The organism is Halorussus halobius (assembly GCF_004765805.1).
Classification (GTDB): Archaea; Halobacteriota; Halobacteria; order Halobacteriales; family Haladaptataceae; genus Halorussus; species Halorussus halobius.
The window spans coordinates 830,189-884,936 of the sequence record NZ_ML219773.1; the positions used below are offsets into that span (position 1 = coordinate 830,189).

The 54,748-nt window shown below is 68.3% G+C and carries 54 protein-coding genes and 3 tRNA genes (2 of these 57 cut by a window edge); 33 read left to right on the forward strand and 24 right to left on the reverse strand.

What is annotated here, in order from left to right; all coding sequences use genetic code 11:
• Window positions 1–1,253 carry the 3' portion of an amino acid permease gene (locus EPL03_RS04235; protein WP_135828077.1) on the forward strand. 1,021 nt of this gene lie to the left of the window's left edge, so the window shows 1,253 of its 2,274 coding nt (coding positions 1,022–2,274); its start codon lies beyond the left edge, outside the window; it ends in the stop codon at window positions 1,251–1,253.
• A gap of 29 nt (window positions 1,254–1,282) precedes the next feature.
• Here the strand turns inward: EPL03_RS04235 and phoU are convergent, their stop codons facing one another.
• The 5 genes from phoU to EPL03_RS04260 all read right to left on the reverse strand — a co-directional run bounded on the left by phoU (window position 1,283) and on the right by EPL03_RS04260 (window position 6,692).
• Complete coding sequence (phoU, locus tag EPL03_RS04240; RefSeq protein WP_135828078.1) at window positions 1,283–1,960, reverse strand: phosphate signaling complex protein PhoU; 678 nt, start codon at window positions 1,958–1,960, stop codon at window positions 1,283–1,285.
• A gap of 229 nt (window positions 1,961–2,189) precedes the next feature.
• A complete protein-coding gene (gene pstB, locus EPL03_RS04245; protein WP_135828079.1) occupies window positions 2,190–3,080 on the reverse strand; it encodes a phosphate ABC transporter ATP-binding protein PstB in 891 nt (296 codons plus the stop codon).
• A 5-nt stretch (window positions 3,081–3,085) separates the two neighbouring features.
• On the reverse strand, window positions 3,086–4,726 hold the full coding sequence (pstA, locus tag EPL03_RS04250) for a phosphate ABC transporter permease PstA (protein ID WP_135828080.1): 1,641 nt from the start codon (window positions 4,724–4,726) through the stop codon (window positions 3,086–3,088).
• Window positions 4,726–5,661, reverse strand: coding sequence for a phosphate ABC transporter permease subunit PstC (pstC, locus tag EPL03_RS04255; protein WP_135828081.1), 936 nt, complete (start codon window positions 5,659–5,661; stop codon window positions 4,726–4,728). Before pstC ends, pstA begins: the two co-directional genes overlap by 1 nt.
• On the reverse strand, window positions 5,658–6,692 hold the full coding sequence (locus EPL03_RS04260) for a PstS family phosphate ABC transporter substrate-binding protein (RefSeq protein ID WP_135828082.1): 1,035 nt from the start codon (window positions 6,690–6,692) through the stop codon (window positions 5,658–5,660). Before EPL03_RS04260 ends, pstC begins: the two co-directional genes overlap by 4 nt.
• Before the next feature lie 266 nt (window positions 6,693–6,958).
• Here EPL03_RS04260 and EPL03_RS04265 point away from each other — a divergent pair, with 266 nt between their 5' ends.
• Window positions 6,959–7,960: a phosphate signaling complex PhoU family protein gene (locus EPL03_RS04265; RefSeq protein ID WP_135828083.1), complete on the forward strand. Its 1,002-nt coding sequence runs from the start codon at window positions 6,959–6,961 to the stop codon at window positions 7,958–7,960.
• Between the two features lie 127 nt (window positions 7,961–8,087).
• On the opposite strand, the gene EPL03_RS04270 is transcribed toward EPL03_RS04265, so the two are convergent.
• Window positions 8,088–9,230 carry a CBS domain-containing protein gene (locus EPL03_RS04270; protein WP_135828584.1) on the reverse strand — a complete coding sequence of 381 codons (1,143 nt, stop codon included), beginning with the start codon at window positions 9,228–9,230 and terminating at the stop codon, window positions 8,088–8,090.
• A gap of 117 nt (window positions 9,231–9,347) precedes the next feature.
• Here EPL03_RS04270 and EPL03_RS04275 point away from each other — a divergent pair, with 117 nt between their 5' ends.
• From EPL03_RS04275 to EPL03_RS04285, 3 genes are all read left to right on the forward strand, one after another.
• Window positions 9,348–9,689, forward strand: a complete 342-nt coding sequence (locus EPL03_RS04275; protein ID WP_135828084.1) for a lycopene cyclase domain-containing protein — start codon at window positions 9,348–9,350, stop codon at window positions 9,687–9,689.
• A 171-nt stretch (window positions 9,690–9,860) separates the two neighbouring features.
• The gene (locus tag EPL03_RS04280; protein ID WP_135828085.1) at window positions 9,861–10,529 is read left to right on the forward strand and encodes a DUF7344 domain-containing protein; all 669 of its coding nucleotides are present in this window, start codon (window positions 9,861–9,863) and stop codon (window positions 10,527–10,529) included.
• A 2-nt stretch (window positions 10,530–10,531) separates the two neighbouring features.
• On the forward strand, window positions 10,532–11,116 hold the full coding sequence (locus EPL03_RS04285) for a DUF7504 family protein (RefSeq protein WP_135828086.1): 585 nt from the start codon (window positions 10,532–10,534) through the stop codon (window positions 11,114–11,116).
• A gap of 191 nt (window positions 11,117–11,307) precedes the next feature.
• Here EPL03_RS04285 and EPL03_RS04290 read toward each other — a convergent pair whose 3' ends face one another.
• The 4 genes from EPL03_RS04290 to EPL03_RS04300 all read right to left on the reverse strand — a co-directional run bounded on the left by EPL03_RS04290 (window position 11,308) and on the right by EPL03_RS04300 (window position 14,483).
• Window positions 11,308–12,537 carry an ABC transporter substrate-binding protein gene (locus EPL03_RS04290; protein ID WP_135828087.1) on the reverse strand — a complete coding sequence of 410 codons (1,230 nt, stop codon included), beginning with the start codon at window positions 12,535–12,537 and terminating at the stop codon, window positions 11,308–11,310.
• A gap of 131 nt (window positions 12,538–12,668) precedes the next feature.
• Window positions 12,669–13,853 carry a FecCD family ABC transporter permease gene (locus tag EPL03_RS04295; protein ID WP_135828088.1) on the reverse strand — a complete coding sequence of 395 codons (1,185 nt, stop codon included), beginning with the start codon at window positions 13,851–13,853 and terminating at the stop codon, window positions 12,669–12,671.
• Window positions 13,850–13,978 (reverse strand): hypothetical protein, encoded by a 129-nt coding sequence (locus EPL03_RS20605; RefSeq protein WP_280178824.1) that lies wholly within the window; start codon window positions 13,976–13,978, stop codon window positions 13,850–13,852. The genes EPL03_RS04295 and EPL03_RS20605 overlap by 4 nt, the downstream gene beginning before the upstream one ends.
• A 431-nt stretch (window positions 13,979–14,409) precedes the next feature.
• Window positions 14,410–14,483 (reverse strand) — tRNA-Val (locus EPL03_RS04300).
• Between the two features lie 505 nt (window positions 14,484–14,988).
• On the opposite strand from EPL03_RS04300, the gene trpD reads away from it, so the two are divergent.
• The 6 genes from trpD to EPL03_RS04330 all read left to right on the forward strand — a co-directional run bounded on the left by trpD (window position 14,989) and on the right by EPL03_RS04330 (window position 24,058).
• Window positions 14,989–15,993 (forward strand): anthranilate phosphoribosyltransferase, encoded by a 1,005-nt coding sequence (trpD, locus tag EPL03_RS04305; protein WP_135828089.1) that lies wholly within the window; start codon window positions 14,989–14,991, stop codon window positions 15,991–15,993.
• Window positions 15,990–16,664 carry a phosphoribosylanthranilate isomerase gene (locus EPL03_RS04310; protein WP_135828090.1) on the forward strand — a complete coding sequence of 225 codons (675 nt, stop codon included), beginning with the start codon at window positions 15,990–15,992 and terminating at the stop codon, window positions 16,662–16,664. The genes trpD and EPL03_RS04310 overlap by 4 nt, the downstream gene beginning before the upstream one ends.
• A gap of 2 nt (window positions 16,665–16,666) precedes the next feature.
• Complete coding sequence (trpE, locus tag EPL03_RS04315; RefSeq protein ID WP_210424917.1) at window positions 16,667–18,358, forward strand: anthranilate synthase component I; 1,692 nt, start codon at window positions 16,667–16,669, stop codon at window positions 18,356–18,358.
• On the forward strand, window positions 18,355–18,996 hold the full coding sequence (gene trpG, locus EPL03_RS04320) for an anthranilate synthase component II (protein ID WP_135828092.1): 642 nt from the start codon (window positions 18,355–18,357) through the stop codon (window positions 18,994–18,996). The genes trpE and trpG overlap by 4 nt, the downstream gene beginning before the upstream one ends.
• 679 nt (window positions 18,997–19,675) lie before the next feature.
• Window positions 19,676–22,816, forward strand: coding sequence for an adenosylcobalamin-dependent ribonucleoside-diphosphate reductase (locus EPL03_RS04325; protein ID WP_135828093.1), 3,141 nt, complete (start codon window positions 19,676–19,678; stop codon window positions 22,814–22,816).
• A gap of 642 nt (window positions 22,817–23,458) precedes the next feature.
• Entirely contained in the window at window positions 23,459–24,058 is a 600-nt protein-coding gene (locus tag EPL03_RS04330; RefSeq protein ID WP_135828094.1) for a DUF7529 family protein, read from the forward strand.
• A 48-nt stretch (window positions 24,059–24,106) separates the two neighbouring features.
• Here EPL03_RS04330 and EPL03_RS04335 read toward each other — a convergent pair whose 3' ends face one another.
• On the reverse strand, window positions 24,107–24,889 hold the full coding sequence (locus EPL03_RS04335; protein ID WP_135828095.1) for a DUF5806 family protein: 783 nt from the start codon (window positions 24,887–24,889) through the stop codon (window positions 24,107–24,109).
• Window positions 24,890–24,997: 108 nt separating this feature from the next.
• Here EPL03_RS04335 and EPL03_RS04340 point away from each other — a divergent pair, with 108 nt between their 5' ends.
• Together EPL03_RS04340 and EPL03_RS04345 are read left to right on the forward strand one after the other, a co-directional pair.
• Window positions 24,998–25,366: a universal stress protein gene (locus tag EPL03_RS04340; RefSeq protein ID WP_135828096.1), complete on the forward strand. Its 369-nt coding sequence runs from the start codon at window positions 24,998–25,000 to the stop codon at window positions 25,364–25,366.
• Complete coding sequence (locus tag EPL03_RS04345; protein WP_135828097.1) at window positions 25,363–25,884, forward strand: GNAT family N-acetyltransferase; 522 nt, start codon at window positions 25,363–25,365, stop codon at window positions 25,882–25,884. Before EPL03_RS04340 ends, EPL03_RS04345 begins: the two co-directional genes overlap by 4 nt.
• Before the next feature lie 34 nt (window positions 25,885–25,918).
• Here the strand turns inward: EPL03_RS04345 and EPL03_RS04350 are convergent, their stop codons facing one another.
• Complete coding sequence (locus EPL03_RS04350; RefSeq protein WP_135828098.1) at window positions 25,919–26,371, reverse strand: universal stress protein; 453 nt, start codon at window positions 26,369–26,371, stop codon at window positions 25,919–25,921.
• A gap of 51 nt (window positions 26,372–26,422) precedes the next feature.
• On the reverse strand, window positions 26,423–27,112 hold the full coding sequence (locus tag EPL03_RS04355; RefSeq protein WP_135828099.1) for a YqjF family protein: 690 nt from the start codon (window positions 27,110–27,112) through the stop codon (window positions 26,423–26,425).
• Between the two features lie 105 nt (window positions 27,113–27,217).
• Here EPL03_RS04355 and EPL03_RS04360 point away from each other — a divergent pair, with 105 nt between their 5' ends.
• The 3 genes from EPL03_RS04360 to EPL03_RS04370 all read left to right on the forward strand — a co-directional run bounded on the left by EPL03_RS04360 (window position 27,218) and on the right by EPL03_RS04370 (window position 30,444).
• Complete coding sequence (locus tag EPL03_RS04360; protein WP_244605195.1) at window positions 27,218–29,641, forward strand: ATP-dependent DNA helicase; 2,424 nt, start codon at window positions 27,218–27,220, stop codon at window positions 29,639–29,641.
• A gap of 113 nt (window positions 29,642–29,754) precedes the next feature.
• Window positions 29,755–30,003, forward strand: coding sequence for an AbrB/MazE/SpoVT family DNA-binding domain-containing protein (locus tag EPL03_RS04365; protein WP_135828101.1), 249 nt, complete (start codon window positions 29,755–29,757; stop codon window positions 30,001–30,003).
• Window positions 30,004–30,444, forward strand: a complete 441-nt coding sequence (locus EPL03_RS04370) for a PIN domain-containing protein (RefSeq protein WP_135828102.1) — start codon at window positions 30,004–30,006, stop codon at window positions 30,442–30,444.
• Between the two features lie 6 nt (window positions 30,445–30,450).
• Here EPL03_RS04370 and EPL03_RS04375 read toward each other — a convergent pair whose 3' ends face one another.
• From EPL03_RS04375 to EPL03_RS04395, 5 genes are all read right to left on the reverse strand, one after another.
• On the reverse strand, window positions 30,451–31,443 hold the full coding sequence (locus EPL03_RS04375) for a methyl-accepting chemotaxis protein (RefSeq protein ID WP_135828103.1): 993 nt from the start codon (window positions 31,441–31,443) through the stop codon (window positions 30,451–30,453).
• Window positions 31,444–31,577: 134 nt separating this feature from the next.
• Window positions 31,578–32,663 carry an ABC transporter ATP-binding protein gene (locus EPL03_RS04380; protein WP_135828104.1) on the reverse strand — a complete coding sequence of 362 codons (1,086 nt, stop codon included), beginning with the start codon at window positions 32,661–32,663 and terminating at the stop codon, window positions 31,578–31,580.
• Between the two features lie 382 nt (window positions 32,664–33,045).
• Window positions 33,046–34,833, reverse strand: a complete 1,788-nt coding sequence (locus EPL03_RS04385) for an ABC transporter permease (protein ID WP_135828105.1) — start codon at window positions 34,831–34,833, stop codon at window positions 33,046–33,048.
• A 37-nt stretch (window positions 34,834–34,870) separates the two neighbouring features.
• Window positions 34,871–36,058, reverse strand: a complete 1,188-nt coding sequence (locus EPL03_RS04390; protein ID WP_135828106.1) for a thiamine ABC transporter substrate-binding protein — start codon at window positions 36,056–36,058, stop codon at window positions 34,871–34,873.
• A gap of 86 nt (window positions 36,059–36,144) precedes the next feature.
• Window positions 36,145–36,528: a hypothetical protein gene (locus EPL03_RS04395; protein ID WP_135828107.1), complete on the reverse strand. Its 384-nt coding sequence runs from the start codon at window positions 36,526–36,528 to the stop codon at window positions 36,145–36,147.
• Between the two features lie 106 nt (window positions 36,529–36,634).
• Here EPL03_RS04395 and EPL03_RS04400 point away from each other — a divergent pair, with 106 nt between their 5' ends.
• The 3 genes from EPL03_RS04400 to EPL03_RS19770 all read left to right on the forward strand — a co-directional run bounded on the left by EPL03_RS04400 (window position 36,635) and on the right by EPL03_RS19770 (window position 38,111).
• Window positions 36,635–37,207 (forward strand): DUF1684 domain-containing protein, encoded by a 573-nt coding sequence (locus EPL03_RS04400; protein ID WP_135828108.1) that lies wholly within the window; start codon window positions 36,635–36,637, stop codon window positions 37,205–37,207.
• 40 nt (window positions 37,208–37,247) lie between these two features.
• Complete coding sequence (locus EPL03_RS04405; RefSeq protein ID WP_244605196.1) at window positions 37,248–37,850, forward strand: peroxidase-related enzyme; 603 nt, start codon at window positions 37,248–37,250, stop codon at window positions 37,848–37,850.
• Between the two features lie 84 nt (window positions 37,851–37,934).
• Window positions 37,935–38,111, forward strand: coding sequence for a DUF7501 family protein (locus EPL03_RS19770; RefSeq protein ID WP_168216176.1), 177 nt, complete (start codon window positions 37,935–37,937; stop codon window positions 38,109–38,111).
• Between the two features lie 33 nt (window positions 38,112–38,144).
• Here EPL03_RS19770 and EPL03_RS04410 read toward each other — a convergent pair whose 3' ends face one another.
• Window positions 38,145–38,825, reverse strand: coding sequence for a class I SAM-dependent methyltransferase (locus tag EPL03_RS04410; RefSeq protein WP_135828109.1), 681 nt, complete (start codon window positions 38,823–38,825; stop codon window positions 38,145–38,147).
• A gap of 148 nt (window positions 38,826–38,973) precedes the next feature.
• Between EPL03_RS04410 and EPL03_RS04415 the strand changes: the two genes are divergently transcribed.
• Together EPL03_RS04415 and EPL03_RS04420 are read left to right on the forward strand one after the other, a co-directional pair.
• On the forward strand, window positions 38,974–39,414 hold the full coding sequence (locus EPL03_RS04415; protein WP_135828110.1) for a DUF2391 family protein: 441 nt from the start codon (window positions 38,974–38,976) through the stop codon (window positions 39,412–39,414).
• Between the two features lie 66 nt (window positions 39,415–39,480).
• On the forward strand, window positions 39,481–40,059 hold the full coding sequence (locus tag EPL03_RS04420) for a DUF7090 family protein (RefSeq protein ID WP_135828111.1): 579 nt from the start codon (window positions 39,481–39,483) through the stop codon (window positions 40,057–40,059).
• Between the two features lie 17 nt (window positions 40,060–40,076).
• On the opposite strand, the gene EPL03_RS04425 is transcribed toward EPL03_RS04420, so the two are convergent.
• Complete coding sequence (locus tag EPL03_RS04425; RefSeq protein WP_135828112.1) at window positions 40,077–40,553, reverse strand: hypothetical protein; 477 nt, start codon at window positions 40,551–40,553, stop codon at window positions 40,077–40,079.
• Between the two features lie 129 nt (window positions 40,554–40,682).
• Window positions 40,683–40,756 (reverse strand) — tRNA-Lys (locus EPL03_RS04430).
• 93 nt (window positions 40,757–40,849) lie between these two features.
• On the opposite strand from EPL03_RS04430, the gene EPL03_RS04435 reads away from it, so the two are divergent.
• Window positions 40,850–42,139, forward strand: coding sequence for a M20/M25/M40 family metallo-hydrolase (locus EPL03_RS04435; RefSeq protein ID WP_135828113.1), 1,290 nt, complete (start codon window positions 40,850–40,852; stop codon window positions 42,137–42,139).
• Between the two features lie 16 nt (window positions 42,140–42,155).
• On the opposite strand, the gene EPL03_RS04440 is transcribed toward EPL03_RS04435, so the two are convergent.
• Window positions 42,156–42,878 carry a DUF7119 family protein gene (locus tag EPL03_RS04440; RefSeq protein ID WP_135828114.1) on the reverse strand — a complete coding sequence of 241 codons (723 nt, stop codon included), beginning with the start codon at window positions 42,876–42,878 and terminating at the stop codon, window positions 42,156–42,158.
• Between the two features lie 134 nt (window positions 42,879–43,012).
• Here EPL03_RS04440 and EPL03_RS04445 point away from each other — a divergent pair, with 134 nt between their 5' ends.
• From EPL03_RS04445 to EPL03_RS04475, 7 genes are all read left to right on the forward strand, one after another.
• Window positions 43,013–43,990, forward strand: a complete 978-nt coding sequence (locus EPL03_RS04445) for an oxidoreductase (RefSeq protein ID WP_135828115.1) — start codon at window positions 43,013–43,015, stop codon at window positions 43,988–43,990.
• Window positions 43,991–44,062: 72 nt separating this feature from the next.
• Window positions 44,063–44,953, forward strand: coding sequence for a thiamine-phosphate kinase (thiL, locus tag EPL03_RS04450; RefSeq protein WP_135828116.1), 891 nt, complete (start codon window positions 44,063–44,065; stop codon window positions 44,951–44,953).
• Between the two features lie 220 nt (window positions 44,954–45,173).
• A complete protein-coding gene (locus tag EPL03_RS04455) occupies window positions 45,174–46,532 on the forward strand; it encodes an ABC transporter substrate-binding protein (RefSeq protein WP_135828117.1) in 1,359 nt (452 codons plus the stop codon).
• 18 nt (window positions 46,533–46,550) lie between these two features.
• A complete protein-coding gene (locus EPL03_RS04460; protein WP_135828118.1) occupies window positions 46,551–47,432 on the forward strand; it encodes a branched-chain amino acid ABC transporter permease in 882 nt (293 codons plus the stop codon).
• Complete coding sequence (locus EPL03_RS04465) at window positions 47,432–48,475, forward strand: branched-chain amino acid ABC transporter permease (RefSeq protein WP_135828119.1); 1,044 nt, start codon at window positions 47,432–47,434, stop codon at window positions 48,473–48,475. The genes EPL03_RS04460 and EPL03_RS04465 overlap by 1 nt, the downstream gene beginning before the upstream one ends.
• 3 nt (window positions 48,476–48,478) lie before the next feature.
• Window positions 48,479–49,336: an ABC transporter ATP-binding protein gene (locus EPL03_RS04470; RefSeq protein WP_135828120.1), complete on the forward strand. Its 858-nt coding sequence runs from the start codon at window positions 48,479–48,481 to the stop codon at window positions 49,334–49,336.
• Complete coding sequence (locus tag EPL03_RS04475) at window positions 49,336–50,070, forward strand: ABC transporter ATP-binding protein (protein WP_135828121.1); 735 nt, start codon at window positions 49,336–49,338, stop codon at window positions 50,068–50,070. The genes EPL03_RS04470 and EPL03_RS04475 overlap by 1 nt, the downstream gene beginning before the upstream one ends.
• 63 nt (window positions 50,071–50,133) lie before the next feature.
• On the opposite strand, the gene EPL03_RS04480 is transcribed toward EPL03_RS04475, so the two are convergent.
• Window positions 50,134–51,258, reverse strand: coding sequence for a site-2 protease family protein (locus EPL03_RS04480; protein ID WP_135828122.1), 1,125 nt, complete (start codon window positions 51,256–51,258; stop codon window positions 50,134–50,136).
• Between the two features lie 250 nt (window positions 51,259–51,508).
• Between EPL03_RS04480 and EPL03_RS04485 the strand changes: the two genes are divergently transcribed.
• Complete coding sequence (locus EPL03_RS04485) at window positions 51,509–52,135, forward strand: hypothetical protein (protein WP_135828123.1); 627 nt, start codon at window positions 51,509–51,511, stop codon at window positions 52,133–52,135.
• A 15-nt stretch (window positions 52,136–52,150) separates the two neighbouring features.
• On the opposite strand, the gene EPL03_RS04490 is transcribed toward EPL03_RS04485, so the two are convergent.
• The gene (locus EPL03_RS04490; protein ID WP_135828124.1) at window positions 52,151–52,948 is read right to left on the reverse strand and encodes an NAD+ synthase; all 798 of its coding nucleotides are present in this window, start codon (window positions 52,946–52,948) and stop codon (window positions 52,151–52,153) included.
• Window positions 52,949–53,218: 270 nt separating this feature from the next.
• Between EPL03_RS04490 and EPL03_RS04495 the strand changes: the two genes are divergently transcribed.
• From EPL03_RS04495 to EPL03_RS04505, 3 genes are all read left to right on the forward strand, one after another.
• A tRNA-Gly gene (locus EPL03_RS04495) sits at window positions 53,219–53,289 on the forward strand.
• A 185-nt stretch (window positions 53,290–53,474) separates the two neighbouring features.
• A complete protein-coding gene (locus EPL03_RS04500) occupies window positions 53,475–54,599 on the forward strand; it encodes a tyrosine-type recombinase/integrase (RefSeq protein ID WP_135828125.1) in 1,125 nt (374 codons plus the stop codon).
• 142 nt (window positions 54,600–54,741) lie between these two features.
• Window positions 54,742–54,748 carry the beginning of a hypothetical protein gene (locus EPL03_RS04505; protein WP_135828126.1) on the forward strand. The gene runs 314 nt beyond the window's last position, so only the first 7 of its 321 coding nucleotides appear in the window; the start codon lies at window positions 54,742–54,744; the stop codon falls past the right edge of the window.

Here is a 54,748-nt window from a genome sequence, read left to right on the forward strand (position 1 = left end):
ACCGGTCGATACTGCTGACCGGGAGCGTCATCGTCGTGTTCATCCTGACGCTGGGCCAGGACCTCGAAGTCCTCTCGAAGGCCGCGAGCGTCCTCCACCTCGTCGTCTACGGCCTGATGAACGTCGCGCTCATCGCGTTCCGGGAGGCCGACGTCCCCGAGTACGACCCCGACTTCGAGGTGCCGCTGTACCCGGTGACGCCGATTGTGGGACTCGTGTCCTCGTTCGGCCTCGTCGGGTTCATGGCTCCGGTGGAAATCGGGCTGGCGCTGGGATTCGTCGCGGTGGCGGTGCTGTGGTACGCGCTGTACGCCCGCACCCAGGCCACCCAGCAGGGCGTGCTCGGTCAGTACGTCCTCGAACGCTCCGAGGAGATGCCCGACGCGGCGGTCACCGCCGCGTCGGCGGCCCAACCCGACGGCTCCGGCCGGTATCGGGTGATGGTGCCGCTGGCGAATCCGGAGACCGAACGCCACCTCGTGGAACTCGCGAGCGCGCTGGCCGCCGAGCGTAACGGCGTCGTCCACGCGGTCCACGTCGTCCAGGTGCCCGACCAGACCTCCCTCGACCAGGGTGCCGACCGGATAGGCGACGAGTCCCGGGAACTGCTGGAGCGCGCCCGCGAACACGCCGCCGCGAACGGGGCCGACGTCGAGACCACGACGATAGTCTCCCACCAGTCGGTCGAGGAGGTGTTCGACGCCGCGCGCGAGCACCGGGCCGACCAGGTCGTGATGGGCTGGGGCGGCGACCGGCCGTGGTCGGCGGGCCGGGCGGAGTCGGCGGTCGAGGAACTCGCTCACGACCTGCCCTGCGACTTCCTCGTGTTGAAAGACCGGGGCTTCGATCCCGCCCGGATTCTGGTGCCGACCGCGGGCGGCCCGGACTCGGACCTCAGCGTGGAGGTCGCCCGGACGCTCCGGTCGGCGACCGGGTCGGAGATTCACCTCCTCCACGTGGTCGACGACGAATCGGAGCGCGAGGCCGGCGAGCGGTTCCTCGCCGAGTGGGCGGCCGAACACGGCTTCGGCGACGCGGTGCTGACGGTCGACGACTCGGGCGACGTCGAGGACGCCATCGCGCGCGAGGCGGCGGACAAGACGCTGGTGGTCATCGGCGCGACCGAGCGCGGGCTGCTCTCGCGGCTGGTCTCGCGGTCGCTCGTGTTCGACGTGGTCGACGACATCGACTCGTCGGTCCTGCTGGCCGAGCGCCCGAGCGACCGGTCGCTCCGCGAGCGCCTGTTCGGCTGAGCGACCGACGCCGGGAGACGCGGTCGAGCTCAGTAGATGAGTTCGTCGTCGTTCTCGACCATGTAGAGGGTCCGGGCGGCGATGTTGACCGCGTGGTCGCCGACGCGTTCGAGGTCCCGGATGGTGAGCAGGAGCCGGGAGACGTCCTCCAGGAGCTGCTCGATCTCCGCCTCGGTGTTGTCCTCCAGTTCGGTCTCGATGAGGTCCCTGACCACGAGTTCGCTGGCGCGTTCACAGCGCTCGTCGAGCCCGTCGTCGCGGGTCGCGACCTCGTAACAGCCCTCGGGGTCGGCCTCGGCGTAGGCGGTCATCGCGTCCTCTAGCATGTCGAGGGTGAGGGTGCCGAGTTCCTGGATGTCGACCTCGGGGAACACGTCGTGGTTGGCCTCGTGGGTGTACTCGCCCAGATTCGTGGCGAGGTCGCCGATGCGTTCGAGGTCGGTGATTATCTTGAACGAGGCCGCGATGGTCCGCAGGTCGGAGGCCACGGGCTGTTGGAGCGCCAGCAGGTCGATGCAGTCGCTCTCGAGGTCGAGGTAGAGCTGGTTGACCTCCTCGTCGCCGTCGATGACCTCCCACGCCAGCTCGTCGTCCTTGCGTTCGAGCGCGTCGAGTCCCATCCGCAACCGCTCCATCACGACCTCGCTCATGTAGAGGACGTTCTCCTGCAACTCGTCGAGCTGTTCCTGATAGTCCTTTCGTGCCATGTGTCGACTGTCGCGCGTCCGGGTGTTGTACTTTGTCCCCCTTCCGAGCCACAGCGTTCAGATACGCAGGTAGAACGAGACGACGCCGGTACGCGGCCCACACCGCTAGGACGGAGGGGCGTCGCCGGGAGCGCAGCCACCGACTGCTCGGAAGGTGCGGTTTGTCCTCCGGTGGGTTTCACGACCGTTCCGCGGGGCGCGGCGTTCGGGCCGCGTCGGCTGGAAGCGGTCACCCGAACTTCCCGGTGATATAGTCCTCGACGCGGTCGTGGTCGGGGTTCTCGAAAATCTTCCCGGTGTCGTCGAACTCCACGAGTTCGCCGCCGGTGAGGAAGACGGCGGTCTTGTCCGAGATGCGGGCGGCCTGTTGCATGTTGTGGGTCACGATGACGACCGTGTACTCCTCGGCGAGTTCGTCGATGAGGTCCTCTATCTGGGAGGTCGCGACCGGGTCGAGCGCGGAGGCGGGTTCGTCCATGAGGATGACCTCCGGGTCGACCGCGATGGCCCGCGCGATGCAGAGCCGCTGTTGCTGGCCGCCCGAGAGGTCGAGCCCGGACTCGTCGAGCTGGTCTTTCACCTCGTCCCAGAGTGCGGCCCCGCGGAGTGCCTGCTCGACCTGCTCGTCGAGGTTCTCGGTCCGGCCCTGCAGTTTCAGCCCGTAGGCGACGTTGTCGTAGATGCTCTTGGGGAACGGGTTGGGCTGCTGGAACACCATCCCGATGCGCCGCCGGAGCGCCACCGGGTCGACGTCGTCGTCGTAGACGTTCTTGTTCTGAAAGAGGAGGTCGCCCTCGATTCGGGCGGCGTCGATGAGGTCGTTCATCCGGTTGATACACCGCAGGAACGTCGACTTCCCACAGCCCGACGGGCCTATCATCGCCGTCACCTGCCGTTCGGGAATCTGGATGCTCACGTCGTCGAGCGCCTGGGTGTCGCCGTAGTACACGTCGAGGTGCCGGGACTCGATGACGGTGCGGCCCGCACCGGTCGCCCGCGCCGCGTCGCCGGACTCGACCGCCTCCGTCCCCGGCGTCGGCGAGGTGAGCGATTCGTCGGCGTCCGCCTCGAAGTCGGTGTCTGTCCCGGTGTCGGAAGTCGTCACGTTGTCGTTGCTCATTGTTGTCATCTCCGCTGGTATCTGTTCCGGAGGAGTATCGCGGCGGCGTTCATCGACAGCAACACCACCAGCAGCGTCATCACGCCGGCCGCGAGCACGCCGTGGCGGAACTCGGCGGCGGGTTCGCTCGACCACGCGAATATCTGGCGGGGCATCGCGCTGAACTGCTCGGTGAACGCGCCCGGCGCGTTGAACACCACGGCGGCCGCGCCGATCATCAGCAGGGGCGCGGTCTCGCCGATGGCCCGCCCGAACGCGAGGATGGTGCCGGTCAGGATGCCGGGCAACGCCTCGGGCAACACCACGTTCCGGACGGTCTGCCACCGGGTCGCGCCCATGCCGTAGGAGGCTCGCCGCATCGAGTCGGGCACCGCCCGGATGGCCTCCTGGGCCGAGATGATGACGATGGGCAGGATGAGCAGCCCGACCGTCAGCCCGCCGACCAGCACCGACCCGGTGGTCATGTTCGCGTACCGGACGAACAGCGCCAGCCCGAGCAGGCCGTAGACGACCGAGGGCACGCCCGCGAGGTTCCCGATGTTCACCTCGATGAGGTCCACGACCCGACCCAGCCGACCGCCGTCGGGGGCGTACTCTTCGAGGTACAGCGCCGCTCCGACGCCGACCGGAAACGCCGAGACCACGATGACCAGCATCATCATGACCGACCCGACCAGCGCGGGATAGATGCCCGCCCGCTCGGCGAACCGCGAGTGGGGGTCGGTCAGGAACTGCCAGTCGAGCCACGCGGCCGGGCCCGCGAACCCGTACGTCTCGACGACCAGCGCGCCGACCGCGAGGCCGCCGTACACCGCGACCGGGAGCGCGAGGCCGGCGACGGTCTCGCCGCGGCGGACGACGCCCTCGACGTAGAGGCCGGTCGGCACCGCGACCGACAGCGCGACCACGACGAGCAGGTAGTCGTCGACGCCGACCGCCGGGGCGACCACCACCGCGAGGACGCCCGCCGCGAACGCGAGGCCGGCCGCGAGCGCGCCGGCGAGTCGGCTCTCGCGCCGACGCGCGACCAGCACACCGGCCGCCAGCGCGACCGGGCCGCCGAACGAGTACAGCACCATCGTCGGCCAGTTGAGCCAGAGCAGCGCCGACCGGAGCGCGCCTTCGAGGCTGGGGACCGCGCCCGGAACGCCGACGAACGCGACTAGGACGGCGGCGATTCCCACGGCGGCCCGCTCGAACGCGACCGGGCGGGGGCGGACCCGCCGGTGGACGCCGAGCGCGAGTCCGACCGCGCCCAGCGCCGGCGCGACCGCGAACCACTCGTGGGGTTGGGACACTTCGAGGACGAGGAGCGCGAGCCCGGCCCCGACGAGCAGGCAGAACGCCGGCAGCGCGGCGGCCATCGCCCCCGTCCATCCGGCCTCGCGGTCCCGGAAGCCGTAGTAGGCGACCAGTCCGCCGGTCGGGACGACCGCCGCGAGTCCGTACGCGAGGTACCAGCCCGCGTCGGCCGAGAACGGCCGGACCGCGTCGACCGCGACGTACAGCAACAGTACGAACACCATCGAGATGCCGAACAGGGTCGCGCCGAGGCAGGCCCACTCGAACGCCGCGCCCCGGAGTCGGTTCGTCTCGCCGCCGGTTCCGTACCACGAGTCGCTCCGGTTCTGGTTCTCTGTCGCCATTATCGGTACTCCTCCCGGTAGCGCGCGGCCACCAGATTGCTCGCGACGTTCATCGAGAACGTGACCGCGAACAGCGTCAGCCCGATGGCGAACAGCGCCTGATACGCGGCGGTCCCGCCCGCGATGTCGCTGGACGCGAGTTGGACCATCGCGGCGGTCATCGGCTGGGACGACTCGAACAGCCCCGGAATCAGCTTCGGGCTCATCCCGCCCGCGACCACGACGATCATCGTCTCGCCGATGGCCCGCGAGAGCGCGAGGATGAACGACGAGAAGATGCCCGAGACGGCGGCGGGGACGACAACCCCGGTCGTCACCTCGAACTTGGTCGCGCCCAGGCCGTACGCGGCCTGGCGGAGCGAGTCGGGCACCGCGCTCATGGCGTCCTCGCTCAGGCTCGACACCATCGGGATTATCATCACGCCCACCATGACGGAGGCCGACAGCAAATTGAAGGTACTCACGGGCAGTCCGACCGCCCGGAGCGCGGGCGTCAGGTACACCAGCGCGAAGAAGCCGTACACCACGGTCGGGATGCCCGCCAGCACTTCGAGCGCGGGCTTGAGTATGGACCGAACGCGTTCGCTGGCGTACTCGCTGAGGTACGCCGCCGAGGCGACCCCGACGGGGACCGCGACCAGCGCCGACAGCGCGGTGACCGCCAGCGTGTTGGTCAACAGCGGCAACAGCCCGTACGTCTCGTCTATCTTCGGGCTCCAGTTCGCACCGGTGAAAAACGCGACCGGCGACACGCGGGTAAAGAAGTCGACGGCGTCGAATACCAGCGTGGCGACGATGGCCAGCGTGACCAGCACCGACAGCGCCGCGCAGCCGAACAGCAGCCACTCGATGCCCCGCTCCTTGAGCGACCGGGCGCGGCGTCCGCCGGCGAACGCGGGCTGGTCGGGCCGCTCGCTCCGTGATGCGTCACTCATGGTGTCGTCGTGGAAGTGTCGGTCGTGGCGGAGGTCGTTCGCCCGTCGAGCACGCGCTCTAGCTTCTCGAGGTTCTCCGCGCGCAGGTCCTCGCTCGCGGGGACGTACCCGACCTGCGAGACGAGGTCGGTCGCCGACTTCTCCAGGTAGAACCGGACGAACGCGGCCACCTGCTCGTTCTCGCGGAGCGACGCGGCGTCCGGGTAGACGAACAGCGGTCTCGCCATCGGGTACGCGCCGGTCCTGGCGGCGTCGAGGCTCGGCGGGGTGCAGTCGCCCGACTCGTCCTCGGCGACCGGGACGCCCTTCAGCCGGTCGCTGTTCTCCTCGTAGTGGGCGAACCCGAGGTACCCCATCGCGTACTGCGAGCCCTCGACGCCCTGTACGATGATGTTGTCGTCCTCGGTGGCCTCGTAGTCGCTCCGGTGGGCACCGGCCTCCCCGACCACGTTCTCGGTGAACCAGTCGAACGTCCCCGACGTCGAGGCCGGCGCGTACAGCTCGAAGGGCTCGTCGGGCCACTCCTCGCGCACGTCGCTCCACGTCTGGGCCCCGTCGGGGCCCCATATCCGGGCCAACTCGTCGAACGTCATGCAGTCGACCCAGTCGGCGTCCTCGTTGACCGCGACCGTGAGCGCGTCGCTGGCGACCTGGAACTCGACCGGTTCGACGCCGTTGCCCGCACACTGGTCGGTTTCGGTGTCCTGTATCGGCCGCGACGCCCCGTTGACGTCGGAGTCGCCGTGGCAGAAGTGGTTCCTGAAGCCGCCGCCGCTCCCGGTCGAGTCGACCGTGACGTCGACGCCGGCGTGTCGCTGCTGGAACTCCTCGGAGGCCGCGACCGAAATCGGGTACACCGTGCTGCTTCCGGTGACGGTGACGGTCCCCGAGAGGTCGCCCTCGCCCGACCCGGCTCGCGCGCGGTCGTAACTGCGTCCGATGCAACCGCCCAGCGCGGTCGCACCGGTGCCAGCGGCGGCGAACAGGAACCGGCGGCGCGCGGCCGAGTTCGGGCGCTCCGTGCCTCCCATCACCTCGTGTGAGGCTCCGTTCGGTGTAAATACCCTTCTATTATTTCTATATAGTGTTACGGTGTTCCACTCTCTCATGGGGTTCGAGCCGGCTACTGTTCCGGGAGATGGGCGAAATCAGGAGATGCCCTGGCCCCAAACGCCGAGATGGAGCCCTCAGTCGGCGTCTCGTTCGCTCCGGGTCGTGTCGAATCTCGGCGATACCGAAACGAGCTATCGTATATAGAGATAGGTGGATTTATGCCTACCCGGTAGAATTTTCGGATATGGAGACCCGAAAGGTGCAGGTGACCGGCGGTTCGACGTTCACCGTCTCGATTCCCAAAGACTGGGCCACCGAAAACGGAATCGCCGCCGGCGACGAACTCGCCTTCTATCCCCAGGAGGGGTCGCTGGTCGTCTCGCCCCGCGAGTCCGACGAGAAGTCGGAGGGGACCATCGACATTACCGACCTCCACGGCGAGAGCCTCACCCGCACGGTGATGACCATGTACGTCAGCGGCTTCGACGTGATGGTGCTCGAATCGAACCGCATCGACGCCGAGCAGCGACAGGCCATCCGGTCGGCGACCCAGAGCCTCGTCGGCCTGGAGGTCATCGAGGAGACCGGCGACCGGGTCGTCATCCAGGACCTGCTCGACTCCTCGGAGCTGTCGGTCCACAACGCGGTCACCCGGATGCGGCTCATCGCGCTCAGCATGCTCGAAGACGCCGTGACGGCCGTCTGCGAGAACGACGACACGCTCGCGGAGGACGTCATCGAGCGCGACGACGACGTCGACCGGCTCTGGTTCATGGTGTCGCGCATCTTCCGGGCGACCCTGCGGACGCCCAAGGCCGCCGAGGAGCTGGGCATCCCCCGGGAGATATGCTTCGACTACCACTCCAGCGCCCGACAGCTCGAACGCGTCGCCGACCACGCCGCCAAGACGGCCCAGCACGCGCTCGAACTCGGCGAGATTCCCGCCGAGGTGGCCGAGGCGCTCGTCGCCCTCCACGAGGACGCCGACGACGTCGTCAACACGGCCATGGACGCCCTGTTGATGGACGAGACCGACCGCGCGGTCGAACTCGGCAACGACGCCCGCGAGCGCGTCCGGGACATCGACCAGCACACCCGGACGGTCGACGACCTCGTGCGCGACCTCGACGCCCAGCAGGCCCAACTGCTCGGGCTGGTCGTCGACTCGCTGTCACGGAGCGCCGACTACGGCGGTAACGTGGCCGAGACCGCGCTCCAGAAGGCCGCTCCGCGCCCCGAGAACTGAGCGGCGACCGGACGCGGGGCCGAACGCAGTACGGGAACGCGACCGAGCCGCGAACCGCAGCTAATTGGGTCGGATTTCGGGGCGCGCCGCCGGTCCGAGTTTGCAAAAACGTGGCGCTCGACGTGACTCAGAGTTCGCCGAGCTTCCGCAGGAGCTGGCCCTCGTACTCCCGGTCGCTCTCGACGCCCTTGCGTTCGAGGACGTTGCGCTCCAGCTTGTCGAGCGCGACGTTGAACGCCTGCTCGGCCCCGTAGCCCTCGCCCGACCCGGCGACCTGCCCGCGGTTGGTCCGGAGCCGAATCTTGCACTGTATCAGCGGCGTTCCACGGAGCTTCTCCTTGTGCTCGTGGAGTCGGACGTGGGCGTGTCGGACCTGCATCTTGCCGTACTTGTCGGCGATCTCCTCGATGGACGTCCTGACGCTCTCCCTGCTGAGGGTGTCGAGCAGGTCCACGTTGGTTATCTGGACGTCCATCACGTCCTCCTCGGTGTACGACAGCGCTCGGAGGACGTCCGTCTTGGTGACGACGCCCTCGACCGCCCGGTCGTCGTCGACCGGCGTGACCACGAGCCCGGAGTAGTCCTCCTCGAGCATGCGCTCGACCGCCTCGCGGACGCTGCCGCCCATCGTCGCGGTCGCGACCGGACTCGACATCACGTCCGAGGCCGGCAGGTCGAGCAGCCGGTCGCCCTCGCCCGACCGGTCGCCCCGGGTGGTCTTCTCGACGTTCCGTGTCGCGAACTCCACCACGTCGTGGGTCGTCACGACGCCGGCCAGCAGGCCGTCGTCGTCGACGACCGGAAGTCGGGAGACGCCGTGTTCGCGCAGGCGGTTGATGACCTGCCCGAGCGTGGCGTCCTCGGGGACCGACACCACGTTCTCGGTGTAGATGTCGCCGACGGTCAGGGTGTCGAGATGTTCGAGGACGGCGTCGAGGATGCGGTCCTGGTCGACGACGCCCCACAGCGTCCCGGACTCGAACACCGGCGCGACCTTGGTACCGCCCTCGACGAGCGCGCGCGCGACGTCACGGACGTCGGCGGTGCGCTCGACCTTCGGGGCGGACTTGGTCAGCGTCTCGACCTTGGTGTGGTCCTCGACGTGCGAGCGGAGCAGTTGCTTCTGGGTGAGCACGCCCTCGTACTCGCCCGCTCGCGTCACGATGATGCCCTTTGGGTTGTCCGACTCGAAGATCGACCGGGCCTTTCCGATCTCCGATTCGGCCTCCAACTCGACGTAATCCGGCGTTGCGATGTCAGCGATGTTCATCTCCATCCTGACGGTACGCATGGCCCGATTATGAAACTTGGCCGCGTTCCCGTCGGTCGGGAATCGGACCGGCAGTCCGCCCGAGGACTTTTGCCGGAGTCGACCGAATCCGGTGGGGTGATACCCGACATCGGCGCGGTCTTCGGCGAGTACACGTACCTGGCGACCGAACTCGCGTGGGGGTCGGTCGCGATATGGCTCCTCTACCGCGCGAACGCGGTGAGTCAGGCCGCGCGGACCATCGCCGCGCTCTACCCTATCGCCTACGTGTGGGACTGGTACACGCTCCGTATCGGCGTGTTCGCCATCCCGCTTCGAACCGGCGTCGAGTTCCTCGGTATCCCGGTCGAGGAACACGTGTTCATGGTGGTCGTTCCGGCGCTGGTGGTCGGGATACACGAGACCCTCGGTCGGCGGCGCGATTCCGCGACGTCAGAACGACAGCGACACGCCGAGTAAGGAGTGGTTACCGCGAGACGGCGGCGGTTCGTTCCGGAGCGCGACCGGCGTGAAATCGTCGCGCAACCGTTCGTAAGCTGTGATTTCGGAGGGGTAAATGGTGAATAACAAAGGCTAATCCGGGCGATGCGTTCTATCCATGCTGGGTTACGAGCACGGGGTGGCATAGTAATGAGCATCATTGGTGACTCTTCTGGAACCGGAAGCACCGAACCGGAGGGCCCTTCGGACCCGCAGGACGCGGCGGACTCGGACTCGCAGGTGTCCGACCTCGTCGACGAGGACGACGCCGAGAGCGAGCGAGCGGAACTCTCCCGCGATCTCGTCTTCGACGTTCTCAAGAACCGGCGACGTCGCTACGCCCTCCACTACCTCAGGCGCGCCGACGGGACGGTCCAGCTGTCGGAACTGGCCGAGCAGGTCGCGGCGTGGGAGAACGACATCACGGTCGACGCCATCTCGGCGGCCGAGCGCAAGCGGGTGTACACCGCGCTGTACCAGTCTCACCTCCCGAAGCTCGACGACGCGGGCATCGTCGACTACAACCAGAATCGCGGCATCGTCGAGCTCTCGGAGGCGTCCGAGCAGCTCGACCCGTATCTGGACCTCGACGCGGTCCCCGACGTCTCGTGGCACAACTGCTATCTCGGCGTCGCGGTCGCCGGCCTCGGGCTCGTCACGGGCGCGTGGCTCGGCCTGCCCCCGCTGTCCGCGGTCGCGGACGTGGTCCTCGCCACGCTGCTCGTGACCGCGTTCGGTGCGGTCGCGACAGCCCACACCTACTACGCTCGGCACGCGACGACGGCGGGCGAGACGCCGCCCGAGGTCGCGGAGCCGTAGCGATGACGAAGCCAGGCGCGACCGACGACGCGGCCCGGTCGGACGCGGGCGCGGCCGGACGGGGGCCCGCCGCGACCGACCCCTTCGGCTCCGTCGGCACCCAGACGCTCGTCCGGACGTCCGCCAGCGTCGACCCGCTGTCGGTGCTGCCCGAGCGCGCGTTCGACAATCTGCTCGTGGTCGCAGCCCGCGACCACCCCGCCAAGCTCCAGCGCCGCCTCGAACGCGCCGGCCGGGACCTCTCGAACGTGGGCGTGGTCCCCGTGGTGCCCGCGGCCCGCGAGTACGACGGCGACCTCTGGACGACCGACGCGGTCAGTCCGGACGACCTGACGGGACTGGGGATGCGGTTCTCGGACGCGCTCGGGCACGTCGAGCCGGGGACGGGCTGGGTGTTCGTGGACGCGCTGGGCGTCCTGTTGATGTACGCCGCCGACGCGCGGGTGTGTCGGTGGTTCCAGACCGTCGCGAATCGGGTGCGAGCCAGGGACGTTCGCGGCGTCTACTGCGCCAACGCTGGGGCCGTCGCGAGCGGGACCTACGAGCAGTTACGGTCGATGTGCGACGCCGAGTACGGAGCCGAGTGACTCGGTGAGGCGACGATTCGTGGCTCGAGGTCCGTACGCTACGGTCGCAACGTCCGGGGGTCAGTCCCCGTCCGCTACCCGTCGGGGGTCGCGGGCTGGTGTCGCCGGCACGTCCGGCGATCCGTCTACCGAGAGCGGGCCGCCGCCTTCCCGCCCGGCGCGTGGCTGTCTCGGGTCGAACTGTGGCGTCGTCAAAGCTCCCCGTTGATGACGTCGGCCACTCGGTCGCGGTCGAAGAGTTGCTCTTCGTCGGGAATCTCGGGATAGGGCCCCTCGGTGTACGTCGGCCACTCGCCGAAGGCGTCGGGGTAGAGCTGTTTGGCCGTCATCTCCAGCTGGAACAGGTTCAGTATCGGACCCTGATAGCGCGCGCCCTGGGCGTAGACGCGGTCGTTCTCTACGGCTCGAATCTGCCGGCCGACCGCGTCGTCCTCGAAGCCGCTCCGGATGGCCTCGATGTCCGTCTCGGGATGCATCCCGCCGAGGGCGAAGATGACCTCCGGGTTCGCTTCCCGAAGCGCTTCCATGCCGACCGTGGCGGTCGATTCGACGTCGCCGCCGAAGGCGCTCACCGGCTCCAGCGGCCGGATGTGGGCGGTCAAGAACCCCGGGTCGTCGAGTCGATAGGCGTAGATGCTGCTCAGATCGCTCGCCCCGACCATCACGGCCTCGGGCCGCTCGTCCACGGGCGGCAGGTCGGACTCGATGGTGCTCAGGAGTTCGCTTCGGACGTCCGCGAGCGCCTCGTAGCGGTCGGTCCCGTCGAACACCTGCGCGACTCGCTCGAACATCTCCCACAGGCCGTAATACTCGTACTCGCCCTCCCAGTCGCTGGGCGGTTCGGAGTGGGTGTCGCTCAGGTGGTTCCCGAACCACGGTCCGACCTTGGTCCGAATCTCTTCGACGTCCGCCATGTCCCAGCTATCGAGGGCGAGCACGCTGGCCGGGTCCGCCAGATGGACGTCGCTGTCCAGTTCGTACAGCCTCTCCTTGTCGGGTTCCCACGACGAGTAGAGGCCGGTCCAATCGAGCGTGACGCCGTCGAGCCGCGGGGTGAACTGGTTCCAGAGCGCGTCGTAGTACGCCGGCGCGTGCATCGCGTTCACGTCGTCGCCCCGCCCGAGGGCGAACGCCATCCCCGCGAGGTGGGTGAGCCGGGTGAAGATGCTCTCGGGGACGTCGTCGAACTCGACGTCGCCCATCGGTGACATCGTGACGGTGTACGAGGAGTCGGTCGTGGTGGTGGTGGTGGTGGCTGGCGTACCGGTCGTCGCGTCGGTCGACGCGGCGCTTTCGGTCGCCGTCGACTCCGAGTCCCCGCCGGTACATCCCGCGAGGAGGCCACCGCCGACGAGCGTGCCGCCGGCTTTCACGAGGTCCCTGCGCGTCGGTGTTTCGTGGGTGCTGGCATCTCGAGCCATGATTTTAGGCTAGCCTAAAAGCTTATAACTGTTACTGAATTCGAATCCAGTTCGAGTAAATGACCATAAATCGGCGTCTCATCGGCTATTCATCAATTCCAGTTCGGGGGCGCGGGTGGCCGACGCGCCCGTCAGATTTCACCCAGGTCCTGCTTTCTGCGCATGAGATAGAGGAAATAGGGCCCACCGACGAGTCCGGTTACGATGCCGACCGGCATCTGACCGCTGACGCTGCCGGTAAGCAACAGCAGGCCGAGTCGGGCACCGACGTCGGCACCAACCATCAGTGCGGGACCGGCGAACAGACAGCCCACGATGAGCCTCTTGTAGTCGCTGCCGACGACGCTCCGCACCAGATGGGGGACGATAAGGCCGACGAAACTGACGATGCCCGCGACGGCGATGCTGGCCGACGCTGCCAGGACCGCGACCCCCGACAGCGCGAATCGCACCTTCTCCACCGAGACCCCCAGCGACTTCGCGGTCTGCTCGCCGAGCAAGAGCACGTTCAACTGGCGGGCACTGAGCACGGCGAGCAACATCGAGACGATCGACCACGGGAGGATGATTCGGACCTGTTCCCAGCCGACGCCGGTGAGCGAACCGGTCGTCCACTGGATGGCGGTCTGGACGACGCCGAGGTCCTCCGCGAAGAAGAACATCGCGGTCTGGAGCGACTGGAACACCGTCGAGACGATGACGCCGGCGAGGACGAGCCGGACCGGACTGGTCCCGCGTTTCCACGCGATCGCGTACACGATGAGGAACGCGACCGCCCCGCCGAGCGCGGCGACGAACGGGAGCATCGCCGAGAGGCTGCTGAAGACGACCAACGACAGCAGGATCATCAGGCCGGCACCGGACGAGACCCCGAGGATGAACGGGCTCGCGAGTTCGTTGCGGGTGATCGCCTGGAAGATGGCCCCCGACACCGCGAGATTCGTTCCGACGAAGACCGCGACGAACACGCGAGGCAGCCGGATGTTCCACACGATGAGCGTTTCCGTGGCGAGCTCCGGGAGCGCTTCACCGTGAAAGCCCGTGAGCGTTCGCATCAGATTCTCCCCGACGAAGAAGTTGAGCAGCCAGCGGACGTCGAAGATTACGTCGGTGTCGACGACTGCCTGCCACGCGCTGGTCAGCGGCATCGTGTACGACCCGAACGTGATCTGGACGAGGCCCGCGGCCACGACTACTGCGAGGCTGGCGAGGCACAGCCAGAACAGAGAGGGGTCCTTGAGCCACGCGAATCGACCTCCCCCGGCCCCTCGTGACCGAGGCTCGGACGCCGTGGGCGAGGTGTCCGGGCCGCTCATGGCGTCTCCCGGTTCGCGTCGGCGCGGTCGAGCGACCCGCGGATGCGGTCGACGTCGTCAAGGATGCGGCCGTGGGCGGGACGGTAGACCGTCCCGTCGGTCGACCCGGGCGCGGCCCTCCTCATGGGGACACACCGTGGGTCTGACCGCTGACACCTGTATTTCGCGACCGATGGGTCGGTACCGGTCGAGGACTCCGATTGCCGAATCTCATACCGTTTAGGCTGACCTAATCCGACATAAACGCTACGGGTTTTAGGCGGGCCTAAATAACGCCCCGGTCGCTACTTTCCCGGGGTCCCTCGCCCCGGACACGCCGGCGGGACGGCAGCTCCGCAGTTCGACGGGCGCTCTCGGGCGGTCCGAGTGGTCGATGTCGACGTCCAGCGACCGTGCGGAGTCCCGGACGTCCTCGAGGGGCCGGAGCCGCCCCCGGTCGGGACCCCGCTCGTCACCGCCGGGGTCTTGCCGACCGGCAATGTCAGGAGTCGACGGCGTCGATACTGTTCCCGAGTAGCTGGAACCGCCAAAACCAGCGGGCGTGTTTTATATGGAGTGGGTTTGGGCAGATTTGAACTGCCGGCCTCCTCCATGTCAAGGAGGTGTCATAACCAACTAGACCACAAACCCATTTCGGTGCGGCCTATCTCGGACGCACTTGCGGGTTGGCTCGGGGGATAATTGAACCTTTCGGATTCGGATGCAGTCGGGCGGTTCTAGTGGGGGGGTTCGTTCGCGGAGTCGCTTCCCGAGGGCTCTCTCTTCTACTTCGTGGTGGTACGTAGCCCGTCCCCGTCGGTCCGGCCCGGTCGTCAGGTGCGGTACGGACCGGTCGAAGCTAGCGACTGCCTCGACCAATGAGTCCCGCGACCGCACAGCACGGCCCGACACCGCGACAGCGGGCCGCGCCCTCCCCACCCGATTGCGGTCCTCGGCCGGAGGCCTGCGGTCCTCATCCCTCGCGCGCATGGGCACGGCCACAAGCGGCCGCGCCAGCGCGCGCCGGCCGGGAGTGGCGGACAGTCCGTGCGAGCCAATCTCGAACGCCGAGCTTCGACGTCCTCCACCCCGACAGGTTTAAGAAGATGTACTATCTTGTTCATTGTAAGCCGAACAAGTACATTGGTGATACACAATGCAGGACTACATCGAGCGCGTCACCGAGGGCGAGGACCTCTCGCTCGCCGAGGCACGCGAAGCGGCCACGGCCGTCTTCGAGGGCGCGACCGAGGCCCAGATCGGCGCACTGCTGACCGCCCTCCGCGCGAAGGGCGAGACCGAGACCGAGATCGCCGGCTTCGCGCAGGGGATGCGCGACGCCGCGCGCACTATCGATCCCGACCGCGCCCCGCTGGTCGACACCTGCGGGACCGGGGGCGACGACTACGACACCATCAACGTCTCGACCACGAGCGCCATCGTCGCCAGCGGCGCGGGCGTCCCGGTCGCCAAGCACGGCAACTACTCGGTCTCGTCGTCGTCGGGCAGCGCCGACGTGCTGGAGGAGGTCGGCGTCGAGGTCGCGGCCGAACCGCCGGCCGTCGAGACGGCCATCGAGGACGACGGCATCGGGTTCATGCTCGCGACCGTCTTCCACCCCGCGATGAAGGCGGTCATCGGCCCGCGCAAGGAACTCGGGATGCGGACCGTGTTCAACGTACTCGGACCGCTCACGAACCCCGCCGGCGCGGACGCTCAGATAGTCGGGGTCTACGACCCCGACCTCGTTCCGATACTCGGGCGCTCGCTCGCACGGATGGACGTCGAGCGCGCGCTGGTCGTCCACGGTTCCGGGATGGACGAGATCGGCGTCCACGACGAGACGACCGTCGCGGAGGTCCGGGGCGACGAGGTCGAGGAGTACGCCATCGCGCCCGCCGACCTCGGACTCGACCGCCACGACGTGTCGGCGGTCGCGGGCGGCACGCCCGAGGCGAACGCCGAAGACATGCGAGGCATCGTCGAAGGGGAGGTGACCGGTGCGAAGCGAGACATCGTCCTCGCCAACGCCGGGGCAGCCCTCTACGTCGCCGGCGAAGCCGACTCCCTCGAAGACGGCGCGCAACTGGCGGCGAAGGCCATCGACGACGGCGCGGCGGCCGACAAACTCGACCGACTCCGCCGGACCGTGACGCCATGACGCGGGTGAAAGTCTGTGGCGTCACCTGCCCGGCGGACCTCCGGGTGGCGGTCGAGGCGGGCGCGGACGCGGTCGGTCTACTGGTCGACGTGCCGGTCGATTCCCCGCGCGAAATCGACCCTGCGACTGCCGCCGACCTCGCCGGGGCGACCCCGCCGTTCGTGACGACAGTGCTGGTGACGATTCCCGGGACGCCCGACGAGGCGGTCGAACTCGCCGAGGTCGTCGCTCCCGACGCGGTCCAGGTTCACGGCGACCTCGGCGCGGGCGACCTCGCGTACCTCGCGGCGAGCGTCGACGCCGACCTCCTCAAGACGGTTCCGGCCGCCGACGCCGACCGCGCGAGCCAGTACGACGAGGTGGCCGACGCGCTGCTGGTCGATTCGGCCGACGGCGACGGCGCTGGCGGTACCGGTCGGACCCACGACTGGACGCGAACCGCCGAGGCGGTCGCCGACCTCGACTCGCCGGTCGTCCTCGCCGGCGGGCTGACGCCGGACAACGTGAGCGAAGCGGTGAAGACGGTCGCTCCGTTCGCGGTCGACGTCGCCAGCGGCGTCGAGCGCGAGCGCGCCGACGACGCCCCGTCCTCGGAGGGTCGGAAGGACCCCGACGCGGTGGCGGCGTTCGTCGAGAACGCCACGCGAGCGAAACCGACTCCGAGACCATGACGATGGACTCAGAGGGGACGACGCTGGCGTCCGACGCCACCACGCCCGAGCGCGAGCAGTTCGTCGACCTCGCCGGGCGCGAAGACCCGGCGGTCATCCGGGTCGAGACCGACCTCGACGTGGAGACGACGCCCCTGTCGGCCTACGCCGCGCTGACCGGTCGGTCCACGGAGGCGACCCCCTCCGAGTACGCCTTCCTGCTGGAGAGCGCCGAGAAGACCGCGTCGAGCGACCCGGACGGCGCGTTCTCGCCGGACTCGTCGAGCGACCGGCACGCCCGCTACTCGTACGTCGGCTACGACCCGGACGCCGCCGTCACCGTCGACCCCGAGGGGACGTCGGTCGAGTCGCTCGGCGGTCGGGCGGCCCGGTACGTCGGCGACGCCGAGGACCGAACCGGTGACGGCGACGGCGACGCCCTCGACGCGCTTCGGGCCGCGATGCCCGACGCCGAGCAGCGCGGGTTCCCCGAGGGCGAGCGCCAGCGGTTCGACGGCGGACTGGTCGGCTTTCTCGCGTACGACGCGGTGTACGACATGTGGCTCGACGAGGTCGGCGTCGAGCGCCCCGACTCGCGGTTCCCCGACGCCCAGTTCGTGCTCAACACCCGGACGGTCGCGTTCGACCACAGTTCGGGGACCGTCTCGCTGGTGTTCACGCCGCTGGTCGGCCCGGACGACGACCCCGATGCGGTGTACGACGACCTCCGCGCGGAGGCCGACCGGGTGGCCACACTGCTCGAAGAGGCGACTCCGCCGTCCACGGGCGGGTTCGACCGGGAGCGCGCTCGCAGTGGCCCGCGCGGGGAGTACGAGGACGCGGTCCGAGCCGCCAAGGAGCACGTCCTCGACGGCGACATCTATCAGGGGGTCATCTCCCGGAAGCGGGAACTCCGGGGCGAGGTCGACCCGCTCGGGTTCTACGCCGCGCTCCGGGAGGTGAATCCCTCGCCGTACATGTATCTGCTCGGCTACGACGACCTGACCGTTGTCGGCGCGAGCCCCGAGACGCTGGTGTCGGTCCGTGGCAGCGAGGTGATGGCCAACCCCATCGCGGGCACCTGCCGCCGCGGGTCGAGCCCGGTCGAGGACCGCCGGCTCGCGGGCGAGATGCTGGCCGACGGCAAGGAGCGGGCCGAACACACCATGCTCGTGGACCTCGCGCGCAACGACGTCCGCCGGGTGGCGGTCCCCGGCAGCGTCTCGGTCGAGGAGTTCATGAACGTGCTCAAGTACAGCCACGTCCAGCACATCGAGAGCACCGTGACCGGCCAGCTGGCCGCCGACTCGGACGCGTTCGACGCGACGCGAGCCGCGTTCCCGGCGGGGACGCTCTCGGGCGCGCCGAAGATACGCGCCATGGAGATAATCGACGACCTCGAACGCGGCGCTCGCGGCCTCTACGGCGGTGGCGTGGGCTACTACTCGTGGTCGGGCGACGCCGACTTCGCCATCGTCATCCGGACCGCGACCGTCGAATCCGGCGACGCCGATACCGATTCGGACCGCATCACGGTACAGGCGGGCGCGGGTATCGTGGCCGACAGCGAGCCCGCCGCCGAGTACGAGGAGACCGAACAGAAGATGGACGGCGTGCTCACTGCGCTCGAACGCATCGAGAGCGAGGCGGCCGACGGCGGTCCCGACGCCGACCCATCGGACGCCGACCTCGACGCGCCGGGGGTAGAGCGATGACCGCGAGTCCGGTCGGCGGACTCACTGCGGCCGACGACTTGGGGTCGGTGCCCGACGACCTCCGGGTCCTGTTCGTGGACAACTTCGACTCGTTCACGTACAACCTCGTGGAGTACGTCAGCGAGTACGCCGACACCGAAGTCGTCCGGAACACCGCGTCGCTGTCGGACGTGCGCGCGACCGACGCCGACGCCATCGTGGTCTCGCCGGGGCCGGGCCACCCCGCGAACGACCGCGACGTGGGCGTGACCAACGACGTGTTCCGCGAGGTCGCTCCCGACGTGCCGACGCTCGGGGTCTGTCTCGGGCTGGAGGCGGCGGTGTACGCCTACGGCGGGTCGGTGGGGCGCGCGCCCGAACCCATCCACGGCAAGGCGTTCCCCGTCTCTCACGACGGGCGCGGAGTGTACGCGGGGCTCGACCAGGGGTTCCGCGCCGGGCGCTACCACTCGCTGGTGGCGACCGAGGTGCCCGACTGCCTCGCGGTGACCGCGACGACCGACCACGAGGGCGAGGAACTCGTGATGGGCGTGCGCCACCGCGAGCATCCCATCGAGTGCGTCCAGTTCCATCCCGAGAGCGTGCTGACGGCGGTCGGCCACGACGTGGTCCGGAACTTCCTCGCTGGCGTGGTGTGAGTCGTCACTCGTTCGGTCGCTTGGCTCAGCCTTCTTTCAGGTTAGTCGGACTGGCGGTCGCGAGGTGTGGGTGGCCGTCCACCGGTTGGGTGGCCGTGCCATCAGTTGGTCGGCTGGGCCGGGCGAGGTGCCGGCGGCCTGCCCGCGACCGCGCGAGGCGTCCGGGCCGAACTGGCCGCGCCATCGCATTTGAACCTTGGGCTCTCTCGACTCGCGACCGTGGCGTGTGACGCCTCCGAAACCGAGTCACTTCCCCCGATGGAGCCTGGGAGTGTCGGCACAGGAGAGTGAGGCGAGCCGTTTCTCCTCGGTAAACGTATCGGCCGATGGATAGTCGTCCGGCCAGCAAAATCAGGTGCACGCAGCGGGGGTACGCCCAACGCATCGCCGAACGTTCGGATTCGCTTACCACTTTCACTTCGGTCTGGATACGCTTATTAGGGCCCGGGCCATACGTGTGAGCGAACCCGATAGCCGTGGTTCCGGCGTGGGAGTTCGGACCCTCGGCGACGCCGATTTCGGACAGAGGCATCACAGTACAACTGTATTTGGAATAGTCCAAGTAACACAGCAAAGGTTATACCGGTGGCTTCAGAATGGAATCTCCGTCACGAATGATTCGTACGACGCTACTTGCAGGAGCGGAAATCGAGGGACAGACGACCGAGGTGAGCCACGCATGAGCGGTGCGGGCGACCTCGCGGCCGACGAACTCACGCTGCCCATCAAGCGGACCGAGGGGGAGACGCTTGCGGAGCGGTTGACCGACAACGCGTACCACAACATCCTCCCCGCCCGATACCTCCGGAAGAACGCCGACGGCGACCACGTCGAGGAGCAAGAGGACCTGTTCCCGCGCGTCGCCAGGAACATCGCGCTGGCCGAGGCGGTCTACGAGGCCGACCAGCGCGACGAGACCGTCACGGTCGCGCCCGACCAGCTCAAGCCCGACCACCCCCGGCGGGACGAACTCGCCGAGGAGGTGTTCGGCAAAGGGACGACCGTCGAGGACGACGTCGAGACCGACCTGTCGGTGTACAACGTCAACAAGTTCGCGTACGACACGGTCGTCCCCGAACTCCCCGAGGAGATTCGCGCCCACGTCGAGGACGTTCGCGAGGAGTTCGAGGAACTGATGGCGGACCTCTCCTTTATGCCGAACTCGCCCACGCTGATGAACGCGGGCGACGAACTCCAGCAGCTGTCGGCCTGCTTCGTCGACTCGCCCGACGACGACATCACCGACATCCACCAGACCGCCAAGGAGGCCGCGGAGGTCTTCCAGTCGGGCGGCGGCATGGGCTACGCCTTCTGGCGACTGCGCCCCTACGGCGACGCGGTGGGGAGCACGGGCGGCATCGCGTCGGGGCCCATCACCTTCATGCGCACGTACGACCAGATGTGCGAGACCATCGCCCAGGGCGGCGCGCGTCGCGGTGCCCAGATGGGCGTGATGCGCGTTTCCCACCCGGACGTCATCCAGTTCATCCACGCCAAGAACAAGGACGTGAGCCTCGCGCGCACCCTCCGGCTCAACGACCCCGACGACTACACCCACAACTCCTTCGTCGAGGCGCTCGAGGAGGCCCGCGAACTCATCGACGAGGACGGCCGGGTGCCCAAGCACCTCCGGAACGCCGCCGAGGGCCACCTCTCGAACTTCAACATCTCCGTCGGCGTCACCGACGACTTCATGGCGGCGGTGAAAGCGGGCGAGGAGTTCACCTTCACGAACCCCCGCACTGGCGAAGCGCACGTCGCCACCCAGCACACCAAGGAACTGTACGAGATGTTCGACCTCGGCGAGTACGTCGAGGTCGGCGAGGAGCTATCGGTGCCCGCCGAACTCCTCTGGGACCGCATGATAGACGGCGCTCACGAGAACGGCGAACCCGGCGTCATCTACCTCGAACGAGTCAACAAGGAGCACTCGTTCGACGTGGAGGAACATCCGGACCACCGCATCCTCGCCACTAACCCCTGCGGCGAGCAGCCGCTCGAAGAGTACGAGGCCTGCAACCTCGGCCACATCAACCTCTCGACGCTGGCCGACACCGACGCGCCCGACTGGCGGGTCTGGTACGACGAGCACGGCGACGAGTACGACGAGTTCGCCGAGGCGGTCGACGCCTTCCTCGCCGACGCGGTGGCGTGGGACGAGTTCGACCACCGCATCGAGTACGGCACGCGCTTCCTCGAGAACGTCGTCACGATGTCGGACTTCCCGGTCGACGAGATCGAGCGGAAGGTCCGGCAGATGCGCAAGATCGGGCTGGGCGTCATGGGGCTGGCCCAGTTGTACGTCCAACTGGGCGTCGAGTACGGCAGCGACGCCGGCAACGAGATCGCCCGCCAGCTGATGCGGTACATCAACCACGAGAGCAAGTGGGCGTCCCACGAACTCGCCGAACAGCGCGGCTCGTTCGACGAGTGGGACAACTCCAAGTACGCCGACCCGACCGAGTACCGCGAGTGGTTCGAGAACCAGACCGGCCTGAGCGCCGACGACTGGGAGGACGGCTTCGCGGTGCGGAACCACAACACGACCACCATCGCGCCGACCGGCACCACCTCGATGGTCGGCAACACCACGGGCGGGTGCGAGCCCATCTACAACGTCGCCTACTACAAGAACGTCTCCGACGACGTGCAGGGCGACGAGATGCTCGTGGAGTTCGACGACTACTTCCTCCGGACGCTGGAGGACAACGACGTCGACGTCGAGGCCGTCAAGAAGGAAGCCCAGGAGCAGATGGCCGCAAACGAGTTCGACGGCGTCGACGGCCTGACGACGGTGCCCGACGCCATCGGCGAACTGTTCGTGGTCACGTCGGACCTCTCGGGCAAGGACCACGCGGCGGTCCAGTGTGCGTGTCAGGAGGGCGTCGACTCGGCCATCTCGAAGACGTGCAACTTCCCCAACGACGCCACCAAGGCGGACATGCGCGAGGTGTACGAGTACATCTACGAGAACGGCGGCAAGGGCGTGACCGTCTATCGGGACGGCACCCGCTCGAAGCAGGTCCTGACGACTCGCGCGGACAACAAGGAGTTCGCCGACGAGAGCGAGGCCGCCGAGCAGTTGGTCGAACAGATTCGGGAGGTCTTCGGCGGCATCGAGGGCTTCGTCGAGAGCGACGAGGTGCAGGCCCACCTCGACCGCGAGGTGGCCTCTATCCTCGAAACCGCCGACGGCGAGGGCGAGGGACCGTACGCCAGCAAGCGCCCCCGGCCGGACGTACTCCACGGCGTGACCCAGCGCATCGACACGGGCTACGGCAAGCTCTACGTCAACATCAACGAGGACGACGAGGGCCGGCCGTTCGAGCTGTTCGCCAACATCGGCAACTCGGGCGGCTTCACCGCCTCGTTCACCGAGTCGCTCGCCAAGACGGTCTCGACCGCGCTCCGGTCGGGCGTCGACCCCGAGGAGATCGCCGACGAGCTACAGGGCATCCGGAGCCCCAAGGTGGCGTGGGACAAGGGCGAGCAGATAAACTCCATCCCGGACGCCATCGGCACGGCGATGCGGCGGTACCTCGACGGCGAGGTCGAGAAGGCCTACCCCCAACAGCAGAACCTCACCGAGGTCGAGGACGGCGGAGGCGTCGAGCGCGAGACCGACGGCGGGGCGGCGGCCGCGCAGGGCGGGACGGCGGACCTGCGCTCGGACGAAGACGCCGCCGACGACCGTGAGGCCGACCAGCAAGACATCATCGACGCGGGCGAGAGCCCCGAGTGTCCCGACTGCGGGTCGCTGTCGCTGTACTACTCCGAGGGCTGCAAGACCTGCGAGTCCTGCGGCTGGTCGGAGTGCTAGTCGGCGCGTCGCGTCGTCGTTGACCGTCGGTTCCCGTCTTCATCTTTCGCCGAAGCTTGGCGACGACCGGGGGTGGTCGAGGTCGCGCGGCGGTGGATAGCTTCTTGAACGAGTTCGGCGCAGTCTCCGATGGCACTACACACGTATCCTCGAACGCCCTCGCCGCGCTCTCTATCGCTCGAACCGCAACTAGGTCTTCGGACGCTTTGACGCGCTCTCTGACACTGGAACCGCAACCACAGCCTCGAACGCCCTCGCCGCGCTCGCGTGCAGTTCAGTCCGCCAAGGAGACCGCACAGTACCGCGACCGCACAGCGAGAGCCCCACGCCTCTCCAACCTCGGCGAGCGCCTGAACGCGCTCGCCTCCACCGTCAGAGGCGAGCTCTGACGAGCCTGCGCGCGCGTCTCTTGCGCAGACCGCGCGCATGTTGGCGCGACACGAGGTCGCGCCGTGGGAGACAAGCTCCCACGAGCCTTGTTTCGCTACGCTCAACAAGACGCCAGCGCGCGCCGACCGTGGAACGGAGCCCCAGCGTCGCGGTCGCGTGTAGCGTCGCGTGATCGAGTTCGACCGACGCTCCCGAACACTGCCGACGACGGGAGTACCAAGACTTTTACCCCGCAAGACCGCCTCTCGTACCATGAGCGAGGACGCCGAGGACCGCGAGTCGCCCGGAACCGCGAGCGAGTCGGACGTGGAAACCCTCGTCGAAGAGGACCCCGCCGCAGCGTTCGAGCAGGGGGCCGGGATTCCGGGGACTCACGTCCGCGCAATGGAGTTCTGGGACGACATCGTGGCCGACATGGAGGCCACGGCGGCCGAGTACGAGGACGAGGGCTGGGAGGCCCACCAGCTCCACCCGGGCGACGTGACGGCCCGGTCGCCGGACCCCGAAGGCGACGACGACCTGTTCGGCCTCGACGTGCTGGTGCCGAACAACGAGTTCGACGCGGTCGAAGAACTGCTGGAGGGCGGCGTGGCCTTCGACGCCTACGAGGCGTTCTGCGCGACCGGCGACGGGCTGGTGTTGTTCGTGGTCGCCATGGAGGACCACGACGAGGAGGTGGCGGTGCTGTACCCCGCCTACTACGACCCCCAGGACGCCCAGGGAATGCTCGCGGTCGCCGACCGCGAGGGCGAGATGCGGACCTACCTCCGGACCCTGACCAACGAGCGCATCGAGTTCACCCACCAGGACCCCGAGAACTTCCACCCGCCGGCGGGCGAGGACGCCGAGTAGCCCGCCGGTCGAGTCCCGTCGCTTCCGCTTTTTCGCTACGGCTGCCCGTCAGTCGTCGCTCTCGACGGCGTCGGCGGCGTCGAGTTCGTGGCCGCAGTTCGGACACGCCAGTTCGTCGTGGCGGAGCTGTTCGCTGGCGGTCTGCACGTCGCGCATCACTTCCGAGATGCGGTCCTCGGCCTCCAACTCCTCCTCGACCGAGAGGTCCACGCCCTCGACCTCGAGCAGGAACTTCGCGACCTCGGTCACCTCGTACATCACGTCGTCGAGCTCCTCGGCCGTGAAAAAGCCCGACATCGCGCCGTAGAGGAATGTCGCGCCGGCCTGCCTGACCTTGTCCTCGAAGCTCGCCCGGGCCTGATTGACCGCCTGGGGCGAGTAGGTGTCGGTCATGAACGGGACGAGTTCGGGCAGGTTGTCGCCGATCTTGGTCATCTCGACCCCCGTCTCGGTCCGGAAGTCCGCACAGAGCCGCGCGATGGCCCACTCGCGGGCCGTGATGTACGTCCGGTCGCGCAGGAACTCGTTGACCCGGTCGTACTGCGCGCCGTCCATCTTCGTGAACCGCTCGTACTTGCGGACGTCCTCGGGAACGGTCGAGTCGGCGGGGGCGTCGGTTTCCCCGGCCGGGCTCGCGCCCGCCGCGGTCGCGGAGTCGTCCGCGGCCGCGCCCGCGTCCGCGGTTCCGTCGCCCGGGACGGCCGTCCCCGCGTCGCCCTCGGAAGCGTCGTCGGCAGTCGCGGTGACCTCGCTGTCCGATTCCGGCGTGCGGGGCGTTTCCTCGTCGGCGTCCCGGTCGGGGTCGGTCGGACGCGGTCGGTCGTCGGCCATGAATCCGGGTTACCAGCCGAGGTGGAAAAGCGTGTCGTCTGGTGTGGTTGGGGCCGTCTCGGCGGCGATTCACGCAACTAATTTGTGGGCGGGCGCGGATAGTCGGGTATGGACATCTTGCTCGGAATCGGCGGCAGCGACGACTCGCTTCGCGCGCTCGAACGAACGGTCGAACGCGCCCGGCTGGCGGGCGACGACCTCACCATCGCCATCCTCGACAACCCGGAGAGCGACCGCGCGTTCGACGAGATCGAGTCGCGGGTCGGGGAGGTGCTCGACGCCGAGAACGTCGACGCAGAGGTCCGGCACCTCTCGGGCGACCCGGGGAGCCGACTGGTCGACCTCGCCGAGCGCGAGGCGTTCGACCAGCTCGTGCTCGGCGGCGGCCAGCGAAGCCCGATGGGCAAGATACAGCTCGGGGCCATTGCGGAGTTCGTCCTGCTGAACTCCCCGATCACCGTGACGCTCGTCCGATGAGCCGGAACGAGCGCACCTACCCCGACGAGCCCGCGGGGCCGTTCCCCGAGCCGCCGGTGTCGTTCGCGGACCGCGAGGACCGCGACGTCGCGGTCCGACCGTACGAGGACGCCGACTTCGAGCCGCTCGTGGAGATGTACGCCGACTTCGACCCGGCCGACCGCGCGCAGGGCATCCCGCCCGCGACCGAGTCGCGCATCCGCGACTGGCTGGAGGTGCTGCTCGAAGGGCTGAACGTGGTGGCCTGGCACGGCGACCGGGCGGTCGGCCACGCCACGCTGGTCCCCGACGAGGATGCGTACGAACTCGCCATCTTCGTCCATCAGGACTACCAGCGCGCGGGCATCGGCTCGGAACTCATCCGGGTGCTGCTGGGCCACGGGCAGGCAAACGACGTCGAGAAGGTGTGGCTCACGGTCGAGCGCTGGAACCACGCCGCGGTCAACCTCTACGAGTCGGTGGGCTTCGAGACCTCCGGGGCCGAGAGCTTCGAGATGGAGATGGCCCTGCGGTTGTGAGGGCGGGGGACTCGGAACCCCGCAATTCGCCCCGTCACACCGACAGCACGGGCTGGCTGGCGTACAGCAGGACGTACTCGGCGGCCTTCTCCAGGACCTCGCCGGGCTCGCCGCTGAGCGGCTCGCGCGGGATGACCAGAAAGTCGGCGTCGACGTCCTCGGCGGTGTCGAGGACCGCGCTGCCCGGATGCTGGGTCTTTCTGGTGGTCGAGAAGCCGTAGGCGTTCGAGGTCGAGACCGACACGCCGTACTCGGCGGCGACCTCGCGCACGGTGTCCATGAACGCCTCGGTGTTCGAGAGGACCTCGTCTTCGTCGACGGCTCCGCCCTCGATGCCGCGGACGAGCTCCTCGCCCAGGACGTACAGCGCGTGGACGCCGGCGTCGTACTGGTTGGCGACGGCCGCCGCGTACTCGACGGCGTCGACCGACTCGTCGCTCCCGTCGACCGGTACGAGGACTGTGTCCACTTCGAGCGGTTCGGTCATGTGCCCACCTGCGCGGGCGCTCGGGAAAAATCCTCGCCTCGAAAGCCGAGGTCACGGTCGCTTGCTTCGGGACGCGACCACGTCGAGGCCCGGACTGTAGTGGTACACCGGGTCGGCGTCGGGCCGGGCGAACCCGTGAGCCGTCAGCAGGGTGTTGGTCTCGATTCGGGCCTCGGCCGGGTACAGCGTCCACGGCTCGTGGTCGACGTCCGTGTACCGAATCGTCCCGTCCTGGGCCTGCGTGTAGAACCGGTAGCGCTCGGTGAGAAACGACCCGAGCGCGTCGTCGGGCGCGGCGAAGGGGTCGCCTGTCGGCCGGTACGTACCCTCGTACGCGGCGGGTCGTTCGCCCGGGTGGAGGCGGCGACTGCGGAATCGGACGCGGTCGCCCGCCGCGTCCAGCGAGATGCGGGCGTAGTAGTAGGGCAGGTGGTGGAACAGCCGCGCGCCGACGACGCTCGCTACGCCCTGCGCGTCCAGGCTGAAGAAGTAGACGCTGGGAACCCCGTCGCGGGTCACGTAGGTCCTGAGGTTGAGTTCGGGGAGTCGGATGCCGAACCGTTCGGGGACGCCCTTCGGCCGGACGGCGGCGTTGGTGAACGGGACGACCGAGAGCCACGCCGACCCGTCGTGTTCGTCGGGTTCCAGTCTGTCGGGCAGATGGGCGTCCATCACCGCCGGTTCGACGGGCCAGTTCTCGAACAGCAGATGTCGCCAGTTCATCTCCAGCGGGACGACCATACCGACACTGGGTATCCCGAGCGAAAATCCCTTGGGGTCGTCGGGCTCGCGACCGACCCCGCGATTCCGAAGGTTCAAACCCGAAGGCGAGGTACGTTCGGCCCAGTGACCGAAAGCGATTCGTGGCGCGAGGTGTTCGGCCACGCCGACCCCTATCCCGAGCAGGTCGACGGCATCGAGACCGCCATCGACACCGCCGAGGACGGCGGCTTCGCGGTCGTCGAGGGTGCCTGTGGCACGGGCAAGACCATGCTCGCGCTGACCGCCGGCATCGACCTCGTCCGCGACCCCGACAGCGACTTCGAGCGCGTGGTCGTGCTGACCAGCGTCAAACAGCAGCTCAAGCAGTTCGAGGCCGACCTCCGGACCGTCAACGCCAACCTGCCCGACGACTGGACGCCCGTCACGGGCCTCACGCTCGTCGGGAAGGCGGACGTCTGCCCGTACAACCGCGAGAACGCGGGCGGCATCGACGACGACAACGTGTACGAGCGCTGCGAGTCCCTGCGGGAGGACACCCGCGCGATTACGGGCGACGGCGGGTCGACCACCGCCGGGAGCCTCGTCTCGCGCGCCCGGAGCCAGCAGACCGGGCTCGCCGACTCGGGCGCGCAGGGACGCGCGGCCGCCGACTACCTCGAAACCGGCGGGGAGCCGACGCCCTACCCGCCCGAGATGCCCGAGTACGACGGGGTCGAATACTGCCCGTTCTACGCCCAGTTTCTGGAGGACCTCCCCGAGGACGGCGACCCGGTGGAGGCGGTCCCGTTCGACTTCGACGGGATGGGGCTGGTCGACCCCGAGCAACTGGTCTCGCTGTCGGTCCAGCACGGCACCTGCCCGCACTCGATGATGGGCGCGGTGCTGGGCCACGCCGAGGTCGTCGTCGGCAACTACTACCACGCCTTCGACCCGGTGACGACCGGCGGGTTCACGGGCGCGCTGCTCGACGACTCGACGTTCGTGGTCTGTGACGAGGCCCACATGCTCGAACCGCGCGTCCGGGGCCTCGTGAGCGACGCCGTGGGCGACAGGACCCTCCAGGACGCCGAGTCCGAACTCGCCCGGGTCATCCAGCCCGTCGAGTTCGACGACCGGTCGACCCGCGACGACCGGGAGGGCCACACCACCGCCGACGCCGACCTCGTCCGGGCGGAACTCGAAGACAGCGACGTGAGCCTCTCCGAAATCGAGGAGGTCCGGGACTTCCTCGGGGACCTGCGCGAGGAGGTAGACCGCCGGGTGACTGCCCACCTCGAACGCGAACACCGGGGCTGGAAGTCGAACCTCCACGACCTGCCCGACGACGAGATTCCGCTCCGGGACCCGACCGAGCCACAGCCCGACGAGATAAGCGAGTGGGCCGAGGATGCGGGTTATCACGACGGCGTGTGGGCCCGCGCCGAGGCGGTCGGTGCGGTCGTCGCGCGCATCCTGAACGAGGCCGAAGACGAGGAGGGCGAGGCGCAACGCGCCTCGGAACGGTCGACCGGGCAAGGCCCGGGAGACAAGAACCGCGCCGCGCCCGCCGCGGGTCGCGTCCTCGGCGAGTGGTACCGCAACGACCACGAGCACTACTTCCGGGAGATAGAGCTCGAACGCACGTGGAACGACCGCGAGCCCGAGGGGTCGTGGCGGCGGGCGTACAACGCCAGCCTCGCGATGCACAACTGCGTGCCCAGCGACGCCATCGGAGAGCGCCTCGCCGACTTCGGCGGGGGCGTGCTGATGAGCGCCACCCTCGAACCCGTGGACGTATTCGAGGAGGTGACCGGCCTCCGCCACCTCGACGAGGAGCAGGGCCGCCCGGTCGTGGAGCGAACGTACGGCCTCAACTTCCCGGAGGCCAACCGCGAGAGCTTCGCGGTCGACGCCCCCAAGTTCACCTACGACAACCGGGGACGTTCGGGCGAGCGGACCACCACGCGGCAGGTCTACGCCGACGCGCTCCGCGACGTGGCGGTCGAGACGCCCGGCAACGTCCTCGTCGGGATGCCCAACTACGCCGAGGCCGAGTGGGCCGCCGAGCGCCTGCGAGGCGACTCGCGGGTCGACAAGCCCGTGTTGCTCGACGAGAGCAGCGCCGACGACGTGACCGAGGACCTCAAAGCCGAGTTCTTCGGCGGCGGGGGGAAGGTCCTGGTCACGAGCCTCCGGGGAACGCTCACCGAGGGCGTCGACTACGAGGGCGACAGGCTCGACGCCGCCGTGGTGTGTGGCGTCCCCATCATCAACACCGCCAGCCCCCGGACCAAGGCGGTCCGGACCGCCTACGACCGCGCGTTCGGCGACGGGTTCGAGTACGCGCTGACCGTCCCCGCCGTCCGCAAGGCCCGGCAGGCGCTGGGCCGGGTGATTCGGGGCCCCGAGGAGGTCGGCGTGCGCGTTCTGGTGGACTCGCGGTACGCCCGCAACTCGTGGGACAGCGTTCGAGAGTTCTTCCCCGAGGTCGAGCGCGAGGAGTTCCAGCCCGTGAGCCCGGACATGCTGTCGCTGGGGGTCGAGCGGTTCTGGCGCGGGCGGGAGTAGCGTCGCTGGGCGCGGACCCTGCCCGCGGGTTGGACGCCGAGACGAGCTCGGCGCGGTCACCGGTAGTGTACCGACACACTAGGGTTTCCCCACAGGAAGCGCAACTATCATCCATGCGTAACAATCGGGTCGACGCCGAAAGTAAGGTGTCCGGCAACCAAGCCAACATCCCCGCACGAATTCGACGCGAACTGGAGATCGAGGACGGTGATTACCTCCGCTGGCACGTCGAAGACGACGGGAGCGTCCGGGTCGAGACCGTCCGACAGCGGACGGGAACGTTCGCGGACTTCGACGGATACGGCGGCGACGAGACCACCGACGCCACCGCCGACCACGACGCGTGGGGCGTCTCGGAGTAGATGCCCCGAGCGCTTTTCGACACGTCTGTCCTCTTCGCGGCGGCCTATCGCCACGATAGCGAACACGCCGACGCGCTTCCACTCCTCCGGGGCGTCGACGAGGGGTCGCTTCCGGAAGCGGTCGTCCTCGACTACGTCCTCGCCGAAACCCTCAACGGACTCACTACACACGCGGGACACGACGCCGCAGTCGATTTCCTCGACCGCGTCGAGGAGAACGCTCGCTTCCACGTCGAATCGTTGACCGCCGACGCGTTCGCTACCGCGAAAGCGCTGTTCCGTCGCCACGAACCGTTCTCGCTCGTCGACGCCTGTATCGTCGCGTACATGCAGACCGAGGGACTCGGATACCTCTACGCCTTCGACGACGACTTCGACGTCGCACCCGACCTGTATCGGCTCGACGCCGCGACGAACCCCGACGACCCGCGAGACGAGTGAGCGCGGTCACTCCTCGTCGACCAGTTCGTCGAGCTGGCGGCTGATGTCGGCTATCTGGTCGGTCTGCTCGTCGAGTTCTACCGAGATGCCGTCGGTCCGGTCGGCGATGTCGTCGGCGTTCTCGGTCGTCTGGTCGACCATCGCGGCGACCTCCTCGGTGCTGGCGGCCTGCTGGTCGGTCGCGGACGCCACCTCCTCGATGCCCTGGTTGACCTCCCGGACCGACTCGGCGATGCCGTCGAGGCTCCCGACCGCGGTGTCGACCGTGGCGATTCCCTCGTCTATCCGGGCGTTGCTCTCCTCCAGGCTGCCGACGGCGTTCTCGGTGTTGTCCTGTATCCGGTCGACTTTCTCCTCGATCTCGCTGGCCTGCTGCTGGGACTCCTCGGCGAGTTCCTTTATCTCGTCGGCGACGACCGCGAACCCGTCGCCGCCCTCGCTGGCGCGGGCGGCCTCGATGTTGGCGTTCAAGGCGAGCAGGTTGGTCTGCTCGGCGATGTCGTCGATGACGTCGACGATGGCACCGATGTCCTGGACGCTCTCGCGGATGGTCTCGACGTCCCGCGAGACGCTCTCGGCGGCCTCCTGTATCTCCTCCATCGTCGCCTGGGCCTCCCCGGCGGCTTCTTGGCCCCGCTCGGCCTGCTCGCGGGCCTGCTCGCTGGCCGACGCCACTTCCTCGGACGAGGAGGCTATCTCCTCGACGGCCGCGCTGAGGTCCGAAATCTCTTCGGACACCTGCGACATCCCGTCGGACTGCTCGCGCGCGAGCGCCGTGATGTCGTGGACGCGCTCGGCGATGCCCTCCGAGGAGCCCTGCAGTTCGGCCAGCGACGTCTGAATGTCGCTGGCGGCTTCACGGTCGTAGTCGGCGTCCTCCTCGATGTCCTGTTCTATCTCGTCGACCTCGGCGTCGAGTTCGACGTCGTCGTCGTAGTCGACGTCCAGTTCGTCGGTACTGTCCCCGTCGGCCTCCGACAGCTCTCCACTCCTGTCCATGTCGAGGGAGTTCGACTACCGAAGGAAATAGGTTCTGGAAACTAGACAGATAGTTAACTATTGGAAACCGCGTTTTCAGGTTCGTTCTACTGGGGTGCGTGCGTCTCGGAGTTCTCGTCGAGGACCCGGCGCGGTCAGTCGTCGACGCGCCGTCGGTCGGCGACCGCCTGCGCTCGCTCGCCGACCGAGACGACGTGCGCGTCCTCGGGGTCGAACCCGACCGTCAGCCGCTCGGCGGTCGGTCGCTCGTCGGCCCGGAGCGTCAGGCGCTGGCCCTGCCAGTCCAGATGCACGCGGAACGACTCGCCGAGGAACTCCACCGCCTCGACCGCGGCCTCGACGACGTTCTCGACCGGGTCGCGGGCGAGGTGTTCCGGCCGCACGCAGAACGTGACCGTCGAGCCGTCGGGCGCGTCGCGGTCGTCCGACGCGCCGAGGTCGCCGAGTCGGAACGACCGCTCGCCGACCCGGACCGCCTCGCCGTCGACCTCGCCCGCGAACACGTTGTTCTCGCCGAGGAACTCCGCGACGAACCGGGTCTCGGGCCGGCGGTACACGTCCTCCGGTCGGCCCACCTGCTCGACGCGGCCGTCGTGCATCACCGCCACGCGGTCGGACACGGCCAGCGCCTCCTCCTGGTCGTGGGTGACGTAGACGGTCGTGATGCCCAGTTCGGACTGAATCCGCTTGACCTGCGTCCGGAGGTCCTTGCGCAGGCGGGCGTCGAGCGCGCTCATGGGTTCGTCGAGCAGGAGGACGTCCGGGCCGGGCGCGAGCGCTCGCGCCAGCGCGACCCGCTGGCGCTGGCCGCCCGACAGCGCGTCGGGGTCCCTCTCTTCGAACCCCGCGAGGTCCACGAGGTCGAGCAGGTCGGCGACCCGCGCTTCCTTCGACTGGTCGCCGGGCGTCCCCCGAAAGCGGAGGCCGTAGGCGACGTTCTCGCCTACGGTCATGTGGGCGAACAGCGCGTAGTTCTGGAACACGACGCCGACGTCGCGGTCCTCCGGGGGCACGCCGGCCATCCCGCGGTCGCCGAACCGGACCGCGCCCTCGTCTGGCGACTCGAAGCCCGCGACCGCCCGGAGCGTGGTGGTCTTGCCACAGCCGGAGGGGCCGACCAGCGTGAAGAACTCGCCGTCTTCCACGTCGAGGTTCACGTCACGGAGCGCGGTCACGCCGCCGAAGGACTTGGAGATTCCGTCGAGGTGCAGGTCGGTCATGGGTTTGGTCGCTCCTGAGTTCGTTCGCGTTTCTGATTCGGGCGAGACTGCCCCGAACGTCTTCGGCGCGCTCTGCGGCGCGAGAACAGCAAACCGGTCCTCGAAAGCCCTCGGCGCGCTCGCGGTCGCTCTGGCGGATATCCGCGCCTCACAGCACAGCACCGCACCGCATCGGCGCGGATAGAGCCGCCAGAGACGACCACGCGATGCGCGAGCGCGCCTCGCCCTTTCAGTCCGCCAGGGTGGTAGGTGGTCCCTCTGTCGGAATCGACGGCGGACGTTGCCCTCGGGGAACGACGCCTCACACCTCCCTTCTCCGGAGGCGTTCGTGGCTTGCGCCGCCTCTCTTTCGGAGGCACTCGGGCCTCGCTCCGCGAGGCCCTCACACCTCCCACCTCCCGCCGAGTCGGTCCACGACCACGAAGCTCAGGCTGGTCACCGCCAGTAGGACCGTCCCCATCGCGGTGGCGGGGCCGAGCGTGCGATTCCCGATGTAGCGCTCGACGGCGACCGGCATCGTGTAGCTGCTGCTCCCGGTGGCCAAAATCACCGTCGAATCGAACTCGCCGACGCTGATGGCGAACGCGAACGCCGCGCCGGCCGCGACTCCCGACGCCACCAGCGGGAGTTCCACGTCGAGCAACGCCCGGAATCGGGTCGCGCCCAGCGCGCGGGCCGACTCCACGAGCGAGCGGTCGAGACCGCCCAACAGCGGCGAGACGTTCCGGACGACGAAGGGGTAGGCCGCGACCGCGTGGGCCGCCACGATGGCGACCGCGCCCGTGACCTGCACGCGGTGGTCCCAGAGTTCGACGCCGAAGACCAGCCCGCGCAACATCCCGAGGCCGACCACGATACCGCTCACCGCGAACGGGGCCATCGCGGCCGTGTCGGCGAGTCGCGCCCACCGGCCGCCCCGCGCCGTGAGCACCGAGACGGTCACGCCCATCGGGAGCGCGACCAGCAGGGTCGCCGCGCCGAAGAACAGCGAGTTGCGGACCGCCACGCCCGGAAGCGTCTGGAACGACGCGCCTTCGATCTGGCGCTGGACGAGAAATCGATAGTACTGGAGCGTGAGTCCGTTCGGCCCGGTGATGCTCTCGACCACCATGCTGGCGATGGGGCCGACGAACACGACCGCGACCACGACCGCGTAGACCGCGATGCCAGCACGTTCGAGCGCCGCGAGGGGCGAGACGGCCCCCGACGAGCGCACGCCCGACAGAAATCGCTTGCGCGCCGGCGGATTCGCGGCCCGACTGCTCGACGACTGGCGGGCCTCGTACCGGAGGTAAGCGTAGGTCAGCGCGAGCGAGACGACCGTCTCTATCACCGCGAGCGTGGCGGCCTCGGCGTAGTCGAGTTGCTGGACCAGCGAGTACACCCACACCTCGACCGTGGCGAGTTGGAGTCCGCCCAGCGCCAGCACGATGGGAAACGACATGAACGTGAAGATGAACGTCAGGAGCGCGCCCGTCAGCACCGCCGGCAGGAGCTGGGGCACCAGCACGTCCCGGAAGGCGTAGTAGGGGTTCGCGCCCAGCGACCGCGCGGTCTCGACCATCCGGGCGTCGACGCTCTCCCACGCGGCAGTCGTCACCCGCGTCACCAGCGGCGCGTTGTAGAACGCGTGAGCGACGACGATGGCTTCCAGCGAGTTGAGCAGCGAGATGCGGCCGACGCCGACCGCCGCCAGCAGGTCGTTGACCGGGCCGTTCGCGCCGAAGAAGGCGTAGAAACCGATGGCGACCATGATGGACGGCAGCACGAACGGCAGGATTGTCAGCGACCGGAGCGTGCGCCGGCCGGGAAACTCGTAGCGCGCGAGGACGTAGGCTCCGGGCAGGCCGAACGCGACGCTGGCAACCGTCGAGAGGAGCGCCTGATACGCCGTGAAGCCGAAGATTCCGAGGGGTCGGTCGGCCGCGACGTCGGCGACCGCGCTCAGGTCGCCCGAGAGGAGGGGTCCGAGCGCCCCGACGTAGAACGGGTCGGTCACCACCTCGCGGACGAACGACGAGGTCCACGCGCCCCCGACCCGGACCGCGTCGGCGAACACCGTCAACACCGGGTAGTAAAAGAGCACCGCGAGGACGGCGACAGTCGCGACTCCGAGGAGCGCGACGGCTCGGCGCTCGAGCCACCGGCCGACCGTCTCGCGGCGAGTCACGCGGGACTATCCTCCATCGCGTCGGATCACCCTCGGGTCAGTTCCCACCGGCGATCTGCCGGGCCCACTCGTCTATCCAGCCGTCGACGTTGCCCTGCAGCTCGTCGTAGGTGAACGTCACCGGGTCGTCCGGGATGGCGGCGTACTCCTCGAACTCCGAGGGCAGGTCGGCCCAGTCGGTCGCGGGGAACTGGACGTTCCGGGCCGCGATTTCCCCCTGCGCCTCGGCCGAGAGCAGGAAGTCCATGAACGCCGCCACGAGGTCGTCGTCGTCCGAGTCGGCGAACTTCGCCATCCCCTCGGGGTTGGCGTACCCCTGGTCGTCGAGGAAGCTGATGCGGTGTTCCTCCAGATTCGCGTCCGACCGGTTGGCGTACACGCGGTCGGTCGAGTACGACACCACCATGGGGGCCTCGCCGCTCTCCCACGCGGCGTAGGCGTCGTCCCACGACCCGAGGATAGTGGCGTCGTTGTCGACCAACTGCTCCCAGTAGTCGAGGTACTCGTCCTCGCCGCGATTGTGGACGGTCCACAGCAGGAACGCCCGGCCGGTCGCGGCGCTCTGGGCGTTCTGGAGGATGAGGTCGCCTGCGTACTCGTCGGTCGTGAGCGCGTCGAACGTCTCGGGGTCGTCGACCTCGGTGCCGTCGTAGACGAGGCTGATGTACCCCGTGTCGTAGGGCACTGCGCGCTGTTGGGGGTCGAACTTGAGTCCCTCCTCGACGTGACCGTAGTTGTCGAGCGCGTCGACGGTCGACTCGAACAGTTGGCGGTCGTCCAGCGCGTCGTCGATGCGGATGAGGTGGTCGACGTTGAGTCCGACGAACATGTCGGCCTCGACCTCGACGCCCTGCTGGGCGCGCTGGAGGTAGTAGTTCATCTCGTTCTCGGGCGTCGCCCACTCGACGGTCACGTCGGGGTGTCGCTCCTCGAACGCGTCCTTGAGCCACGGCCCGGGCGAGGAACTCGGCGCGTCGACGAACGACGAGTACGTGGCGACCGTCAGCGTCCCGCTGAGGTCGGAGCCAGTCTCGGTTTCGGTCGCCTCTTCGGCCGTCGTCTCGGTCGATTCGTCCGCCGTGGTCGACTCCTCAGTCGTGGTTTCGTCGGCCGTCGTGGTTTCGTCGTCGGTCGTCTCTTGGCCCCCGCCGTCGCCACCCACGCAGCCGGCCAGTCCGATCACCGTCGCGGTCGCGCCTCGTCGAAGAAGCGTGCGCCGTTCCATTACCCGGTGGTTTCATCCGGTGGTACTTAACTCGCGTGATGTGGCGCGATAGCTGTCGGCCGTCGAACGCTCCGGACGACCGCGCCTCACGGCGCGACGGTCGCCTCCCCGTAGAGGTGAATCGTCAGGCCCGCGAGAGCGAGGATTCCGACCGAGACGAGCGCGAGTCCGGCGATTCGCCAGGTCGAGGGGTTCGCGTACACGGCGTACGCGCCGACCGCGACCAGTCCGAGTTGCCCGGCTATCTCGGCCAGCGACGCCCTGTGGCCGAGCGTGCCGGGCCGGAGGACCAGTACCATCACGACAACCGACAGCACCGTGACGCCGGCCGCAGCGAGCGCGAGCGGCGACCTCGTGCCGAGCGCGTCGGCCACGATGGCGGTCAGCGACGCGTCGAGCAGTCCTCGGGCCGCCACGACGGCCGCGAGGAGGGCGGGGTTCGACCACGTCGGGAACAACCACTCGAACATGCGATCAGCTTTGTTTCGGGAGCGGCATAACTGTAACTCCGCGCGGCGTCGAGGCCCGCCGGTTGTGATGCGAAGCGTTACCCGACGCGAGAGCGTACGCCCGCCCATGAGCGACGCCGCGAACGACCCCGACGACGGCGCGGGGGTCGACCCCGAGGAGTGGCGCGAACAGGTCGAGTCCTACCGCCGGGAGAAAGACGCGTTCTTCGCCGAGCATCCCCAGTCGCCGGTCGCGCCCGAGGACCGCGACGACTTCGACGGCCTCGACTACTTCGACCCCGACCCCGCGTATCGAGTCGCGGCCACGGTCGCGGTCCACGACCGGCCCGAACCGGTGGAGATGGACGTGAACGCGGGACGGCCCCAGCGATACCTCCGGGTGGCGACCCTGCGTTTCACGATGGGCGAGGACACGTACGAACTCGCGGGCTACCAGCGGGAGGGCGAGGACGGCCTGTTCGTCCCCTTCCGGGACAAGACCACGGGCCAGCAGACCTACGAGGACGGCCGGTACATGGAGTTCGAACCGGAGGGCGAACTCGAAGACGGCGGCGAGGTGATACTCGACTTCAATCTGGCGTACTCGCCCTTTTGCGCCTACAGCGAGACGTTCGCCTGCCCGCTCCCGCCCGAGGAGAACTGGCTGGAGACCGAGATTCGGGCGGGCGAGCGGGCCTAATCGCACAAAGCATTTCGGCTCCGGGCGCGAGTGGTCGGGCATGGCCGACGACTCGACCGCCGACGTGAGCGACGACGAGCCGATGACCAACTTCCCGGTACCGGACGTCGAGGACCTGCCCGAGGACCTCCGGGAGCGAATCGCCGAGGAGACCGAACAGGCCGGGTTCACGCCCAACGTCTTCCGGGCGTACGGCTACAAGCCCAGCCACTTCCGGCCGTTCTTCCAGTACCACGACGCGCTGGTCGAGGACACCCCGCTCGACCGCGAGGAGGTCGAGATGATAGTCGTGACCGTCAGCGGCGTCAACGACTGTCTCTACTGCGTGGTGGCCCACGGCGCGCTGTGTCGGTTCTACAGCGAGCGCCCGAAACTGTCCGACCAGCTCGCCACCAACCACCGCGCGGCCGACCTTTCCGAGCGCCGGCGCGCGATGCTCGACTTCGCGGTGAAGCTGACCGAGGAGCCGGGTCGCGTCACCGAGGCCGACCTCGACGCCCTGCGCGAGGTCGGCCTGACCGACGAAGAGATATGGGACGTCGGGAGCGTGACGGCGTTCTTCAACCTGAGCAACCGGATGTCCACGCTGGCGGACATGCGCCCGAACGAGGAGTTCTACACCTTCGCGCGCGGGATGGAGTGAGATATAAGGTCGATATTAATCATCCAAGGTTACCTAAGCTGTTTTGCGATTAGATTTATACGCTTTTGCGTCCCCGGTTCGACCATGGCGGCGACGACCACCTGGAACGACCCGAACCACTGCCCGTTCTGCGAGACCGAACTCGAAACGCCCGGCGCTGGCTTCGTCGACCACCTCGGCCAGAACCCCGACTGCGAGGATGGGTTCGAGGCCTGGCGGTCCAACGTCGCGGGCGACGTACCCGGCGGCTGGAGCGGATAGAAGGCGACTGCGGGCCGAAAGCCGGTCCCGAGGTCAGGGTGCGACGCCGACCGTCAGCAGCGTCCCGAACTCCCGGTAGCGCTCGACCATCGCCTCGCGGGTCTCCCACTCGTCGGTCGGGAACTCGCTCGCGTCCGGAATCTCGGTCTCCTCGTCCGGGATGTTGTCCTGCTCGGCGACGTGCAGGCCCGCCTCGCGGAACGCCTCGCGGTACTGTGGCCCGCTCCACCGGGTCATCTCCACGTCGATGCGCTCTTGCCACCGGTGGGAGTGGACGTTCTCCTCGTAGTAGTTCACCGCGCAGAAGAAGGTGCCGCCGGGTCGCAGGACGCGGGCGACCTCACGGAGGGTCTGGTGGGGGTCGCTGGCGTAGTAGAACGCCTCCATCGACCAGACGTGGTCGACGCTGTCGTCGGCCAGGGGGAGCGAGTCGAAGTCGCCGTTCAGGTACTCGACGTCGGGGTCGTCCGTGTACTCCCGGGCGTTCCGTACCATCTCGGGGGAGCCGTCGAGTCCGTAACACGCGCCGGCGTTTTTGGTGTCCCTGAGGGCCCGCAGCACGTATCCCGAGCCAGTCCCGAGGTCGAGGACGACGTCGCCCGGTTCGACCGGCATCCGGGCCAGCGCGTACTTGGCCGTGTGCCAGTGGCGCTCGGCCATCCCCTTGTCGCGGCCGTCGGCCGCCCACTCGTCGAACTCCTCGCGTACGCTCATGTGCGGGTCGAGGCGCGCGAGGGGTAAAGTCGGTTCGGACTCACCGAGTCCGACTCGGCACTCGTCGACCCCGAGCGCGGGGCCGGCGGGCGACGCCGCGCCGTCGTCCAACGAGGCCCTTTTACCCGTCCGGTGTGTCACGTCGCGCATGGTCGGCTCGAAGCGACGCTACGCACTGGCGGACACCGCCCAGCAGGTCGTGGGCGGGTTCCTGCTGGCGGGACCGTTCGTCGTCACCGAGGAGGTCTGGGGCCTCGCCAGCGACATGACCTGGGTGCAGTCGCTCTCGACCATCGCCATCGTGTTCCTCATCGGCTACGGCGCGCTCTACAAGGCCGACGACGACCGGGACCCCGACCGGGAGGCGGAGGTCGCGGGCGTCCCGACCCGGTTCGTCTCGCTGATGGTCGTGTCGTTCGGGTCGGTGGCGATACTCGCGGTGGCGTTCGGCGCGCCCGGCACCTTCCTCGGCGACACGTTCGCCGACGGCACGCCGTCGACGGAGACGGTCGCGATCACGCTCCGGGCTGTCAGCGTCGGCGCGGTGTTCAGCGTGGTCGGCGCGGCCACCGCCGACAGCGTGTTCTGAGACGGTCGGTCCCACCGCGGCGCCCGACCCGTATTCTTAAGTCTTCGCCGCGTATCACCAGTGGATATGGAATATCGACTCGCCATCGAAAACGCCCCCGAGTCGGTGCCCGGCGGGACGGGCATCCTCCTCCTGCATCCCAGCACGGGCGAGACCGACCGCATCGACACCGACTTCCTCAAGACCGACACCGACCGCTTTCTCGTCATCTCGACGCGGACCACCGCGCGCGAGGTCAAGCAGAAACTCGACCACTACGACGTCGACGAGGACCGCGCCGAGATACTCGACACCCTGAGCATCGAGCGGGGGTACTCCCGACGCAACACCGATAGCGTCCACTACGTCTCCTCGCCCGCCGACCTCGAGGGCGTCCTCGAGGTCGCCCGCGACTTCCTGGAACGCACCGAGGGCAAGCGCCGAATCAGCCTCGACTCCATCACGGAGATGGCCTACTACGCCGACGAGTCCCGCGTCCGGGACGTCGTACGCGAGTTGCTGGCGCTCCTCGACGAACACGACGCGGTGGGCCTGTTCCACCTCTCGAAGGGCGTCCACGACGAGGAGCAGGTCGAGCAGTTCCTCGGGGTCTTCGACGCCATCGTGGACCTCGACCGCGACGGGAACGTCGAGAGCGACTTCTGAAACGGGTAATACGTCGTTCAGTTCAGAACGGCGAACTCGACGCGAACGACGGTCCCGTCGTACTCGACGTAGTAGCCCGATTCGTACTCGCCCGAACTGTCGTCGTCGGGGAAGTATCCCGACAACCGTTCGCGGTCCGCTTTCATCTTCCCGACTTCGCTTTTCGGCACGGTGACGACCGCTCGTCCGGACTCGTTTACGGCTTCCCGGACGGCTTCTCGCAGGTAGCTGTTCGCCCGTACTCGGTCGTCGCCGAAATCGACGACAGTCGCGTTCGGTGGGGCGTCCGAAACCACCTCGGCGGTTATTTCACCGTCGCCGGTACTCGCGCTGGATTCGCCGCCGTCGAGCGGCGACGCAGTCGGTTGGCCCGTCAGGCATCCAGAACCGGAAACCGCGACTGCCAGAACGACGACAGCTATGGCGGACTTTTTCACGTACTCCCGAAGGGAAATGTAGTAGAAATGTCTTGTGAGGAATCGCCTCGCGTCCAAGGCTCCTCTATCTCACGCCGTACTCTCACGCTCGCTGCGTCGCCCGTCCCAAAAGCGCGCTGGAAGGGATTTTCGCCTCACGGAAACGCGAGCAGACGAACTGCTCGCAGCAGGTTCGTCGCAAAATCACGGGCTGGAAGGGATTTGAACCCCTGTCCGTCTGGTTAAAAGCCAGACGCTCTGCCTAACTGAGCTACCAGCCCTCACCCCTGATTGCGGGCGATAGGGGTTAAACGTTTTCTATCCACCGGCCCGCGTCCAGAAGCTTTACCCTCGCGTCCTCGGTGTCCACTCGCATGGACGAGTTCGCCAGCGCCCGCGACGCCGACCTCCGAGCGCTCACGGAGGACCTGCTCCGAGTCGACACCACCGACGGCAACGAAGCGCCCGCCCAAGAGCGCGTTCGGGAGCAATTGAGTGACCTCGGCTTCGAGACGTACGAGTGGACCGCCGACGCCGACGCGCTGGCCGACCACCCCTCGTTTCCCGACGACCCCGCCGAAATCGACGTGGCGGGGCGGCCGAGCGTCGCGGGCGTCCTCGAATTCGGCGACCCGGACGCCGGGCCGACGCTGGTGCTGAACGGCCACGTCGACGTGGTGCCGGTCGCCCGCGAGTCGTGGTCGAGCGACCCCTTCGAGCCGACGTGGGGCGAGCGCGCGGACGGCACCGAGACGCTCACGGCGCGGGGCGCGGCCGACATGAAGACCCAGCTCGCGCTGCTGGTCTTCGTCGCCAAGCACCTCCACGAGTCCGCCGAGGGGGCGGCCGCCGACTCACCGTTCGACGGTCGGCTCGTGATCGAGAGCGTGGTCGGCGAGGAGTCGGGCGGAATCGGCGCGGCGGCGGCCGCGCTGTCGAACCCCTACCCCTTCGAGCGCGACGCCGCGATAATCGCCGAACCGACCGAACTCCGTCCGGTCACGGCGGCCGAGGGCTGCGTGATGAAGCGCCTGCGAATCGAGGGGCGGTCGGCCCACGCGGCCTCGCGCTGGCGCGGCGTGGACGTCCTCCCGTACTTCGAGGAGATACGGCGGGCGTTCCGCGAACTCGAATCCGAGCGCGGCGAGTCGGTCACCCACCCGCTCTACGCCGAGTTCCCGGTGCCGTGGCCGGTCGTGTTCGGCACCGTCGCGGCCGGCGACTGGGCGTCGTCGGTCCCCGCCGACCTCGTCGCCGAGGTCCGCATCGGCGTCGCGCCGGGCGAGACGGTGGCCGAGGTCGAGTCGGCGTTCGACGAACGCCTCGCCGAGATAGTCGCAGCCGACGAGTGGCTGACCGACCATCCGCCCGAGTTCGACCGCTTTTCGGTCCAGTTCGAGCCCTCGGAAATCGACCCCGACGAGCCGGTGGTTGGCGCGGTCCAGCGAGCGATGGACCGCCACGGTCTCGGGGACGACACCGCCCCGCGCGGGGCGACCTACGGCGCGGACGCCCGGTGGTACGTCGAGGCGGGGATTCCGGCGGTGCTGTTCGGACCGGGGTCCATCGACGAGGCGCACTTCCCCGACGAGACCATCGCGTGGCCGGAGGTGCTGACGGCCGGCGAAGTGCTGGTAGATGCCGTGCGGGAGTTCTTCGATTGAACGATTGCGCCCCGATTCACGACAGCCACTCTTCGAGCGCCTCGGCAACGACCGCCGACGGCTCCTCGCCCTCCATCGCGGCCGCGCGCCGGAGTTCCCGGTAGGTGTCGCCGGGCAGCGACAGGGTGAGTTCGCCCGGCCGGACGCCGTGGTCGGCCAGCGCCGCCGCGACCGGCGCGCCGTCGTTGACCGCGCTGGCGACCGACCGCACCTCCCGGACCGTCAAATCGCCGTCGAGGACGGCCCACGCGAGTTGGAACCGGTCCTCGCCGCTCACGCGGGCGACGTGCTTGGCCGCCGTGGGCGCGATCTGGCCCATGGCGACGTAGCGCCGGATGGACTGGGGCAAATCGTGAACGCGCGCCCACTTGCGGACGAACGCCACCGTCACGTCGCCACCCGCGCGCTCGGCCGCCGCTTTGTAAGATTTCTCCGCGCGCACGAGCGCGGCGCACGCGGCCGCACCCCGGAGCATGAACACGTTGTCCTCGTCGCCGGCGGTGTTGTCGGCGAACCGCCGGACGGTCGCGGCCGCCTCGGCCACGCTGTCGGGGTCGTCCGGGTCGAACGCCTTCGCTCGCTCGGCGCGCTCGCCGGTGACCGCCTCGTCGCCGCGCACGACCGGCTGGCCGACCGGCGACTCGCGGTCGGTCGGCGGTCCGTCCGATTCGCGGCCGGCGGACCGCTCGCTCGATTCCCGGTCGGCCGGCGGTCCCTCGGGGCGTCCGTCTCCACTCATCGGTCGGACGGTCGCACCGACCGGCAAAAAATCCGGGGGTCGGTTGGCCGGGCGTCGTCCGGACCGCGATGCCGCCGGGGTGTCCGGGGGCGCGAGGCCGGGGATTTTCGGTGGTTCGGGCACTACGCCGGGGTATGGTTCGAACCGGAAGCGACTGGACGGCGGCCGAGATGCCCGAGATGGACGGCCAGACCGTGATCGTCACGGGCGCGAACAGCGGCCTCGGCTTCGAGGCCACCGAGGCGTTCGCCCGGAGGGGCGCGCACGTCGTGATGGCCTGCCGGAGCGAGGAGCGGGGCACCGACGCCAAGCGGGCGATTCGGGGTGGGGCGGGCGCGACGGAGAGCCACCGGGGGTCGCTCGAAGTCGCGACGCTCGACCTCGCGGACCTCGATTCGGTCCGGGCGTTCGCCGACGAGTTCCGCGAGACCCACGACGACCTCCACGTCCTCTGCAACAACGCCGGCGTGATGGCGATTCCCCGGCGCGAGACCGAGGACGGCTTCGAGATGCAGTTCGGCGTCAACCACCTCGGCCACTTCGCGCTGACGGGACTGCTCGTCGACCGCCTGCGCGAGACGTCCGGCGAGACGCGGGTCGTCACCCAGAGCAGCGGCGTCCACGAGCGCGGCGAGGTCGACTTCGAGGACCTCCAGAGCCAGCGCTCGTACGACAGGTGGGACGCCTACGCCCAGAGCAAGCTGGCGAACGTGCTGTTCGCCTACGAACTCCAGCGTCGCCTCGACGCGGCCGACGCGACCGACGTGACCAGCGTGGCGTGTCATCCCGGCTTCGCCGCCACGAACCTCCAGCGGCGGGGCCCCGAGATGCGCGGCTCGCGACTCAGGCTGTGGCTGATGGAGGCGATGAACGCGGTCCTCGCCCAGTCGGCCGAGGCGGGCGCGCTCCCGATGCTGTACGCCGCCACCGCGTCCGACCTCTCGGGCGGCGAGTACGTCGGGCCCGGCGGGCTGTTGAACATGCGCGGACCGCCGGCGGTCCAGCGGTCGAGCGACGCCTCGTACGACCGCGACGCGGCCGAGCGGCTCTGGTCGGTCTCCGAGGAACTGACCGGCGTGACCGTCGACCTCGAACCCCGAGTGGCTCCGTAGTTCCGGCGAGTCGAGCCAGTCACACAGTTTCGAGACCGCAGACCTTTCACCCCCGCGCGTCAACGCCCGAGCATGGACGAGCGGGCCGCACTGGCGATGCTCGCCGACGAACTCCCGCACGCGGGCGACGACGCGGCGGTCGTCGACGGGCAGGTGCTGACGACGGACATGCTCCACGACACCACCGACTTCCCGGCCGGGACCACCCGGTACACGGCGGGCTGGCGGGCGGTCGGCGCGTCGCTGTCGGACGTGGCCGCGATGGGGGCCGCCGCCACGGCCGCGGTGGCGGTCTACGCCGCGCCCGGGTTCGACGCGGGCGAACTCGCGGATTTCGTCGCGGGCGCGACCGACGTCTGCGAGGCGGTCGGCGCGGAGTACGTCGGCGGCGACTTGGACGAGAGCCGGGAGTTCACGGCCGCGACCACCGCGCTCGGTCGGACCGACGACCCCGTGTTGCGCTCGGGTGCGCGTCCGGGCGAGGTGGTCTGTGTCACCGGGACGCTCGGGCGCACCGGCGCGGCTCTCCGCCTGTTCGAGGACGCGAGCGGGCGGGAGACGGTCGAGCGCGCCAACGACCTGTTCCAGTTCGAGCCCCGGGTCGCGACCGGCCGGGCGGTCGCTCCCTACGCCACCGCGATGATGGATTCGAGCGACGGGCTCGCGCGCTCGCTCCACCAGCTCGCGGCGGCCAGCGACTGCGGGTTCGCGGTCGAGTGGGGCGCGATTCCGGTGGCCGACGCGGTGGGGGAGCTCGCGGCCGACGCCGCCGACCTGCGCGAGCTCGCCGCCTTCTTCGGCGAGGACTTCGAGTTGGTCTTCACCGTCGCGCAAGCGGACCTGCCGACGATTCGGGACGCCGCGCCGACGCCCATCACGGTCGTCGGCGAGGTCACCGAGTCGGGCGTCGAGATGGACGGCGAGCCGCTGCCCGACCGCGGGTTCACCCACGGGCAAGCGTAGCCCGGCCGCGCGGAGGTCGCCGAGTCCTCTCCCGGCCGACACCGGACTCCCCAGGGGTGCGAGCGGACGCGCGACGCCGACCTGACGCAATCGACGTACCGTCGAGAAACGTCCGAATTCCGGTTGTGTATCTTCAATATTTGCCGGTGTTTCGGAACCGAACATTATTATCCTTATATACCCAAAACCATATCTATTATAATCATGAATAGGGGTGCGTATGTCCACAAACAGGCGACGGTTCCTGAAACGGACCGGCGGGCTGGCGACCGCGACGATACTGGCCGGCTGTACCGGCGACGGCGACCAGGCGACCGAGAGCGAGCCGACGGACGGCGCGACGACCGAGGACGAGTCCGGCGAGGACGGCGGGACGACGACCACGAGCGACGGCGGCGGCGGTTCCGACGCGATATCCATCGGCGTCCCGCTGCCGTTCTCGGGCGACTACGCGTGGGTCGGCGCGAACGTGCTGCCCGTCGTGAACATGGTCGTCGAGGAGATAAACGGACAGGGCGGCATCGACGGCCGGGACGTGAACGTCGTGCAGGCCGACACCGAGGCCTCGCCGGACGCGGCGGTGTCGGCGGTCAATCGGCTCGTCAACGTCGAGAACGTCCGCGCCGTGGTCGGTCCGACCAGCATCACCATGTCGGCGGTCATCGACACGCTGATAGACAACGAGGTGCCCGTGGTCACGCCGACAGCCGGGACGACGTCGCTCGACGACCGGGGCGGCGAGTACGTCTTCCGGACGGTGTCCTCGGACTCGCTGGGCGGGCGCGCCATCGCGGTGGCCGCCGGCGACCAGGAGTTCAACGGCATCCGGAACTACGAGCGGATGGCGCTGATGGTCGGCAACGAGGAGGTGTTCCAGTCGTTCAAGGAGCCGGTCCGCTCGGCGTTCGAGGAACTCGGGGGCACCGTCACGACGGCGATGGACGTCCGGACCGGCAAGGCCTCCTACCAGTCGGAGGTCCAGCAGATGATGAACTCCGACCCCGAGATCACGGTGCTCATCGCGTCGGTCGAGGACAGCGTGAAGATAACCGAGGCGGGCTATCAGGCGGGCTACGAGGGCAACTGGTTCCTCACCCAGGACCAGACCAACCAGGACTTCCTCTCCCAGAGCGAGAGCCAGGTCACGGCCGACATGCTGGGGCTGCAGGCGGCCCCGTACGGTCCCGCCGAGGAGGGCGGGCGACTGGAGAACTTCTTCGAGCGCGTCACCGAGTACGCGGGCTGGGACGAGGGGGAAAAGCAGTTCGTCACGAACACCTACGACGCGATAAACGTCCTGGGGCTCGCGATGAAGCAGGTCGCGGCCGACGGCGACGACGTGACCGGACCCAACGTCGCCTCGGGCATCAGGACCGTCGCGACGCCGCCCGAGCAGACGGTCACGAACTACACGGACGGGGCCGAGGCCATCGACGGCGGCACCGACGTCGATTACGGCGGGCTGGTCGGGCCCATCGACTTCGACGAGAACGGGGACATCGTCGCGCCCTTCTCCATCCGGCGGGTCCAGGACGGGTCGTGGACCGAGGCGTCGTACCTGCCCCCAGAGGAACTCTGAGCCGTTCTCTCCCCCAGAATGGTTCTCGACAATCTCTTGCAGACGGTCGTGTTCGGTCTCATCGAGGGAAGCGTCATCGCGGTCGGCGCGGTCGGCCTGACCCTCTCGTACGGCGTCACGCGGTTCATCAACTTCGCGTACGGGGAGTTCCTCACGTACGGCGCGTACCTGACGGTGTTCCTCGCGGCCGGCCTGTTCGGACTGTCGCTTCCCCTGCCGGTCGCGGCGGTGGTCGCCGTCCTCGTCGTCGGCGTCCTCGGCGTGGCCGTCTCGCGCGCGTTCTTCGAGCCGATATCGGACCGGGGTCCGCTCCCCCTGCTGATAACGTCCATCGGGGTGTCGTTCATCCTGCGGAACCTGCTGCAGGGCTGGGTCGGCGTCGAGCCGCGACAGCTCCCCATTCCCCTGCTGCGCCGCCAGGACTACTTCGGGCTCGTCCGGCTCACGGACCTCGAACTCGGCGTAATCGTCGTCAGCGTCCTCACCATGTTGGCCATCCACCTGCTGCTCCAGCGCACGATGCTCGGCAAGCGGATGCGCGCGACCAGCGGGAACCGGTCGCTGGCCGAGATCGCCGGCATCGACACCACGAGCGTCGTCCGGCGGACGTGGTTCATCTCGGCGGCGGCGGGCGCGCTCGCGGGCGTCCTGTACGCCGTGCTGTTCTCGCCGTTCCGGCCGGCCGTCGGCTTCGAGTACCTCATCGTCATCTTCGCGGCCACGCTGCTGGGCGGCATCGGGCGACCGTACGGCGCGATGCTGGGCGCGCTGTTCATCGGGCTGGCGATGAACTTCGGCTCGACGTACCTCTCGGCCAACTACACCCGAGCGTACGCCTTCCTCATCCTCGTGGGCGTGTTGCTCGTCCGCCCCGAGGGCATCAGAGGGGGTGAGTTCTGATGGCGCTGCTGGGCGGCGGACTCTCCTTTTTCGTGACGGTGGCGACCATCGGCTGCATCTACGGCCTGCTCACGCTCGGGCTGAACGTCCACTACGGCTACACCGGGCTGTTGAACTTCGGGCACGTCGCCTTCTTCGCTGCTGGCGCGTACGCCTCGGCCATCGTGACGATGCCCCCGCCCTCGCAGGTCACGAACGCGAGCTACGAGATATGGTTCAACCTCCCCATGCCGCTGGGGTTCCCGGTGAGCCTCGCGGCCGCGACCCTCGCGGGCGGGACACTCGCGTTCCTCATCGGGCTGACGAGCGTCCGGCTCGGCACCCACTACCTCGCCATCGCGACGTTCGCGCTGGCGGGCGTGTTCGGCGACGTCCTCGTCAACGAGGCGTGGCTGACCAACGGGTCGTTCGGGATGAACAGCGTCCCGAAGCCGGGCCGAGCGATGCTGTCGGCCGACGCGTGGCAACTCGCCTACCTCGCGTTCGCCGCGGCCGCCCTCGCGGTCGTCTACCTGGTGCTCACCCGACTGTTGGGCGCGCCGTTCGGGCGGCTGCTGAAGGGCGTCCGCGAGAGCGAGGCCGCCGCGAAGGCGCTCGGCAAGAATACTCCCGTGGTGAAGCTGAAGTCGTTCGCCATCGGCGGCGCGATAGCCGGGCTGGCGGGCGGCATCTACGCCCACTACCTCGGGAGCGTCGTGACCGCGCAGTTCGTGCCCCACGTCACGTTCACCGTCTGGGCCGCGATGCTGCTGGGCGGCGCGGCCTCGAACGTCGGTGCGGTAGGCGGCGCGTTCCTCGTGGTGGCGTTCGAGGAGTCGACCCGGTTCATCACCACCGCCTACGACTGGGTCCAGTCGATGCTGCCCGAGGCGCTGAGCGGGATTCTCCCCGCGCTGTTCGGCCCGCTGCCGAACACCCCGTCGTTCGTGCCGAGCATGCGGTTCGTGGTCGTTGGCGTCCTGTTCGTGCTGGTCGTCCGGTATCGTCCGGAGGGACTGTTCGGCGACCCCGCCGAGATCGAAGCGCTGGGGGAGGAGGACTGACAGATGAGTGCGAACTCACCCGTCGACGACGCGGCCGCGAACGATACCGACACCGACGGCCGCGACCAGTCCGACGCCGGCGCGAGCGCCGACGACTCGACGGACCTCCTCGAAGTCGACGGCGTCGTCAAGCAGTTCGGCGGCCTCGTGGCGGTCGACGGCGTCTCGTTCGGCGTCGAGGAGGCATCGATAACGGGCCTCATCGGCCCCAACGGCGCGGGCAAGTCGACGCTGTTCGACTGCATCACCGGCGTCTACGAGCCCGACGGCGGCGCGGTCAGGCTCGACGGCGAGCCAATCCACGGCCGGTCGCCGACCGAGATAGCCAGGCGCGGGGTCGGCCGGACGTTCCAGACCCCCAAGACGTTCCGGGGCATGACGGTCCGGGAGAACATGGCGTTCGCGGCCGAGCGACAGACCGGCGAGCGGGCGCTGGGCGCGCTGTTCCGGCCCGGAACCGTCGGCGAGGAGGAGGCCGACGTGCAGGCGCGAGTCGACGAGACGCTGGAGTTCCTCGAACTCGACCACCTCGCCGACGACTACGCCGGCGGGCTGTCGGGCGGCCAGCGGAAGCTGCTCGAACTGGGTCGGGTCCTGATGCTCGACCCCGAGATAATCATGCTGGACGAACCGATAGCCGGCGTCAACCCGTCGCTGACCGACGAACTGCTGGCCCGGCTCCGCGAACTCAACGACCGCGGTCGAACGATACTGTTCATCGAACACGACATGGACGTCGTGATGGAGAACTGCGACAGGGTGGTCGTGATGCACAACGGACAGACGCTGGCGTCCGGGCCGCCGAGCATCGTGCGGGACGACGAGCGGGTCGTCGAAGCGTATCTCGGAGGGTACGACTGATGGCCGACATCGAGACGATTCGGCGGTACGACGACGCCCTGTTCTCGGCGCGCGACGTCGAGACCGGATACGGCGACCTGCAAGTGCTGTACGGCGTGGACGTCGACGTGCAGGCGGACGAGGTCGTGTTGCTGTTCGGTCCGAACGGCGCGGGCAAGTCGACGCTGATGCGGGCGCTGTTCAAACAGCTCCCGCTCTGGGACGGCACCATCGAGATGGACGGCCAGGACTTCTCGGCGCTGGCCTCGAACGAGATGGTGCCCAACGGCGTGGCCTACGTCCCACAGACCGAGAACGTGTTCCCGAACCTGACGGTCGGGGAGAATCTCGACATCGGGTCGATTCACGCCGCCGACCCCGAGAAGCGCCGCGAGACGATGTACGACCTGTTCCCGAGGCTCGAAGAGCGTCACGGACAGGACGCCGAGACCCTCTCGGGCGGCGAGCGACAGATGCTCGCCATGGCGCGGGCGCTCATGCCCGACCCCGACCTGCTGCTCGTCGACGAGCCCTCGGCGGGGCTCGCGCCCCAGCTCATCGAGCGGGCGTTCGAACACGTCGACCGGGTTCGGGAGGCCGGAACTGCGGTGTTGATGGTCGAACAGAACGTGAAAGCCGCGCTCGAAGTGACCGACCGCGCGTACGCCCTCGACGTGGGCGAGAACAAGTTCGAGGCCGACGCCGACACCATCCGGGACTCCGAGCGCGTCCGGGACCTCTACCTCGGCGAGTAGCTGCCCGCCTCCCATCGGCGGAACACGCGTCCGGCCGAGTTCGGGTCCGGCTGGCCGACCCGCTCACGCGCCGGCCAGAATCTCGATAGGGACCGGCGTGAAACACAGGATGCCGAGGACGAACGTCAGGACGCCGAGCGCCTTCCGTTTCGGGTCCAACCCCTCCTCGGAGATGGGGTTGGCCGGGCCGACGTAGGCCACGTAGGTCGCCAGCAGGCCCCAGAACGCCCACAGAATCGAGGCGTTGGACACGTCCTCGACGTAGAAGACGTACGCCGCGAGGCCGAAGAGCGCGACCGGAACCAGCGCGGCGACCCGCTCCTGTTGCTCGCCGAGTATCGCCCGAACGATGTGGCCGCCGTCGAGCTGGCCAACCGGGATGAGGTTGAGGAACGTGACGAACATCCCGACCCAGCCGCCGATGACCACGGGGCTGACCGACTGACCCGGCCCGTAGGTCGTCTGCTCGCCCACCGCCCACGCGATGAGTTCCAGCAACGGCGGATAGCCGAACTCCAGCTGGATGGCGTTGGGGTTGCTCGCGAGGCTGGCCGGGACCTGTTCGGGCGGCAGCGACAGCCCGATTGCGGTGACGACGACGGTCGCCACGAGGCCGGCGAGCGGTCCCGCGACCCCGATGTCGAACAGCGCCTTCCGGTCGGGCATCTGGCCTTTCATCCGGATGACCGCGCCCATCGTCCCGATGATGCTGAACGGCAGCGGGATGAAGTACGGCAGCGAGGCGTTCACGTCGTGGTACCGGGTCATCACGTAGTGGCCGAGTTCGTGGGTCAACAGGACGCCGACCACGGCGGCCATGAACGGCCACGCCTCCACGACGCCCAGCGGGTTCTCGGCGAGGTCGACGTGGTACCACGCGGCCCCGGCGTACAGCGTCGACAGTATCGTGAGCACGAACAGCGCCACGTTGGTCCACGGGACGCCGTCGAACCCGGTGTCGGCTGGCTCGGCCACGAGGACGTACTCGCCGGTGTCGGTCGCCAGTTGGACCTCGTAGCCCTGCTCGCGGAACAGCGGCCACGCGGTCTCCAGCAGCCGGTCGCGGGGCACCAGCGGTTCCCCGTAGTAGAGGAGTCGGTCGCCCTCGCGGTCGGCCTCGTAGACGCGGAACACGGCCGCGAGTCGCTCCAGCGGCGGGCCGTCTGCGGGCGGGTCGCTCGAACCCATTCACCCGGGCGTACGGCGCGATAGTTGATAAACCCCCGGACGGAGCGGCCGGTCGCGTTCAGACCGACGGACCCACTGCCGGATGAGCCTGCCGTCTCACTCGACGTCCCAGCGGACCGAACGGTTCGAGGGCTTCGAAGTCACCGTCCCGATTCCGGCCGCTTGTCCGAACACTGCCACGACGCCGACGCAAAGACTGAAACCGTCCGAGACCCACCCGAGCACATATGGGAACTCGGGAGTCGACGCGATGAGCACCGAGACGTGCGACCACTGCGGGGCGACGTTCGACGACGAGGAGCCGTACCTCCTCCACCTCCGGGACGAACACGCCGACGACCTCGGACCGATAGAGCAGCGACGGGTCGCTGCGATGGACGCCGACGAGGGCAGCAGCGTCGTGGCGTACGCGGCCGCGGTCGGCGCGCTCGCGCTCGCCGGCGCGCTGGCGTACGTCCTCTTTTTCTCGGGCGGCGGCGCGACCGACGGACCGGGCGGGGCGAGCGGAGCCGAGGCGGCCATGCAACCGCACTCGGTCGGCACTGAACACTATCACGGCACGATAGCCGTGACCGTCGGCGGGCAGGAACTGGACTTCAGCCGCTCGCAGTTCCAGTTGCAGGCCGACCCCTTCCACTTCGAGAACGGGAACGGCGAGCGGTGGCACGTCCACGCTCAGGACGTGACGCTGACGTACGCGATGGGAACGCTCGGCGTGGACGTGACCCAGAGCACCGTCTCGTACGACGGCACGACCTACGACGCCGACGCCGGCGACACCGTGGTCGTCGAGGTGAACGGCGAGCCGGTCGACCCCTCGTCGTACGTTCTGCAGAGGGGCGACGACGTCCGCATCGTCGCGAACGGGTCGGGATAGCTCGCTCGAAGCGAATCAGTCGAGCGGCTCGGGTGAGGGCGGGGCGTGGCGCTTGTGCTCGCTCCGGTCGTACATCTCGCGGACGCGCTCGACGTCGGACTCGCTCACGCCGTCGACGGCCCGGGCGGTCGCGGCGACCGACAGCGGGCCGTCGACGTGGAGCGCGAGGACGGCGTCGAGCAGGTCGTAGCCCAGCCCCAGCTCCTCCTCGTCGGTCTGGCCCGCCCAGAGGCCGGCGGTCGGCTGCTTCTCGACCAGTTCGTCGGGGACGCCGACGTGGGCCGCGAGCTGGCGGACCTGCCGCTTGTAGAGGTTGCCGATGGGGTGGCAGTCGACCGCACCGTCGCCGTACTTGGTGAAGTAGCCGACCGCCGCCTCGCTCCGGTTGCCCGTGCCGAGGACCACCGCGCCCTCGTGGTTGGCGACGAGGTAGTTCAGGACGGCTCGGGTCCGGGCGCGAGCGTTGCCCACGGCTATCTGGTCGCCCTCGGCCTCGGGATAGGCGTCGAGGAGTTCGTCGACGATGGGGTTGATTTCGAGGACGTCGTATTCGATGCCGAGGTCCTGGGCGACCCACTCGGCGTCGCTCATGTTGTCGTCGCGGCTCACCTCGCCGGGCATCACCAGCCCGTGGAGGTTGTCCTCGCCGAGCGCCTCGACCGCGAGGTTGGCGGTCAGCGTGCTGTCGATGCCGCCCGAGAGCCCGAGGACGGCCTGCTCGGTGCCGGCGGCGGCCACGGTGTCGCGGATGAACTCGACGATGTGGTCCCTGCGGGCTTCGATTTCCGACTCGGAGAACGCCAGTTCTATCATGGGTGAGGGTTGGGACGGCGGTGACTAAAAGCCGGGGGCGCGCCGATATTTCTGGACGAATGGGCAGGTCTACGCGGACAGACGGGTCGGGCTGAAGCGCTACGTTGAAGTGCGACCGGGCGGAAACGGGAGACGCAATCGAAGCGCGCCGGTGGTGAGCGAGTCCGTCGGATTTGCGAGCCTCGGGGCGCAAGCGAACGCAGTGCGCCGGTGTCCTGCCGAGCGAAGCGAGGCAGGGCTCGGCGCACGAGCGAACGAAGTGAGCGCAGTGCGCCGGTGGTCTAGTGGTAGGACATGAGCTTCCCAAGCTCATAGCCCGGGTTCAATTCCCGGCCGGCGCATCCCTCAAGCCTTCTCCCGCCAGTATTCCGGGTCCTCAGGAAAACCCATATGACCCGAATCCAAGCTTACAATCCGGGTGGCCAGTATCGACCCCCACGCCGTCCCCGAGATTTAAAACGTTTCAGGCTTACTAGCACTAGAGACAGCCCGACTACGGTTTCCGTGACCCGGGAGGTGAAATTTCATGGTACAGAGTCGTGACCAAATCGAAGACATCGTCGTCATCCCAGAAGCTACGGAACATTACTTAAACCAGAGACAGTTGGAGGACTACCGGGATCACCGGATTCAGCTCATCAAGTGGCTGTGCCATCTCGGCAAAGACCCGGAGAAAGCCGAGGGGTACGCCTACGATACGGCCCGGCAGCGCGCATACAAGATCGACCGGTTCCTTCGCTGGCTCTGGGACCACGAAGACGGGTACACATTACACGCGACCACCGATCACGCGGACGCCTACACGAAGGAGTTGGTGTACGAGGAGCACTCGGAGACCTACAAAGCGGGCATTCAAAAGGCGATCAAGACCCTGTTCAAGTTCTTGAACTTCGAGAAGGGTAGAGAGATCGACTGGGAGCCCGAGATCAAGTTCACCAACGGCGGATCACAGACCCACCAAGTCCGGGACTTCCTCACCGGGGATGAGCGCCGGAAGATCAAGCAGGCCGTCCTCGAGCACGGGTCGATTCCGCACTACAACAGCGTTGATCCGCGGGAGCGCAGTCGGTGGAAGGCATACCTCGCCCAGCGCTTCGAGAAACCGAAGGAGAAGGTAACCAAAGCAGATTGGGAACGGGCGAACGGCTGGAAGTACACCTCGATAGTCTACGCCTCGATGGACGCCGGGTTCCGACCGAAAGAGGTGGGCCGCGCGAAGGTGAGCTGGCTCGACCTCGAGAACAACCTGTTCCGGATTCCGAAGGAGGAGTCCACGAAGAACACTGAGAACTGGCGCGTCGCGATGAGCGACCGGACTGCGAACATCCTCCGGAAGTGGCTGTCCGAACGTGAGAACTACGAGAAGTACCGTGACTCGGATGCGCTTTGGTTAACACGATATAGCAACCCCTACGGCTCGGAAGCACTCAACCGGCTTCTCCAGAAGCTTTGCGAGAAAGCAGGAATCCCGACGAAGAACAGAGATATCTCGTGGTACAGTATTCGGCATAGCGTCGGCACCCAGATGAGCCGCGACCAGGGATCTGCTGCCGTCCAGCAGCAGTTGCGCCAGCGATCCAAGGAGATGGCGCTCCGGTACGATCAGGCACCGGTCGAGGACCGGCAGGAGACCGTGAACAAGTGGGACTGACACCCAAAGACGAAGGAATCTCCTCTCTTTCCCCCCGGTTAGTACTCAACCTTTCAAACCTATCTGTGATTGACAACGTTTAGATGGTTCGGAGGGGCTTACTGCTAAAATAGAGATGGAGTTCTGTGAGGACTGTGGTTCGATGATGA

What these genes read in the sequence shown, in the direction of transcription:
- phoU (WP_135828078.1), bottom strand. Translation starts at nt 1,960, where the DNA reads ATGGCACGAAAGGACTATCAGGAACAGCTCGACGAGTTGCAGGAGAAC.
- pstB (WP_135828079.1), bottom strand. Translation starts at nt 3,080, where the DNA reads ATGAGCAACGACAACGTGACGACTTCCGACACCGGGACAGACACCGAC.
- pstA (WP_135828080.1), bottom strand. Translation starts at nt 4,726, where the DNA reads ATGGCGACAGAGAACCAGAACCGGAGCGACTCGTGGTACGGAACCGGC.
- pstC (WP_135828081.1), bottom strand. Translation starts at nt 5,661, where the DNA reads ATGAGTGACGCATCACGGAGCGAGCGGCCCGACCAGCCCGCGTTCGCC.
- EPL03_RS04260 (WP_135828082.1), bottom strand. Translation starts at nt 6,692, where the DNA reads ATGGGAGGCACGGAGCGCCCGAACTCGGCCGCGCGCCGCCGGTTCCTG.
- EPL03_RS04265 (WP_135828083.1), top strand. Translation starts at nt 6,959, where the DNA reads ATGGAGACCCGAAAGGTGCAGGTGACCGGCGGTTCGACGTTCACCGTC.
- EPL03_RS04270 (WP_135828584.1), bottom strand. Translation starts at nt 9,230, where the DNA reads ATGAACATCGCTGACATCGCAACGCCGGATTACGTCGAGTTGGAGGCC.
- EPL03_RS04280 (WP_135828085.1), top strand. Translation starts at nt 9,861, where the DNA reads ATGAGCATCATTGGTGACTCTTCTGGAACCGGAAGCACCGAACCGGAG.
- EPL03_RS04285 (WP_135828086.1), top strand. Translation starts at nt 10,532, where the DNA reads ATGACGAAGCCAGGCGCGACCGACGACGCGGCCCGGTCGGACGCGGGC.
- EPL03_RS04290 (WP_135828087.1), bottom strand. Translation starts at nt 12,537, where the DNA reads ATGGCTCGAGATGCCAGCACCCACGAAACACCGACGCGCAGGGACCTC.
- EPL03_RS04295 (WP_135828088.1), bottom strand. Translation starts at nt 13,853, where the DNA reads ATGAGCGGCCCGGACACCTCGCCCACGGCGTCCGAGCCTCGGTCACGA.
- EPL03_RS20605 (WP_280178824.1), bottom strand. Translation starts at nt 13,978, where the DNA reads ATGAGGAGGGCCGCGCCCGGGTCGACCGACGGGACGGTCTACCGTCCC.
- trpD (WP_135828089.1), top strand. Translation starts at nt 14,989, where the DNA reads ATGCAGGACTACATCGAGCGCGTCACCGAGGGCGAGGACCTCTCGCTC.
- EPL03_RS04310 (WP_135828090.1), top strand. Translation starts at nt 15,990, where the DNA reads ATGACGCGGGTGAAAGTCTGTGGCGTCACCTGCCCGGCGGACCTCCGG.
- trpE (WP_210424917.1), top strand. Translation starts at nt 16,667, where the DNA reads ATGGACTCAGAGGGGACGACGCTGGCGTCCGACGCCACCACGCCCGAG.
- trpG (WP_135828092.1), top strand. Translation starts at nt 18,355, where the DNA reads ATGACCGCGAGTCCGGTCGGCGGACTCACTGCGGCCGACGACTTGGGG.
- EPL03_RS04325 (WP_135828093.1), top strand. Translation starts at nt 19,676, where the DNA reads ATGAGCGGTGCGGGCGACCTCGCGGCCGACGAACTCACGCTGCCCATC.
- EPL03_RS04330 (WP_135828094.1), top strand. Translation starts at nt 23,459, where the DNA reads ATGAGCGAGGACGCCGAGGACCGCGAGTCGCCCGGAACCGCGAGCGAG.
- EPL03_RS04335 (WP_135828095.1), bottom strand. Translation starts at nt 24,889, where the DNA reads ATGGCCGACGACCGACCGCGTCCGACCGACCCCGACCGGGACGCCGAC.
- EPL03_RS04340 (WP_135828096.1), top strand. Translation starts at nt 24,998, where the DNA reads ATGGACATCTTGCTCGGAATCGGCGGCAGCGACGACTCGCTTCGCGCG.
- EPL03_RS04345 (WP_135828097.1), top strand. Translation starts at nt 25,363, where the DNA reads ATGAGCCGGAACGAGCGCACCTACCCCGACGAGCCCGCGGGGCCGTTC.
- EPL03_RS04350 (WP_135828098.1), bottom strand. Translation starts at nt 26,371, where the DNA reads ATGACCGAACCGCTCGAAGTGGACACAGTCCTCGTACCGGTCGACGGG.
- EPL03_RS04355 (WP_135828099.1), bottom strand. Translation starts at nt 27,112, where the DNA reads ATGGTCGTCCCGCTGGAGATGAACTGGCGACATCTGCTGTTCGAGAAC.
- EPL03_RS04365 (WP_135828101.1), top strand. Translation starts at nt 29,755, where the DNA reads ATGCGTAACAATCGGGTCGACGCCGAAAGTAAGGTGTCCGGCAACCAA.
- EPL03_RS04370 (WP_135828102.1), top strand. Translation starts at nt 30,004, where the DNA reads ATGCCCCGAGCGCTTTTCGACACGTCTGTCCTCTTCGCGGCGGCCTAT.
- EPL03_RS04375 (WP_135828103.1), bottom strand. Translation starts at nt 31,443, where the DNA reads ATGGACAGGAGTGGAGAGCTGTCGGAGGCCGACGGGGACAGTACCGAC.
- EPL03_RS04380 (WP_135828104.1), bottom strand. Translation starts at nt 32,663, where the DNA reads ATGACCGACCTGCACCTCGACGGAATCTCCAAGTCCTTCGGCGGCGTG.
- EPL03_RS04390 (WP_135828106.1), bottom strand. Translation starts at nt 36,058, where the DNA reads ATGGAACGGCGCACGCTTCTTCGACGAGGCGCGACCGCGACGGTGATC.
- EPL03_RS04395 (WP_135828107.1), bottom strand. Translation starts at nt 36,528, where the DNA reads ATGTTCGAGTGGTTGTTCCCGACGTGGTCGAACCCCGCCCTCCTCGCG.
- EPL03_RS04400 (WP_135828108.1), top strand. Translation starts at nt 36,635, where the DNA reads ATGAGCGACGCCGCGAACGACCCCGACGACGGCGCGGGGGTCGACCCC.
- EPL03_RS04405 (WP_244605196.1), top strand. Translation starts at nt 37,248, where the DNA reads ATGGCCGACGACTCGACCGCCGACGTGAGCGACGACGAGCCGATGACC.
- EPL03_RS19770 (WP_168216176.1), top strand. Translation starts at nt 37,935, where the DNA reads ATGGCGGCGACGACCACCTGGAACGACCCGAACCACTGCCCGTTCTGC.
- EPL03_RS04410 (WP_135828109.1), bottom strand. Translation starts at nt 38,825, where the DNA reads ATGAGCGTACGCGAGGAGTTCGACGAGTGGGCGGCCGACGGCCGCGAC.
- EPL03_RS04415 (WP_135828110.1), top strand. Translation starts at nt 38,974, where the DNA reads ATGGTCGGCTCGAAGCGACGCTACGCACTGGCGGACACCGCCCAGCAG.
- EPL03_RS04420 (WP_135828111.1), top strand. Translation starts at nt 39,481, where the DNA reads ATGGAATATCGACTCGCCATCGAAAACGCCCCCGAGTCGGTGCCCGGC.
- EPL03_RS04435 (WP_135828113.1), top strand. Translation starts at nt 40,850, where the DNA reads ATGGACGAGTTCGCCAGCGCCCGCGACGCCGACCTCCGAGCGCTCACG.
- EPL03_RS04440 (WP_135828114.1), bottom strand. Translation starts at nt 42,878, where the DNA reads ATGAGTGGAGACGGACGCCCCGAGGGACCGCCGGCCGACCGGGAATCG.
- EPL03_RS04445 (WP_135828115.1), top strand. Translation starts at nt 43,013, where the DNA reads ATGGTTCGAACCGGAAGCGACTGGACGGCGGCCGAGATGCCCGAGATG.
- thiL (WP_135828116.1), top strand. Translation starts at nt 44,063, where the DNA reads ATGGACGAGCGGGCCGCACTGGCGATGCTCGCCGACGAACTCCCGCAC.
- EPL03_RS04455 (WP_135828117.1), top strand. Translation starts at nt 45,174, where the DNA reads ATGTCCACAAACAGGCGACGGTTCCTGAAACGGACCGGCGGGCTGGCG.
- EPL03_RS04460 (WP_135828118.1), top strand. Translation starts at nt 46,551, where the DNA reads ATGGTTCTCGACAATCTCTTGCAGACGGTCGTGTTCGGTCTCATCGAG.
- EPL03_RS04465 (WP_135828119.1), top strand. Translation starts at nt 47,432, where the DNA reads ATGGCGCTGCTGGGCGGCGGACTCTCCTTTTTCGTGACGGTGGCGACC.
- EPL03_RS04470 (WP_135828120.1), top strand. Translation starts at nt 48,479, where the DNA reads ATGAGTGCGAACTCACCCGTCGACGACGCGGCCGCGAACGATACCGAC.
- EPL03_RS04475 (WP_135828121.1), top strand. Translation starts at nt 49,336, where the DNA reads ATGGCCGACATCGAGACGATTCGGCGGTACGACGACGCCCTGTTCTCG.
- EPL03_RS04480 (WP_135828122.1), bottom strand. Translation starts at nt 51,258, where the DNA reads ATGGGTTCGAGCGACCCGCCCGCAGACGGCCCGCCGCTGGAGCGACTC.
- EPL03_RS04485 (WP_135828123.1), top strand. Translation starts at nt 51,509, where the DNA reads ATGAGCACCGAGACGTGCGACCACTGCGGGGCGACGTTCGACGACGAG.
- EPL03_RS04490 (WP_135828124.1), bottom strand. Translation starts at nt 52,948, where the DNA reads ATGATAGAACTGGCGTTCTCCGAGTCGGAAATCGAAGCCCGCAGGGAC.
- EPL03_RS04500 (WP_135828125.1), top strand. Translation starts at nt 53,475, where the DNA reads ATGGTACAGAGTCGTGACCAAATCGAAGACATCGTCGTCATCCCAGAA.